This window comes from Caldovatus sediminis (assembly GCF_014644455.1).
Lineage (GTDB): Bacteria > Pseudomonadota > Alphaproteobacteria > Acetobacterales > Acetobacteraceae > Caldovatus > Caldovatus sediminis.
Genome location: NZ_BMKS01000012.1, coordinates 1 through 54,941, shown reverse-complemented (window position 1 = coordinate 54,941; position 54,941 = coordinate 1). Strand labels below are relative to the sequence as shown.

Sequence of the window (54,941 nt, the reverse complement as noted above, 5' to 3'; positions counted from 1 at the left end):
TCACCCGCGCCATCACCACCGCGCCGGCGCCGATCTCCGCCCCGCGCCCGACCACCGCCGCCGGATGCACGAGCGCGGGCAGCGCGAAGCCGAGCGCGCCGAGCCGCGCCCCTGCCGCCGCGCGCGCGCCGTTGTCGCCGATCGCCGGCGCCGCATCCGTCACGCCCGCGGCCCGCAGCGCCGGCAGCAGCCCCTCATCGCCCAGCACGGGGCGGCCGAGGACCGCGGCCGGCGGGCGCACCACGGCGTCCACCAGCCCCACGACCTCGAACCGGCCGGACCCGCCCGGCGTCAGCAGCAGATCGAGCACGGCCTTGCCATGCCCGCCGGCGCCGAGGATCACGATCCGCCGCGGACGACGCCCGCCGGCGGCAGGATCCGGAGGCGGCCGCGTCACTCCCGGCTGCGCAGGAAGCTCTCCGCCCAGTCGGCGAACCGCGCGGCCGCGGCGGTGACGGCCTCGGGCCGCCCGGCGCCCGGCGGCAGCCCGCGCGCGGCGGCCTCGGCGAAGCCCAGGACCTTGGCGTTCAGGGAGCCGAGCGCGTGCTCCGGCTCCGCCGCGACGCGCGCGACGTCGGCGGCGAGCGAGGCCAGCGCCGCCTGCGTCACCAGCAGGTCGGCGCGCAGCTCTCCGACCGCCTGGCGCAATTCGCGCATCAGGGCCGCCTGATGCGGGTGCGGCTCCTCGCCGGTGCGCGCCATCGTGCCCGATCCTCTCCCTTCGATCACGTCTCTGTCAAAGCTGGCACTCAAGCGTTCGTGAGGCAAGGCTCCGACGCCCAATTCCCCGCTTCGGCACGCGATGGTATCGTTGCCCCGCCGCAGCTTGACGCCGCCCGCGATGGTGCGCCGCCGCGCCGCGGCGACCGACCGAACCACGGACGACACGGTGCGATGGGGGGAGCGCTCACCGGCTGGCCCGGGCGCGGCCGGCGGGACGATCGAGGACCTGACCGCCGTACCGCCCGCCCGCCAATGGACGACCGGGCCATCGTCAGGAGGAACCCCATGCGCAGAGCCTTCCTTGCTGTCCTCGCCCTGGCCGCCGCGCTGATCGCGGCGGCGGCGCCGGCCCAGGCGCAGAACCGGTTCTGGCTCGTCAACGCCAGCGGCGTGACGATCCAGGAGGCCTATGTCTCGCCCTCCCGCCTGTCGAACTGGGGGCCGGACATCCTCGGCGCGACTGTGCTGCCGGCTGGGCAGCAGGTCTGGGTGACGCCGAATTTCGGCGACTGCATCCTCGATGTGCGGGTGCGCTACGCCAACGGGGCCGAGGACACCCGCATGGGCGTGAATGCGTGCCGCCTGAGCCGGATCGTCTTCGGCGGCGGCGCCGGGGCGAGCATCGGCGGGGCCGGCGCGACGATCTCTCCGGCCCCGGTCGGGAATCCCTCCTTCACCTTCGTGAACCAGTCCGGCGCGACGATCCGTGAGCTCTACGTCTCCCTCTCCAGCGACCGGAACTGGGGGCCGGACCGGCTCGGGGCCAACGTGCTCTCGCCCGGCCAGTCCGTCTCGATCAGCCTGCCGGCGATCGGGGTCTGCACGGTGGACATGCGGGTCGTGTACATGAACGGCGCGTCGGCCGAGCGGCGCGGCGTCGAGACCTGCAGCATCACCGGCTACGGCTGGCGCTGAGTAGCCCGCCTGGCGCCACCGCCGGCCGGCCGGCCCGGGCCCGGGGGAGCGAGGCGCGGGCGATGCCGGCCGACCGCGGATCACGCTGCCGGCCGGCACCGGCCTCGCCCGGCGCGCGGCCGATCTAGCGGGTCTGCAGCGGGCCGGACGGCCGCTGGGGTGCCGCGGTGCCGTCGTCCTGCACCGCCGCCGGGGACGGGCCGCCCCGCCAGTGGCCGCGGCGGGCGGGCCGGACCTCATCGCGCGAGAGCGCCCCGTCGCCGTTGCGGTCGCGGGCACGGAACCACGCCTCGGCCATGGGCCGCAGCTCCTCGAGGGTGATCCGCCCGTCGCTGTTGGCGTCGATGAAGCGGAAGACCATCGCCCCGCGCTCCTCGAATCGCGCCTGCACCCGTGGCGGGGGCGCGCTCCCCTGGCGCCTCTCCCCGAGTCGCGCCGCCGCATGGGCGCGCAGCTCCTCGAGGGTGACGGCGCCGTCGCCGTTCGCGTCCACCTCGGCGAACCGCGCCTGCAGCCAGGCCCAGCCCTCCTCGGGCGTCACTCGCCCGTCGGCGTTGGCGTCGGCACGGGCGAAGGCCTCGCCGGCGGCGAATCCGTTGCCGCCGCGGCGACCCGGGCCGCCGCGATGCCAGCCGGGACCGCCGCCAGGCCCGCCGCCGGGGGCGCCCATCATCGGGCCGCCGCCGGGCCCCGCCATCGGGCCGCCGCCGGGCCCTGGCTGGGCGAGAGCCGCCGCGCCCACTGCGCCGAGCCCGACAACCGTCGCCGCGAGCAGCGCAACCTTCACGTTCCTGCGCATCCGATCCTCCATCCGGTCCGTTGCGACCGACGCGAGGAACATGCCTGCGGCATGTAACGCGCGCATTGCAGCGCGCGGCGCCGCGCGTGACGAAGCGTAACGGCGCGTTCGCCGTCCGATCCGCTAGCGGACGAGATCGCGATAGGCGTGCCAGGTGGCGTGCCCGACGAGCGGCAGCACGAACGCCAGGCCGAGGAAGAAGGGAACCAGCGCCATCGCCGTGAACACCACGATCAGCCCCGCCCAGAACGCCATCGCGGAGGGATTGGCCGCGACCGCGCGGAGGCTGACGAGCACCGCCTCGATCGCCGTGACGTCCCGGTCCACGAGCATCGGGATGGACACCGCCGAGACCGCGAAGGCCACGGCCGCGAACGCCGCGCCGACGCCGGTGCCGACGACCAGGAAGGGCAGCAGCGCGTCGGAGCGCAGCATCGCGAGCGGCAGCTGCTCCAGGGGCGGAGAGAAGCCGAGGCCGAAGAACAGCCCGAAGATCAGCGCCGCCACGCGCACCCAGAACAGGTGCAGCAGCAGCAGGACGACGCCCATCAGCGCGAGCTGGGAGGCGTTGCGGGTGAAGCCGCGGACGCAGACGGCAAGCGCCACCGCCTCGCCCCTCTCCCGCCGCCGGCTCGCCTCGTAGAGCCCGGCCGCGAGCAGCGGAGCGACGAGGAAGAACCCCGCCGTCGCCGGCAGGATCGCCCACAGCGCGCCGGCCCAGATCAGCAGCAGCACCAGCGCCCAGCCGCAGGCGGTCAGCGCCGCGCCGTAGGTGAAGCCGACATGCGGCGCGGCCATCAGGTCACGCCAGCCCGCCGCCAGCCAGGTCCATGGCCGGTCCGTCGCCACCAGGCGGATGGGTGAGGGCGCGTGCGGGGGCGCCGGCGTGACGTCTATGGACATGCGCGCTCGTCTCCTCCTCGCTTCGTGCCTTGGACGCGCGGCCGCACGCTAGCGTCTCGGAGGCGGCAGGATTTGATTCGGATCAAGGAGAGCTCCCTCGCGATGCGCTCTCGTGCTGGTGGGCGCCGGCCGCCGGGGATGGGCGGCGCGCGCCCGGGGAGAAGCACCGCATGCACATCGGAGGCACCGCCGCCCTCGCCGCCGGCCGAAGGACCGCGCCGCGGGCGGCGGAACACTACGTCGAGGGCCCGATCCGCGCCTTCGCCATCGCCACCGTCTTCTGGGGCGTGGTCGGATTCCTGATGGGCGTGGTGATCGCCTCGCAGCTCGCCTGGCCGCTGCTCAACCTCGACCTCGAATGGACCACCTTCGGGCGGCTGCGGCCCGTGCACACCAGCGCGGTGATCTTCGCCTTCGGCGGCAACGCGCTGCTCGGCACCTCGCTCTACGTCGTGCAGCGGACCTGCCGGGCGCGGCTCTACGGCGGCGAGGACATGGGCTGGTTCCTGTTCTGGGGCTACCAGTTCTTCATCGTGATGGCGGCGCTCGGCTACGTGCTCGGCATCACCCAGAGCAAGGAGTACGCGGAGCCCGAGTGGTACGCGGACCTCTGGCTGACGGTGGTCTGGGTCGCCTACCTGGTCGCCTTCGGCGGCACCATCCTGCGGCGCGAGGAGCCGCACATCTACGTGGCGAACTGGTTCTACCTCGCCTTCATCGTCACCATCGCGATGCTGCACATCGGCAACAACCTCGCCCTGCCGGTGAGCCTCGGCCACGCCAAGAGCTACGGCGCCGCCTCGGGCGTGCAGGACGCGATGATCCAGTGGTGGTACGGCCACAACGCGGTGGGCTTCTTCCTCACCGCCGGCTTCCTCGGCATGATGTACTACTTCATCCCGAAGCAGGCGGAGCGGCCGATCTACTCCTACCGCCTCTCGATCGTGCACTTCTGGACGCTGATCTTCCTCTACATCTGGGCGGGCCCGCACCACCTGCACTACACCGCGCTGCCCGACTGGGCGCAGACGCTCGGCATGGTGTTCAGCGTGATGCTGTGGATGCCGAGCTGGGGCGGCATGATCAACGGCCTGATGACGCTCTCGGGCGCGTGGGACAAGCTGCGCACGGATCCCGGGCTGCGCTTCTCGGTGGTCGCCGTCGGCTTCTACGGCATGTCCACCTTCGAGGGGCCGGTGATGTCCATCCGGGCGGTCAACGCCCTCTCGCACTACACCGACTGGACGATCGGCCACGTGCATTCGGGCGCGATGGGCTGGGTCGGCTTCATCACCTTCGGCGCGCTCTACTACCTGGTGCCGAAGCTGTGGGGCAAGCGCGGGCTGTGGAGCCGGCGCCTGGTCGAGTGGCACTTCTGGATCGCCACCCTCGGCATCGTCCTCTACATCACCGCGATGTGGGTGTCGGGCATCATGCAGGGCCTGATGTGGCGCGCCTACGACGAGCTGGGCTTCCTGCAGTACAGCTTCGTCGAGACGGTGGCCGCCATGCACCCCTACTACGTGATCCGCGCGCTCGGCGGCGTGCTCTACCTGACCGGAGCGCTGCTCATGGCCTACAACCTGTGGCGGACCGCGACCTCTGAGGCGCTCGACGAAGGCGAGGAGGAGGCACGGCCCGCCCCGGCGGCGCCCGCCCCCGCCATCGCCGCAGCCCCGGCGGCCGGCTGAGGAGGGCGCGCCATGTTCCGCTGGCTCGACCACGGCAAGATCGAGCGCAACCTGATCCTGCTCGGCGTGCTCACGCTGATCACGGTCTCCATCGGCGGCCTCGTGCAGATCGTTCCCCTGTTCGCGGTGGAGACCACGATCGAGCGGGTCCAGGGGGTGCGTCCCTATACCCCGCTCGAGCTCGCCGGGCGCAACATCTACGTCCGCGAGGGCTGCTACACCTGCCACAGCCAGATGGTGCGGCCCTTCCGCGACGAGCTGGAGCGCTACGGCCACTACTCGCTCGCCGCGGAGAGCATGTACGACCGGCCCTTCCAGTGGGGCTCGAAGCGCACGGGGCCGGACCTGGCGCGCGTCGGCGGACGCTACTCGGACGACTGGCACGCGGAGCACCTGCGCAACCCGCGTGCGCTCGTGCCGGACAGCGTGATGCCGCCCTACGCCTTCCTCGACCGGCCCCTCGAGTACGGCGACATCGCCGAGCACCTGCGCGCGCTGCGCCGCCTCGGCGTGCCGTACAGCGACGAGATGATCGCCGCCGCGCGCGCAGACCTGGTGGCGCAGGCGCGGCCCGACCTGGACCCGAGCGGGTTCCAGTCGCGCTACCCGAAGGCGCGCCAGGCCGCCTTCGACGGCGACCCGAGCCGGGTGACGGAGATGGACGCGCTCATCGCCTACCTGCAGATGCTCGGCACGCTCGTGGAGTTCCGCGACGTGACGCCCGAGCAGCTCCGCCAGCAGTGAGGGAGAGGGGCTCGCCGCCATGATGGACACGCTGATCGCCCTCTACCCGACGCTGAGGTCGCTCTGGGTGGTGTGGTTCTTCCTGCTCTTCGTCGCGATGCTGGTGCTGGTCCTGCGCCCGTCGAAGCGCCGCCACTACGAGGCGCAGGCGGACATCCCGCTGCGCGACGACAAGCCGCGCGGGGGGGCCGCGCGCGGCGCCGCGCCGCACGACAGCCGGGCCTGAGGAGCGCCCCGATGCCGACCAAGATCGAGAAGGACCACGTCACCGGCACCGAGACCACCGGCCACGAGTGGGACGGGATCAAGGAGCTGAACACCCCGCTGCCGCGCTGGTGGCTGCTGGTGTTCTACGCGACCATCGCCTTCGCCGTGCTGTGGATGATCCTCTTTCCGTCGCTGCCGATCCGCGGGGCGACGGGCCTGACCGGGTGGATCGCGCGCGAGGCGGTCGTGGGCGAGATGCAGGCGCACCAGGCGCGGCTCGAGCCCATGATGGCCCGCCTGCGCGCGACCACGCCGGGAGAGATCGCGGCCGACCCGGAGCTGCGCGCCTTCGCCCTCGCCGGCGGCCGCGCCGCCTTCGCCAACACCTGCGCCGGCTGCCACGGCGCCGGCGGCCAGGGTGCGCCGGGCGGCTTCCCGAGCCTCGCCGACGACGACTGGATCTGGGGCGGCAGCCTGGAGGCGATCCGCACCACCATCCTGCACGGCGTCCGCAACACCGAGGACGAGCGGGCGCGCCAGTCGCAGATGCCGCGCTTCCTCGCCGACGGCCTGCTGAGCGCGGCGCAGGTGAACGACGTCGCGGAATACGTGCTCTCGCTCTCCGGCCGCGCCGGCGACCAGGCGGCGGCGGCGCGCGGCGCCGCGATCTACGCCGAGAACTGCGCGAGCTGCCACGGCGAGCGCGGCGAGGGCAACCGCGAGCTCGGCGCGCCGCGCCTGTCCGACCAGGTGTGGCTCTACGGCGGCGACAAGGCCTCGGTCGTGCGCAGCATCGCCTTCTCGCGCGGCGGCGTGATGCCGGCCTGGCAGGGGCGGCTCGACCCGGCGGTGATCAACATGCTCACCGTCTACGTCCACGCCCTGGGCGGCGGCGAATAGCGGGGCGGCGGCGGGCATGTCCGAGATGAAGGCGCCGGAGCGGCTGCAGGCACGGCCGGCGGCGGCGAGCCCGGCGCCGGCGGCGGACCTGCCGCTCTACGCCGACCGCCAGAAGGTCTACCCGAAGGCCGTGCGCGGCCCGGTCCGCCGCATCAAGTGGGCGGTGCTCGCGCTCTGCCTCGGCCTCTACTACGTCGTGCCCTGGCTGCGCTGGGACCGCGGGTCCGGCGTGCCCGACCAGGCGGTGCTGGTGGACATCGCCAATGCGCGCCTGTTCTTCCTCTGGATCGAGCTCTGGCCGCAGGAGATCTACTTCCTCGCCGGCGCGCTGATCCTCGGCGCCATCGCGCTATTCGCCGTCTCCTCGCTGTTCGGCCGGCTGTGGTGCGGCTTCACCTGCCCGCAGACCGTCTGGACCGACCTCTTCATGTGGGTCGAGCGGCTGATCGAGGGCGACCGGGTGGAGCGCATGCGCCTCGACAAGGCGCCCTGGACGGCGGCGAAGTGGGCGAGGAAGGCCGCCAAGCACGCCGCCTGGCTCGGCATCGCCGCGGCCACCGGCGGCGCCTGGATCATGTACTTCAACGACGCGCCGACGGTGACGCGGGAGATCCTGACCGGCACCGCCTCCGCCCGCGTCTACTTCTTCTTCGGCCTGTTCACCGCGACCACCTACGTCCTCGCCGGCTGGGCGCGCGAGCAGGTCTGCACCTACATGTGCCCCTGGCCGCGCTTCCAGGCGGCGATGCTCGACGAGCACTCGCTCGTCGTCTCCTACCGCGCCTGGCGCGGCGAGCCGCGCGGCAAGGCGAAGGCGCAGGGCGTGGGCGACTGCGTGGACTGCTACGCCTGCGTCCATGTCTGCCCCACCGGCATAGACATCCGCGACGGCCAGCAGCTCGAATGCATCGGCTGCGGCCTCTGCATAGACGCCTGCGACCAGATCATGGAGCGGCTCGGCCGCCCGAAGGGGCTGATCGCCTTCGAGACGCTCAGCAACCTCGCCGCCAGCGAGGCCGCGGTGGCGAATCTGCCGCCCGGGCCCCAGCGCTTCGCCCGCGGCATGGCGGCGCGCAAGGCGCCCCGCGTCATCCGCCCGCGCACCCTGGTCTATGCGGGAATGCTCTCCGCCGTCGGCCTCGCCATGCTCACCGCCCTCCTGCTGCGCGAGACGCTGAGCGTGACGGTGATCCACGACCGCGCACCGACCTTCGTGCGTCTCGCGGACGGCGGCGTGCGCAACGGCTACACCCTGAAGATCGCCAACAAGACGCGCGAGGCGCCGACGCTCGCGCTCGCGCTCGACGCCCCGGCGGGTCTGCGGCTCACGGTGCAGGACCCCGCGGAGAGCGACGCCGAGGGGCGCCCGCTGCTCGCGGCGCGGCCGGACGGGCTCGCCCAGTACCGCGTCTTCGTCACCGCGCCGCCGGGCCTCGGCCTGCGGGAGTCCACGCCCGTCACCTTCCGCCTGCTCGACGCGGGCGGCCGCGTCGCCGCGCGCGAGGACAGCATTTTCCTGGGTCCCAGGCCATGAACGAGACGAGGCCGCCCCCCTCCCCCCGCCGCTCCGCCTGGATCCCGTGGGTGTTCGTCGGCGGGATGCTCGCGGTGTTCGCGGTGAACGCGGTGATGGTCCATCTCGCGCTCGCCACCTTCCCCGGCGTGACGGTCAGTCGCGCCTACGAGCGCGGGCGGGGGTACAACGAGGTGCTCGCGGAGGCGGCGCGTCAGGACGCGCTCGGCTGGCGGGCCGAGATCGCGCTGGCGGAAGGCGAGGCGCTGACCCTCGCCGCCTCCGACCGCGACGGCCGGCCGCTCGAGGCGCAGGTGCGGGGCGTGCTGCTGCGGCCGCTCGAGGGCACGGAGCTGCCGCTCGACTTCGCCCTGGCCGGCCCCGGCCGCTGGATCGCCGCGCTGCACGGCGCGCGCGCCGGCCAGTGGGAGGCGCGCCTCACCCTCTCCGGACCGCACGGCGAGCGCCTCGACCTCCGCCAGCGGCTGCTGCTCCGATGAGTTCGCTCGGCCGCATCGCTCCGGCGCCGGCCGAAGCCGTCAGCCCGGCGACGGTTGCCTGCGCGCATTGCGGCGCGCCGCTCGCGCCGGGCCAGGCGCGGTTCTGCTGCGTCGGGTGCGAGGCGGCGCACGCGCTGGTCTCCGGCCTCGGCCTCGACGCCTTCTACCGCCGGCGCGAGGCCGCCGCGTCCGGCGGCACGCTGCGGCCCGCGGCCGAGCCGCCGGCGACCGACTTCGCGCCGCTCGCGCGCGCGGAGCGCGAGGACGGCGTCCACGGCCTGGAGCTGATGGTCTCGGGCCTCACCTGCGGCGCCTGCGTCTGGCTGGTCGAGCAGGCGCTCGCCGCCGAGCCCGACGTGCTGCGCGCCCGCGCCAGCCTCTCCTCGCGGCGGCTCGCCGTCGCCTGGCGCGGGCCGAACGCCCGCGCCAACGACTTCGCCGCCCTCCTCGCGCGCCTCGGCTTCCGCGTCGCGCCCTGGTCGCCGGCCTGCCTGCGCGCCACCGAGGACGAGGAGGGCCGCGCCCTGATCCGCGCCCTCGGCATCGCCGCCTTCGGCGCGATGAACGTGATGCTCGTCTCGGTCGCCGTCTGGGTCGGCTGGGACATGGGCGAGGCGACCCGCGCGGCGATGCACTGGCTCGCCGCGCTGATCGGCCTGCCGGTGATCGCCGTGGCCGGCCTGCCCTTCTACCGCTCGGCGCTCGACGCCCTGCGCGCGCGTCGCGCGAACATGGACCTGGCGATCTCGATCGGCGTCCTCGCCACCGCGGCGATGAGCCTGTCCGAGGCGGTGCGCAACGGCCCCTACACCTGGTTCGACGGCGCCACCGCGCTGCTCGCCCTGCTGCTCGCCGGCCGCGTGCTCGACCGCGCGGCGCGGCGCAAGGCGCGCCAGGCGGCGGCGGAACTGCTCGCGCTGCAGGAGGGCAGCGTCGCGCTGCTGCAGCCCGATGGCACCACCCGCGCCGTGCCGGTCGAGCGGGTCCGCCCCGGCGACCGCCTGCTGGTCGCCGCCGGCGAGCGGCTGCGCCTCGACGGCGTGATCGAGGGTACCGACGCGGCGGAGGCGCTGCTCGACACCAGCGCGACCTCGGGGGAGAGCCTGCCACGCCGGTTCGCCGCAGGCGACCCGCTGCCCGCGGGCGGGGTGAACATGGGGGCGCCGTTCCGCCTGCGCGTCACCGCCGCCGCCACCGACGGCTCGCTCGCCGCCCTGGCGCGGCTGCTCGAGCGCGCGGAGCAGGCGAAGAGCCGCTTCGTCTCGGTCGCCGACAAGGCGGCGCGGCTCTACGTGCCGGTGGCGCTGACGGTCGCCCTTGGCACCTTCCTTGGCTGGTGGGCGGGTCTCGATGCCTCCTGGCAGGAGGCGCTGGTGCCGGCGGTCGCCGCGCTGATCATCACCTGCCCCTGCGCCCTCGCCATCGCCGTGCCCGCGGTGCAGGTGGTCGCGGTCGGGGCACTGTTCCGCCGCGGCGTCCTGGTCGCGGCGCCGACGGCGCTGGAACGCCTCGCCACTGCCGACCATGCGGTGCTCGACAAGACCGGCACGCTGACCGAGGGCCGGCCGGTGCTGCTGCCCGACCCGGCGCGCGATCCCGCCAGCCTGCGCGCCGCCGCCGCGCTCGCCCGCGCCTCGCGCCACCCTCTCGCCCGCGCCCTGGTGCGCGCCTGCCCCGAGGCCGCCGCCGCCGAGGGCGTGCAGGAGATCCCCGGCGCCGGCCTCCGGCGCGGCGCCGAGCGGCTCGGCAGCGCCGCCTTCTGCGGCGTCGCGGCGGCTCCGGACGAGGGCATGACGCTCTACTACCGCGCCGGCAGCGCCCCTGCCGTCGCCTTCCGCTTCGCCGACCGCCTGCGCGAGGATGCGGGCGAGGCCGTCGCGGCGCTGCACCGCCTCGGTCTCTCGACCGAGCTCCTTTCGGGCGACGGGACGGAGGCCGTCGAGCACGCGGCGCGGATGACCGGCACCGGGCCCTGGACCGCGCACGCCTCGCCCGAGGCCAAGGCCGCGCGCATCGCGGCGCTGCGCGCCCAGGGCCGCCGCCCGCTGATGGTGGGCGACGGCATCAACGACGCCACCGCCCTCGCGCTCGCGCATGTCTCGGTCAGCCCCGCCGGGGCCACCGACCTCGCCCAGACCGCGTCCGACCTGGTGCTCCGCGGCGAGGCCGGCCTCGCCGCCCTCCCCGCCGCCATCGTCGTGGCGCGCCGGGCGCAGCGGATCGCGCGGCAGAACATCGCCTTCAGCCTGATCTACAACGTCGTCGCGGTGCCCGCCGCGGTCGCCGGCCTCGCGACGCCGCTGGTCGCGGCGGCGGTGATGTCCTCCTCCTCGCTGATCGTGATCCTCAACGCGCTCCGCGCCGGAAGGGAGCCGCATGCATGGACGCGCTGATCCTGCTCGTGCCGCTGGCGCTGTTCCTCGGCCTGCTCGGCCTGCTCTTCTTCCTCTGGACGCTGCGCGCGCGCCAGTACGACGACCTCGACGGCGCCGCGAGCCGCATCCTCTTCGACGACGAGACCCGCCGCGACCCACGGAGCTCCGCGCGATGATGACCGGGACCAACATCTTCTTCCTCGCCTTCTCGGCGCTGATCGCGCTGGTCGGCCTGTTCGCCGCGGCCGCGGCGCGGGACAGCGGCCTCTCCATCTTCGGCCTCGGCCTGCTGCTGTTCGGCGTGCTGTTCGCCTACGGCGTCATCAAGCGCATCTTCGACCAGGCCGAGGCCAAGCGCCGCGTCCGCTGAGCGGCGCGGCCCGGGGGCGGGGGACCGCGGCGCGCCCGTCAGGGCACCGGGGAGACGCTGTGCTTCAGGCAGCGCAGCGCGAAGCTGGTGCGGGTGTGGCGCACCCCGGGCAGGCGGTAGAGCTTCTCGCGCAGCAGCGCCTCGTAGCCCTGGGTGCCGCCGACCGCGGCCTTGATCACGTAGTCGTACTCGCCGGTGACGAGGTGGCACTCGAGCACCTCGGGGATGGCGGCCACGCTCTCCTCGAAGCGGCGCAGGATCTCCTGGTCGTGGCGCTCCAGCATGACCTCGATGAACACCGTGTCGGGCAGGCCGAGCGCGGCCTGGTCGAGGATCGCGACATAGCCCTTGATGATGCCCGCCTGCTCCAGCCGCCGCACGCGCGTCCAGCAGGGTGAGGGCGAGAGCCCGACCTCCTCGGCGAGTTCCGCGTTCGTCAGCCTTGCGCGCCGGGCCAGGGCGCGCAGGATGCGCCGGTCGATCTGGTCCAGGCGCGGCCGGTCGGGCCGGGACGGCCCGGGCCGCCCGGGATCCGGCCGGGGCGGCGCAGCGGCGGGGTGGGGGTCCATGGCAGAAGCGTCTTCCGTCTTTTCGGCGGTGCACAACAGAATTCGGAAGGAACCTCTGGCGGCGCAACCATATTCTTCCCATATCGGGCGACGGGCCCGGGAGGTGGGAGGATGGGCACCATCCAGCGACCCGAAGCGAGGCTCGAGGACCGCTACACGCGGCGCGGCGACTTCGTGCTGCTGACCGGCATCCAGGCGCTGGTGCGCCTGCCGCTGCTGCGGCGCGAGATGGACGCGGCGCTGGGCTGGAACACGGCGGGCTTCATCTCGGGCTACCGCGGCTCGCCGCTCGGCGGGTTCGACCGCGAGCTGGAGCGGCAGGCGGAGCGGCTGAAGGCCGCGAACATCGTCTTCCGGCCGGGGCTGAACGAGGACCTGGCCGCGACCGCGGTCTGGGGCTCGCAGCAGGCCGGGCTCTACCCCGGCACCGCGAAGTTCGACGGCGTGTTCGGCATCTGGTACGGCAAGGGGCCGGGGGTGGACCGCAGCGGCGACGCGCTGCGCCATGCCAATTCCGCCGGCACCGCGCCGAAGGGCGGCGTGCTCGCGCTCGCCGGGGACGACCCCTCGGCCAAGTCCTCGACCATCACCTCGGGCTGCGAGCACACCTTCGTGGATGTCGAGATCCCGGTGCTCGACCCGTCCGACGTCGCCGACGTGCTGGAATTCGGCCTCAAGGGCATCGCGCTCAGCCGCTTCGCCGGCCTCTGGGTCGGGCTGAAGTGCGTCGCCGACACGATGGACGGCACCGCCTCCGTCACCGTGGACCCGGCGCGCTACGCGACGGTGGAGCCCCCGGGCCTCGCGCCCTCGCCGGACGGGCTGCACATCCGCCTCAACGACCACTGGATCGCGCAGGAGCGGCGGCTGCGCGAGTTCAAGCTGCCGCACGCCGTGGCCTTCGCCCGCGCCAACGGCCTCAACCGCGTGGTTCTGGACAGCCCCGTGGCGCGCTACGGCATCGCCGCGCGCGGCAAGGCCTACGCGACGCTGCGCCAGGCGCTGCTCGACTGCGGCATCACCGACGAGATGGCGCGCGCGCTCGGCCTGCGGCTGTGGAAGGTCGGCCTCGCCTGGCCGCTCGACGCCGAGGCGGCGCGCGAATTCGCCCGCGGCCTCGAGGAGATCCTGGTGGTCGAGGACCGCCGCGCCCTGCTCGAGCCGCAGCTCCGCGACGCGCTCTACCACGCGGACCCGCGCCCGCGCGTGGTCGGCAAGAGGGACGAGAACGGCCGACCGCTGCTCTCCGAGCTGACCGAGCTCGAGGCCGGGCAGATCGTGCGCGCCCTCTCCGCCCGCCTGCCCGAGCCCTTCCGCACCGAGCGCATGCGCGCGCGCCTCGCCGAGCTCGACGCGCTCGCCGCGGCGCAGCCCGATCCGCGCCACCTCCGCGCCCCCTATTTCTGCCCCGGCTGCCCGCACAACACCTCGACGCGCGTGCCGGAGGGCAGCCACGCGCTCGCCGGCATCGGCTGCCACTTCCTCGCCGTGACGATGGACCGGCAGACCGACCTCTTCACCCACATGGGGGCGGAGGGGTCGAACTGGATCGGCATGGCGCCCTTCGTCACCGAGAAGCACGTCTTCGCCAACCTCGGCGACGGCACCTACGCGCACTCCGGCATCCTCGCGATCCGCGCCGCGGTCGCCGCCCGGGCCAACATCACCTACAAGATCCTGGTCAACAGCGCGGTGGCGATGACCGGCGGCCAGCGCCCGGACGCCGAGACGACGGTGCCGCGCATCGCCGCCCAGCTCCGCGCCGAGGGCGTCGAGCGCATCGAGATCGTCTCCGACGACCCGGACCGCCACAGGGGCGACCCGCTGATCCCGCCGGGCGTCGGCTTCCACCACCGCTCGCGGCTGGATGCGGTGCAGCGCGCGCTGCGCGAGACGCCGGGCGTCACCGCCCTGATCTACGACCAGGAATGCGCCACCGAGCGCCGGCGCAAGCGCAAGCGCGACCTGGCGCCGCAGGCGCAGAAGCGCGTCGCCATCAACCCGCGCGTCTGCGAGGACTGCGGCGAGTGCTCGCGCGTCTCCAACTGCCTCGCGGTCGAGCCGCTGGAGACCGCGTTCGGCCGCAAGCGCCGGATAGACCAGAGCAACTGCAACCAGGACTACTCCTGCCTCGAGGGCTTCTGCCCCTCCTTCGTCACGCTGATCGGCGCCACCCCGGCGAAGCCGGAGACGCAGGCGACCGCCGGCGGCCCGGTCGCGGCGATGCCGGAGCCGCAGCGGCCGGAGCCGGCGGAGGGCGACGCCTGGAACATCCTGCTCGCCGGCGTCGGCGGCCAGGGCGTGCTCTCGCTCTCGGCCATCCTCTCCATGGCGGCGCATCTCGAGGGCCGGCCGATCCGGGCGATGGACCAGCTCGGCCTGGCGCAGAAGGGCGGCGGCGTGTTCGGGCAGCTCCGCATCGGCCGGGCCGGCGCGGCGCCGGAGTCGATCCGCGGCCCGCGCATCGGGCTCGGCCAGGCGGACCTGCTGCTCGCCGCCGACATGGTGGTGGCGCACGGCCGCAGCGCGCGGCCGATGCTCGGCGCCGGGCGCACCGTCGCGGTGGTGAACGCCGACCTCGCGCCGACGGCGGAGTTCGTGCGCGACACCGGCACGCGCTACGACCGCGCGGGCATGATCGCCAACCTCCGCGCCGCCTGCCGCGAGATGGCGCTGATCCCGGCGGCGAGCCGGGTCGTCGCCGAGATGGGCGATGCGATCTACCTCAACGTCTTCCTGCTCGGCGTCGCCTACCAGCGCGGCCTGATCCCCGTCTCGGCCGAGGCGATCCTCAGGGCGATCGCGCTCAACGGCGCGGCGGTCGAGCGCAACCAGGAGGCGTTCCACCGCGGCCGCGCCGCGGCCTGGGACGAATCCGCCGCCGCCGCGCCGACGCCCGAGACCGAGACGCTGGACGCGCTGATCGCGCGCCGCGTCGCCGACCTCGCCGCCTACCAGAACGCGGCCTATGCCCGCCGCTACGCCGACTTCGTCGCCAGGGTGCGCGCCGCGGAGGGCGCCAGGGTCGGCACAGGCGAGGAACGGCTGGCGCGCGCCGTGGCGGTCCAGCTCCACCGCCTGATGGCCTACAAGGACGAGTACGAGGTCGCGCGGCTGCACGCCGACCCGGCGTGGCAGGCGGAACTCGCCCGCGGCTTCACCGGGACGCGGCGGATCGAGCTGCACCTCGCCCCGCCGCTGCTGGCGCGGCGCGATCCGGAGACCGGCCTGCCGCGCAAGCGGGCCTTCGGCCCGTGGATGCTGCGCGCCATGGGCTGGCTGCGGCACGGCAAGGTGCTGCGCGGCACCTGGCTCGACCCCTTCGGCCGCACCGCGGAGCGCCGCACCGAACGGGCGCTGATCGAGGAGTACCGCGCCGGCATCGAGCGCCTGCTCGCCCGCCTCTCCCCCGCGACGCATGCGACGATCTGCGAATGGGCCGAGGCGGCGGCGGGCATCAAGGGCTTCGGGCACGTCAAGGCGGCGAACATCGCCCGGGCGCGCGCGCGCATGGCGGCGATCGAGGCCTCCCTCGACGCCCCGCCGCGCGCGCCGGCCGCGCCGGCCGAGGAGGCCGTGGCCGCCGCGTAGCGGCGCGCCGGGCATCGCGATCCGGCCACCGGGCGAGGTCCGGGCGGGAGCCCGCGCGGCCCTGGACGCGCCGCCCGCAGCGCCCGATACCGGTGCGTCGGGAGACCCAAGCGATGCCGCTCGACACCAGCGCCAGCTTCGACCTGCCCGAGGGCACGCGCGCCCTGCGCGAGACCGCCCTCGCCTTCGCCCGCGACGTCCTGGCCCCGAAGGCGCAGGAATGGGACGAGCGCAAGCATTTCCCCCTCGAGGAAATGCGGCGGGCCGCCGAACTCGGCATGGCCGCGCTCTACGTCCGCGAGGAGTCGGGCGGCGCCGGCCTCACCCGCCTCGACGCCGCGGTGGTGTTCGAGGCGCTGGCGCAGGGCTGCCCGACCGTCAGCGCCTTCCTCTCCATCCACAACATGGTCGCCTGGATGATCGACCGCTTCGGCACCGCGGCGCAGCGCGCGCGCTGGCTGCCGAGGCTCGTCACCATGGAGGCGGTCGCCGCCTACTGCCTGACCGAACCGGGCTCCGGCTCCGACGCCGCGGCGCTGCGCACCCGCGCCGAGCGCGTCGGCGACCACTTCGTGCTGAACGGCGCCAAGCAGTTCATCTCCGGCGCCGGCGCCGCCGACCTCTACGCGGTCATGGCGCGCACCGGCGGCGACGGGCCGGACGGCATCTCCTGCCTGCTGGTCCCGAAGGAGACGCCCGGCCTCTCCTTCGGCGCGCCGGAGAGGAAGATGGGCTGGAACGCGCAGCCGACGCGCCAGGTGATCTTCGAGGACGCGCGCCTGCCGGCGGAGGATGCGCTGCTCGGCGAGGCGGGCCGCGGCTTCCGCATCGCCATGGCCGGCCTCGACGGCGGGCGGCTGAACATCGCCGCCTGCTCGCTCGGCGGCGCGCAGGACGCGCTCGACCGCGCCCTGGCCTACGTGCAGGAGCGCCGCGCCTTCGGCCGCGCCATCGCCGACTTCCAGGCGACGCAGTTCCGCCTCGCCGACATGGCGACCGAGCTGGAGGCGGCGCGCGGCCTGCTCTGGCGCGCCTGCGCCAGGCTCGATTCGGGGGCGCCGGACGCGACCGCGTTCTGCGCCATGGCCAAGCGCTTCGCGACCGACGTCGGGTGGCGTGTGGCCGACGAGGCGCTGCAACTCCTGGGAGGCTACGGCTACCTATCCGACTATCGAATCGAGAAGACCGTGCGCGACCTGCGTGTCCATCGCATCTTAGAAGGCACGAACGAGATCATGCGGGTGATCATCACACGCCATATGCTTGGTCGGCGTTGACGTCGCATCGCTGCGCGCGCGTAATCCCCGCCGCTGCACGAAGGCGGAGCACGGAGAACGCGTGATGCGACTGCACGGCTACCACCGGTCCACGGCCGCCTGGCGGGTTCGCATCGCGCTCGGGTTGAAGGGCCTCTCCGCCGAGCCGGTCGCGGTCCATCTCCGCAATGGCGAGCAGCGGTCGGAGGCGTTCCTGCGCCTCAATCCCCAGGGCCTCGTGCCGGCGCTCGAGCTCGACGACGGCATCGTGCTCACCCAGTCGCTCGCGATCTGCGAGTACCTCGAGGAGATCCATCCGGACCCCCCGCTGCTACCGCGCGACCCGGTGGGGCGTGCGCGCGTACGTGCCTTCTCCCTGGCGATCGCCGCGGACATCCATCCGGTGCAGAACCTCAAGGTGCTGAACCGGCTGCGCGCGCTCGGCCACGGCGAGGAGCAGGTGAACGCGTGGGCGCGCACGGTGATCGCCGAAGGCCTCGCCGCCTGCCAAGCGCTGCTGCAGGGCGAGCGCGCCGGCCCGTTCTGCTTCGGCGACCAGCCCGGCCTGGCGGATATCTGCCTCGTACCGCAGCTGTTCAACGCGCGACGCTTCGGGGTGGACCTCACGCCCCTGCCGCGGCTGCTCGCCGCGGAGGCCGCCTGCCTCACCCTGCCCGCCTTCGCCGCGGCGGCCCCGGAGCGCCAGCCGGACTCCGAGTAGCATCCCGCGGTCGGCCGCAATCTCCGCTTGCATTGGACGCGACTTGGGTTTCTCATCACGGTGCCGTGATGATGACTCGACTCTTGTGCCCCGTGCTGGCCCTCGCGCTGCTCGCCCCCGCCGGGGCGGCCGCGCAGCAGCTCCGCACGCTCGTCGTGCCGGAGGAAGCGGAGGTGGTGGTCGCTGCCCGCGGCATGCCGCAGCCGCGCCTCGCGCCCCGCCCCGTCCCCGCGGCGTCCGCGCCTCCGGCCGCGGGATGGACCCAGTCGAGCCTGTTCGAACCGCCTGATGAGCCCGGCCTCGGCGTCACCGGGCAGTCGCTGCTGTCGGCGGCGGTCGCCGCGGCCCTGGCGGCGACGCTGGGCACCGGCCGCGGCGGTGCGGCGGCGCCCGCGCGCACGCGCTGAAGGCGGCCCGGCGCGGAGCGCGGACGGCCGGAAACGGCCGAGCGAGAACGGCCCCGGGCGCCGCGCCGGGCGAGGCGGGCGGCACGGGGGCGCCCCTGGACGGCCGCATCGGCGCCGCCCATCCTCGTCGCGCGACACCGAAGGGGGCGAAGACCGACATGGCCAGCCGCGAGGGCGCGATCGCGCGCGCCAGGCGCTTCTTCGACGGCGAGACCGCGCAGGACGCCGGCTTCAGGGCCCTGCTCGCCGAGCTGATCGCCATCCCCTCCACCGCGCAGGAGGAGGGGCGCGAGGCCGAGCTGCACCGCTACCTCGACGGCGCCATCCGTCCCTGGGTCGAGCGTCTCGGCTTCCGCGCCGCCATCCACCCCAACCCGCTGCCCGGCTTCGGGCCGATCCTCACCGCCGAGCGCATCGAGGACCCGGCGCGGCCGACCGTGCTGCTCTACGGCCACGGCGACACCGTGCGCGGCCTCGACGACCAGTGGCGCGCCGGCCTGAGGCCGTGGACGCTGACGGAGGAGGGCGACCGCTGGTACGGCCGCGGCACCGCCGACAACAAGGGCCAGCACGCGCTGAACCTCGCCGCGCTCGAGGCGGTGCTGGCCGAGCGCGGCGGCCGGCTCGGCTTCAACGTCAAGATCGTGCTCGAGACGGCGGAGGAGCGCGGCTCGAAGGGCCTGCGCGAGTTCGTCGCCGCCCATGCGCGGGAGCTTGCCGCCGACGTGCTCATCGCCTCCGACGGCCCGCGCGTCGAGCCCGAGGTGCCGACCATCGCCACCGGCACGCGCGGCAGCTTCCATTTCGACCTCGCCGTCCGGCTGCGCGAGGGCGGCGTGCATTCCGGCCATTGGGGCGGCCTGACCACCGACCCCGCGATCCTCCTCGCGCACGCGCTCGGCAGCATCATGGACCGCAACGGGCGGATCCTGGTGCGCGGCTGGCTGCCCGCGGGCGGCGTGCCGCCGGCGGTGAAGGCGGTGCTGAAGGGCTGCCCGGTCGGCGGCGGCGGCGAGGCGGCGACGATCGATCCCGGCTGGGGCGAGCCCGGCCTGACGCCGGCCGAGAAGATCTACGGCTGGAACTCCTTCATCGTGCTGGCGATGGTCTCCGGCCGCCCGGAGAACCCGGTCAACGCCGTCGCCCCCGACGCGCGCGCCCACTGCCAGATCCGCTACACCGTGGACACCGACCCGGCGGGCTTCGTCCCGGCGCTGCGCGCGCATCTCGACGCGCAGGGATTCCCGATGGTGCGGATCGAGAACGCCGGCATCCGCATGGCGGCGAGCCGCACCGATCCCGACCACCCCTGGGTGCGCTGGGCGCAGGCGAGCATGCATCGCAGCCTCGGCAAGCGCGTGCAGATCATCCCCAACGCCTCGGGCGGCCTGCCGGGCGACGTGTTCGTCGAGCATCTCGGCGTGCCGCTGGTCTGGGTGCCGCACAGCTACAACGGCTGCAAGCAGCACGGCCCCGACGAGCACCTGCTGATCGCCCCGGCGCGCGAGGGCATCGCCGCCTTCGCCGGGCTGTGGTGGGACCTGGGCGAGGAAGGGGTGCCGCGGCGCGGCTGAGGGCGCCGGGCAGCGGCGCAGCGCGGGGGCCAGGGGCGCCTGCCGGCCACCCGGCGCGCGGCGGCCTCACGCCAGGGCCGCCACGCGCACCGCCATGCCCGCGAGGACCAGGCCGTTGAGCGTGAACAGCGCCGCGCCGGCGGCGCGCAGCGCCGGCCCGCCGATCCCGCTTCGCCCGAACAGTCGGCCGAGCAACGCGACACCACCGAGGGCAGGGACCGTGCCGAGCACGAAGGCGACCATGCCGATCGCCCCGCCGAGCGCGCTGCCCGACGCCGCGGCCGCCGCCAGCGCGCCGTAGAGCAGGCCGCAAGGCAGGGCCGAGAGCATCAGCCCGAGCGCCACGCCCCGCCACCCGGTCGGCGCGGCGAGCAGCGGCGCAAGCCTCCGCTCGATCCCCGCCGGCAGGCGGGGGGCGGGCAGGCGCGGCAGCCAGGCCGCAAGCCGGGCCGAGGCCTGGCCCAGCATCAGGATCGCCGCAACGGCGAGCAGCGCGGCCAGCAGGTAGCGCACCCCGCTCGCCTGGGTCGCCAGCCCCGCCGCCCCGCCGGCAAGCGCGCCGAGCGCCCCGTAGCCCAGCATCCGCCCCGCCTGGTAGGGCAGCAGCGCCGCTCCGGCGAGCCGGCGCAGGGTACCGCCGGAGGCGGCGCGATCGGCCGTCGCCGCGGCCTGGGCGAGCACGAAGGGCGCGCACATGCCGACGCAGTGGGTGGCGCCGCCGGCCAGCCCGGCGAGGAACAGCGCGCCGGCCATGGCCGCCACCCCACCCGGCCCAAGCAGGCTCAGGTCGTGCAGGCAACTCGCAAGCATGCCGGTTCCCGCTACCCCTTCCGGCCCGTCCTCGGCCTTGCGTCAGATCAAGACGGCATCGGCATCGCGGACATCGCGGCCAGGCGGCGGTCAGACCATGGCTGCCGCGAGCGGTCGCCACGCCGCCGTGCGCGCCCTGCCCGCCTCGCGCGTGACCGCCGCGCGTTCCGTGGCGGGGCTGCGATCCGCCGGCCGGATGGGGACGGCGTGTCGGCCGCCGGGATCCTCGCCGGGCCGGGGGGCGGTGGCTTCCCGACGCCGCGGTCCTCGGCCGGCCGGGCATGGTCGTCCGGCTCCGGCCGGCACGCGACCGCGGCGGAGCGCACCGCTCGCTGGAGCGGCTGCGCCGGCTGCGCTAGACCCCGCCCATGCCGCTCCCCCCTCTCGCGCTGACCATGGGCGAGCCCGCCGGCATCGGCGCGGAGATCGCCGCCGGAGCCTGGGCGGCGCTGCGGGCGACCGGCCCGGCCTTCGTCCTCCTCGGCGACGCCACGCGGATCGCCGCCGTGCCCGTCGCGCGCGTGACCGCGCCCGAGGACGCGGCCGCCGCCTTCCCCGCCGCGTTGCCGGTCCTGCACCGCCCCCTTCCCGCCCCGGTCACACCCGGTCGGCCGGACCCCGCCAACGCCCCTGCCGTGATCGCCGCGATCGAGGAGGCGGTGGCGCTCGCCAAGGCGGGCCGCGTCGCCGGGGTGGTGACGAACCCGATCCAGAAGGCGACGCTCTACGCGGCGGGTTTCCGCCATCCCGGCCACACCGAATATCTCGGCGCGCTCGCCGGCACGCCCGGCAGACCGCCGGTCATGATGCTCGCCTGCCCGGAGCTGCGCGTCGTGCCGGTCACGGGGCACGAGCCGCTCGCCCGCGCCATCGCGCGCCTCACCCCGGCGCTGATCGTCGCGCACGCCCTCGTCACCGCCGAGGCGCTGCGCCGCGATTTCGGCATCGCCGCGCCGCGCCTCGCCGTCGCCGGGCTGAACCCGCATGCCGGCGAGGACGGCACGCTCGGCACGGAGGATCGCGACATCGTCGCCCCCGCCGTCGCCGAGCTGCGCGCGCGCGGGATCGAGGCGCGCGGGCCGCTGCCGCCCGACACGATGTTCACGCCGCTGGCCCGCCCGACCTACGACGCGGCGATCTGCCTCTACCACGACCAGGCGCTGATCCCGATCAAGACGCTCGACATGGCGGGCGGGGTGAACGTCACCCTCGGCCTCTCGATCGTGCGCACCAGCCCCGATCACGGCACCGCGCTCGACATCGCGGGGCAGGGGCGGGCCGATCCCTCCAGCCTGATCGCGGCCCTGCGCATGGCGGCCGCGATCGCGCGCCACCGGAGCCTCTCGTCATGACCAGGCCCCTGCTGCTCTCGGTCAACGTGGACCACGTGGCGACGCTGCGGAACGCCCGCGGCGGCGCCTTCCCCGACCCGGTGGACGCCGCCCGCGCCGCCATCGGGGCCGGGGCCGACGGCATCACCGTGCACCTGCGCGAGGACCGCCGCCACATCCGCGACCGCGACGTCGAGCGCATCCGCGCCGAGATCCCGGCGCCGCTCAACTTCGAGATGGCCGCGACCGAGGAGATGGTCGGCATCGCCACCCGCCTGCGCCCGCCCGCCTGCTGCCTGGTGCCGGAGAAGCGCCAGGAGCTCACCACCGAAGGCGGGCTCGACGTGCTGCGCGCCGGGCCGGCGCTGGCCGAGGCGGTGAGGCGCCTCGCGGGCGCGGGCATCCGCGTCTCGCTCTTCGTCGAGGCCGACCCGGCGCAGATCGAGGCCGCGGCGCGGATCGGCGCCGCCTGCGTCGAGCTGCACACCGGCCCCTATGCGGAGGCGCCGCCGGAGGCGCGCGGGCCGCACCTCGCCCGGCTGCGCGCCGGCGCCGAGGCCGCCATCGCCGCCGGCCTGCAGTGCCACGCCGGCCACGGCCTCGCCTATGACAGCGTCGGCGCGATCGCGGCGATCCCGCAGGTCTCCGAGGTGAGCATCGGCCACTTCCTGATCGGCCAGAGCCTGTTCGAGGGCCTGCCGGCCGCCGTCCGGCGGATGAAGGCGCTGATCGCGGCGGCGCGGACCTGACCCGGGCGGCGATCGTTGCGGCCTTGGGGGCGGACGTCCCGTCCGCCGGTCGCCGCAGCGAGGGGCCCGTGAAGGCAGAGCAGCACCATGGCGAGACGCCGCGCATCAGGTTCGGCCGCCTCCCGGCGGATCCGCCGGGTGTGGGGCTGCGCGCAGGGCCGGCCGAGGTGATTCCGTTCTCGAGGCCGGCATCGGCTCCGCTGCCGGACGAGGTGCTGCGCCCCTCGCCCCCGGCACACCCTCGGCACGTGCGGGCGGCGCCGGCGGCGCTGCTGGCGGGCCTGGCCCTGGCCGCGATCCTCGGCTGAGCGGCAGCCGCGGGCCTGCGTTGGCGGCGGCGACCGCCACTCGGCTTCGCGCCCCGGGCGGCGAAGCGGCGCAGTCCGCGGCGGCTCACCTGCCCACGGGGAAGCACCCGCCGCCGCCCGCAGCGCGCAGGCGGGCGCAGAACTCCCTCGCGCTGCGGAGATCGCTGAAGCCCTCCGCCCGCAGCTGCCAGACCTCGGCGCCGTCCTCGCGCCTGATCCGGTTGAGGACGGGCTGACGCGCCCCGAAGAACTCGGGGAACGCGCGGCTCAGACGAGCCCATTCCTGGCGCGCCGCGGATTCGCTCGACATCGCGACGAGCTGCACCTTCGGGCCGCCGCTGCCGGCGGCGGGGGCCGAGCGTTCCCCCGGGGCCCGGTCCGGCCCGGCCGCCGGCGCAGAACCGGAGACAGGCTCCGGTTCGGCGGCATGGGCAAGCCGCTCGCCGGCCGCGGCGCCCTCCGGAAGGGGGAGCGAGGAGGGCCGAGCGGTCGGCCCCGTGTTCGGAACGGACGGCTGCGCCGTCGCGAGCGACGCAGGCTGCGGCGGTTCGGCGGACACGGTTGCGGACGGCGCTGGCGCATCCGGAGCCGAGGCCTCGCGCGCCGGCCCGGGCTGCGGCGCCCCCACCGCGGCCCTGGGGGAGGCCGGCTGCAGGGGCTCCTGCGGGAGCGGCGCATGCCGCGCCCCGGCGTGCAGGCTCGCGGCCAAGCTCTCGAAGTCCTCGGCGGAAATCCGCCCGGCCAGCGTCGCCTGGGCCGCGGCGCGATCGCCCGCCGCGGCCTGGGCGATGCCGAGGTTGTTCAGCGCGCGCGCCGGTGCGTCCGGCCGGATGGCGATGCCCGATAGCACTGCCACCGCCTCCTGCGCCCGGCCCTCGAGGTAGAGCAGGGTGCCGAGGTTGTTGGCGGCGGGGACGTTGTCGGGCGCCGCGGCGAGCACGGCGCGGAAGGCTTCCTCCGCCAGCCGCGGCTGGCCGAGCTGATAGAGCGCGATCCCGCGCCCGTTGAGCGCCGCGGTGCTGGCGGGCTCGCGCGCGAGCACGCGATCGAACAGGCCGAGAGCCTCCCGCGCGCCGCCGGTGGCGAGCAGAAGGCGGCCGCGCGCCAACAGGAGACGGGCGTCCTCCGGCCGGCGCTGAAGCGCCCGGCTCAGCACCTGGTCGGCCTGCTGCGGCTGGCCGGCCCGAAGCAGGGCGCTCGCGTAGCGCGACTGCACGGTCACATCGTCCGGTGCGGCGGCCGCGGCGCCAGCGTACATCGACAGGGCGATGTCCATCTGGCCCGACTGCTCGGCCGCCATCGCGACCCGCAGGCGCGACGCGGAGGCCGGGTTGTGCACCGCGTCCTCGCCGCCCGACCCGATCGTCCCGCAGCCCGCCACCGCGAGCAGCGTCGCCAGCGCGAGAAGCGAGGAGGCCCCCCGTGCGCGCCGCGACCGGCTCCGTCCGGCAGGCGCGTCGGGGGACGCTGGCGCGGGGTCGCCAGCGGGGTGTCCCGCCGAGGCCGAGGCAGTGATCATCGTGACATGTTGCCCAATGCATTCATGATCGAAAGAATTGAGGGTCCGACGAGCGCGATGAACAGGCTCGGCATGATGAACAGGATCAGGGGCAGCACGAGGAGCGCCGGCAGGCGGACCGCCTTCTCCTCCATCTTCAGCATGCGCTCCTGCCGCATCTCCGAGGCGAGCACGCGCAGCGCCTGGCTGAGCGGCGTGCCGTAGCGCATCGTCTGGGCGAGGGTCGAACCCAGCCGCTTGAAGCCCTCGATGTCGCTGCGTTCGCCGAAACGCTGCAGCGCCTGGCGGCGGTCCGGAAGCATCCGCAGCTCGTTCAGCAGGATCGTGAATTCGAGCGCGATCGGGGCGTTGGTCGGCTGCATCTCGCGCGCCACGCGCTCGATCGCCGTCTCCATGCCGAGCCCGGCCTCGGCGCAGACGACCATGAGATCGAGGGCGTCGGGCAGGCCGCGACGCAACTTCTTCTGGAACGGCCGGCGCAGGTAGCCGACCGCCCAGTTGGGCCCGAAGATCCCGAGGATCAGGCCGATCCCGCTGATCAGGGCGACCATCCGCAGGCTGTAGCCGCTCTGCGAGGCATAGAGATAGGCGCCGAGCGGCACGACGACCAGCGACACCGCCTTCACGCCGACGAAAGTCGGCACGGCGCGGCGCGGGTCGATGCCGAGCGCGGCGACCGCCCGCTCGAGCTCGGAGATGTCCTTCTCCGACATGAAGGAGGAGGCGCGCAGCGACTCGCCGAGCCTCTGGAACGGCGCGACGAGAAGGCCGACCGCGGCATTCGCCGTCGCCGACGGCCGCATGCCGCGATCCGCCGGACGCACCGCGCCCCGCAGCCGGCCGGCGATGTCGCGGTCCTCCGCAGCGCGCGCGAGCATCACCGCGGCGATCGCCCCGAGAACGAGCGCCGCCAGCCCGAGCGCCGCCGCGAGCATCAGCGTCTGGGGATCGAGCAGCGTCTCCGGCGCGCCCAAGGCCTCAGCCCTCCTGCGCCCTGCGGATCAGCCAGCGGATGGTGAGGACGCCGAGGCCCATCAGCACCAGCCCCACCATCATCATGCGGTAGCCGGCGGGATCGGTGAAGAAGGTGGAGAGGTGGTTCGGGCGGATCAGCGTCATGATGGCGACGCAGATGAAGGGCAGTATGACGAGGATCACCGCCGACGCCTTCGCCTCGGCCGCCAGCGCGCTGGCCCGCTGCGCCATCGCCACGCGCTTCCGCACGAGGTCCGCGAGATTCTCGAGCGTCTCCGCAAGGCTGCCGCCGGTCTGGCTCTGCAGGCCGAGCGTGACGGAAAGGAAGGCGTACTCGGTGATGCCGGAGCGCTCGTAGACCCGCCATATCGCTTGGTCGATCGGGCGGCCGATCGCGATCTCTCCCACCAAGCGGGCGAACTCGTCCTTGGTCGGCGCCGGCATCTCGCGGCTGACCGAGCGGAGCGCCTCGCCCATCGGCAGTCCGGCGCGGATGGCGCGGATGATGAGGCCGAGCGCATCCGGGATCTGGCCGAACAGCGCGTTGCTGTAGCGCCGATGCTGCCAGCGGAAGATCAGGCGCACCACGAAGCCGCCCGCCAGCAGGCCCAGAGGGGCCGCGCCGAGCGGCCCGAGCCAGCCCCGCGCCCGCCAGTAGGCGAGGAGTGCCGTGCCGAGGCCGGCCACCACCACCGCGGGCCAGGGGATGATCTGCGCCTGCGGCACCTCGGGACTGTAGCCGACCATCCGGATGAGCAGGGCGAGCACCCGGTTCTCGGTGGGCGCCGCGAGGCGGATCGAGGGGACCGCCGACGCCGCCGGCACCTGCGCCTCCTGGGCGCCGACGCCGGCCGCGCGGACGCGCTCCTTCATCCGCCGATTGCCGGCCGCGCCGAACAGCGCGACCGCCCCGGCGAAGAGGAGGAGCGCGAAGGCCGCGGCGAAGAGCAGGCTGGGATCGGCATTCATGGCGCTACATCGCCTCGCCCAGCGCCTGCATCCAGGCGTGGGCCAGACCGAAGTATTCCAGCCGGTCCTGGAAGCCGGGGCGAACCCCGGGCGTGACCCAGCGGCCCCGGATTCTGCCCGAGGGATCGTCGCCCAGGTACTCGAAGACGAAGATGTCGTTCATCGTGATCACGTCGCCCTCGAGACCGCAGATCTCGGAGATCGCGACGACGCGGCGGCCGCCGTCGCGCATGCGCTCGATCTGGATGATGATGTCGATGGCGCTGGCGATCTGCGTGCGGATCGCGCGGACCGGAAGGTTCTGCTGGCCCATCTGGACCATGTTCTCGATCCGGGTCAGCGCGTCGCGGGTCGTGTTGGCGTGGATCGTGGTCAGCGAGCCGTCGTGGCCCGTGTTCATCGCCTGCAGCATGTCGAAGGTCTCGGCGCCGCGGCACTCGCCGACGATGATGCGGTCGGGGCGCATGCGGAGCGCGTTCCTGACCAGGTCGCGCGCGGTGACCTCGCCCTTGCCCTCCAGATTGGGCGGCCGCGTCTCGAGCCGCACCACGTGCGGCTGCTGCAGCTGGAGCTCGGCCGCGTCCTCGATCGTGACGATGCGCTCGCCGTGGTCGATCAGGCGCGAGAGCGCGTTGAGCAGCGTCGTCTTGCCCGAGCCGGTGCCGCCGGAGATCACCAGGTTGAGCCGGCAGCGCGCGGCGATCTCGCAGATCCGCGCGACCTGCGGCGACATCGAGCCGTTCGCCACCATCGCGGAGAAGTCGAGCTTCTTCTTCGCGAACTTGCGGATCGAGATGACCGGCCCATCGAGCGCGAGCGGCGGGAAGACGACGTTGACGCGGCTGCCGTCGAGCAGGCGGCAGTCCACCAGCGGGCTCGATTCGTCGACGCGGCGCCCTACCGTGGCCGCCATCTTCTGCGCGATGGCGGCGACCTGCGCCGCGCTGCGGAAGCGCACCTCCACGCGCGACAGCCGGCCGGCCCGCTCGACGTAGACGTTGTCGGGGCCGTTGACCATAATGTCGCTGATGCTCTCGTCCTGGAGCAGGGGCTCGAGCGGCCCGTAGCCCACCATGTCGTGGGCCAGCTCCTCGGCGATGCGCGCCTGCTCGCGCGCCGAGATCTCGATCCGCTCGCGGTCGGCCAGCTCGTGCACCAGCGCCTCGAGCTGCTCGCGCAGCTGGGCCGGCGGGAGCTCCGAGGCGACGACCGGATCGACGCGCTCGAGCACCTGGGCGCGGATCCGCGCCATCGGCCCCTCGAACAGGGGATCCGGCGCGCTCGCGCGCGGCGGCCGCGGCTCGAACGGCTCGTCGGCCAGCGGCACCAGCGGCAGCGCCGGGGCGCCCGCCGCCGTCGCCTCGACGTCCATGGCCGGGCCCAGGTGTCCGGCGCCGTTGGCGCCCGGCGCCCGCGTGGGGGCGCCGGCCCTGCTGCCGTCGCCTCGGCGGCCGAACACGCGCATCAGCGCCTGCCTCCCCCGAACAGGCGAGAGAGCAACGAACCGGACTTCTCCGCCATGACGCCCGAGATCTCCTGCGTCAGCGGCGCGAGGGCGCGCCGGAACGCGGCGCTCTCCTGCAGCGCCGGCCGGCCGAGGTGGGCCGCCCGCGGGAGATGGCGCGGCAGGTCCGGGATGACGAAGTCGGGCGGCTGGCCGAGCCCCTCCGTCACCATCTTGAGCTTGAGGCCGCCGGGCAAGCCGGCCCGGTTGAGGACCATCAGCGTCCGCCCCGCGGCGCTGCCGCCGCCGAGCTTGCGCCCCGCCACCGCGTCGCGCACGCCCGCGACGTCCGGACCGAACACCAGGACGTGCTGACGCGCCATCGCCAACACCGCCCGCTCCGCGGGCCCGGGCGGCATCGGCGTGTCGACGACGATGTGGTTGAAGCGCTGCCGCAGCAGCTCGAGGAGACGCTTCGCGCCCTCGGCCGTCGCCTTCACCTCGGCCTCGAGCGGCTCCTCCGCGGCGATCAGGCGCACCCGGTCGTCCACGGGGGTGGCGACCCGGTCGAGGAACAGCGCGTCGACCCGGTCCGGCTCCTCGAGCGCGACCTTCAGCCCCGCCGACGGCCGCGCGCCGAGCATCATCGCCGTGCTTCCGCCGCGCACGTGCAGGTCGAGCAGCGCGACGTGGCTGCGCGTGGTCTGCGCCAGGTGCAGCGCGAGGTTCACCGCGATGGTGGTCGCCCCGACGCCCCCCCGCACGCCGCACACCGCGACCACGCGGCCGCCGCGATGGTCGACGGCTTCCGTCTCCTCGCCCACGAGGTGCGGCGCGAAGAGGCTCGCCACCATGTCGCGGGTGAGCGGCTTGCAGCCGTACTCCGTCACGCCGAGCTCGCGGGTGAGCTCCCGGTAGAAGGCGTAGTCCTCGCGGTCGCCGACCACCAGGACCCGCACGTCGGGCGTGCAGACGCCCGCCAGCTCCTCCAGCGCCTCGATCGGGTTCTCGATCCCGGCGATGTCCACCAGCAGCACCCGCGGCGTCGCCTCACGCTCGAGCGCCTTGGTCGCGGTGCGGATGTTGCCGCGGCGGATCTGCAGCCCCTCGACCAACTGGCCGAGGGCGCCCCGCACCGCCGTCTCGCTCGGCTCGTCGGAGAGGAAGGCGACGAAATTCGCCCTGCCTCCTCCGCCCGACATTCCGACGCCCCCGCCTCGCGGCCCGGAGTCCCGCGCGGCCGCGGCGTCAGCGGGACGCACCGGCGCCTCCCGCGCCGGGGCCGGTCACCGGCGCATCGCCGCCCCCGGCTCCGGCCGCGAAGAGGCCCGAGGTGGTGGTGACCGGCAGGCGCCGCCGGCGGTCGGTAAGCAGCCGGGTCGCGGCGAGGGTGCCCGGCTGGCTCCGCTCGGTGGCGGCACCGATGCCGCGGTCGAGGTGGCCCGGCACCGCCACCATGGCGCGGAGGTTGTGCTCGTTCGCGCCGGTCGCCTGCCAGGTGCCCGGCTGCTCGAACGGCTCACGCGCCATCGAGCAGCCGCCGAGGACCAGCACCGCGGCCACGGCCAGCTTCGGAATGCGGGGATTGCGGACCATGGCGTCGCTCACTCCAGGATGAAGCCGGCGTCGGGGCGGCCGCGCAGCGGCGGCATCGCGACCCCCCGGGCGATCTGGCGCTGGAACAGGAGGCGATCGAGATCCACCGCCGGCCGGAACCCGTCGGTCGGCGCCGCGAGCTGCCGCGGATCGGAGACCGGCCGGACCAGGTAGGGCGTGACGATGATCACCAGCTCCGTCTCGCCGCGCTGGAAGCGGTCGGAACGGAACAGCGCGCCGAGCACCGGGATCTCGGCGAGGCCGATGATCCCCTGGTCGGACTGCGCGGTCCGCCGCTGCAGCAGGCCCGCGATCGCGAAGCTCTGCCCGCTGCCGAGCTCGACCGTCGTCTCGGCCCGGCGGACGGTGAGGCCGGGGATGCGGACGACGCCGCCGGCAAGCGGCAGGTTGACCGCGCCGGTCTCGGACAGCTCGCTCACCTCCGGGCGGATGCGCAGGTTCAGACGGTCCGGCCCGAGCACCGTCGGGACGAAGGCGAGGCTGACGCCGAACTGCTTGAACTCGATCGAGACGGTCACGGCGCCCGAGCTGGTCGCGCCGGAGACCGGCACCGGGAACTCGCCGCCGGCGAGGAAGCTCGCCGTCTCGCCCGACTGCGCGGTGAGGTTCGGCTCGGCCAGGATGCTGATCAGCCGGTCCTGCGCCAGCGCGTCGATGATCGCGTTGATGTCGTAGCGGTTGCCGGTGACGCCGAGGCCGAGGATGCTGGGCGCGACGCTCAGGCTGGGGTCGAGCCCCGGCCGGAAGATCGCGTCGATCACCTGCCCCGCGCTCTGCCCGGTGCGCAGGCCGAGGACGAACTCGCCGGCCCTCCCGAAGGCCTGCCAGTTGAAGCCGAGGCCGCGGGTGATGTCGCGCGAGATCTCCGCCACCCGCACCCGGACGTTCACCTGGATCGAGGAGAGCAGCTCGAGGTTGTTGATCACCTCGCGGTCGTCGCCGGCGAAGGAGCGCGCGATGGTCTCGGCGCGGTGCGCGTCCGCGGCGTTCGCGACCGTGCCGTTCAGCACCAGCACGTTCGGCCCGGCGGTGGTGACGCGCACGCCGGCCATGCCGCGGTGGCTGCGGCGGATCGCGCTCTCGACCGCCGCCGGCCGCAGCGGCTCCGCCTCCCGCCGGTCGCGGCCGAAGATCTGCTCCAGCGGGCCCGGCGGCGGCGGCTGCGGGGCGAGGACGCCGCGCCCGGGCCGCACCGTGATGTCGTATTCGGCGACCGGGCTGCCGTCGTCGGCTGTGGCGATGATGGTGGTCCGCCCCGGCGCGACCGCCATGACGAAGAGCGAGGTCGGCGAGGCGGGCTGCACCCGCGCGATGCGCGGGTCGGCCGCCATCACCGACGCGGCCGGCGCGGGAAGCTGGATCAGGCGGCCGGAGCCGGCCTCGATGACGACCGGCAGCGGCACCGGGGTCGGCCGGAACTGCGGCGCCGTGGGGGCGACCCCCACGGTCGGCGCGGGCGAGGTCGGGACCACCTGCGGCGCGACCGGCGGCTGATCCGTCGGGGTCTGGGCCAGGACGGCCGCCCCCCCGAGCGAGACCAGGATCCCCCCAGCGAGCAGGATGGCCGCGCAATGCGACGCGGCGGATCGCTTCATCGGAAATTCAGCTCCTGTCTTTCGGTGCCCTGGATCAGGCGCATCCGAGCACCGGGGGCCGTGCTCGAGCGTGCCAGGGCCGGGGAGACATCCGAGCTGAAGACCGAGGTGGTCGCGCGGGCGAGCGCGTCCTCGGGGGCCTGATCGACAGCGCGGACGACAATGTCGAGCCGGCCAAGCGAGCGCGCGACGGCGACCCGCTCGGCCTGTTCCGGCGTGACCTCCAGCGAGACGGTGCGGGCGAGGCGCCCGGCCGGCGATTCCGCACCGGTCGGGCCCTGGGTGATCTGCTGGTCCACCGCGATCACCCGCACGTCGGACATGATCGTCTCGCTCACCACGCGGCGATGGAGCGGGGCGTCGGATCCCGACATCTCCTGGGTCAGGATCACGTCCACCTGGTCGCCGGGCCAGATCAGCCCGGCGGCGCCGGTGGTCGCGTCCACGCCGATCGAGATCGCCCGCATCCCGGGCCGCAGCACGGCGGCGAGGAAGCCGCGGTCGCGCGGGCGCAGGAAGTCGGAGCGCGCGATCGTCGCGCCGGGGTCGAGGTAGCGGCGCAGCAGGGCGCCGCGCATCTCGGCGCGGGTCTCCTCGCTGAGCAGCAGGGCGCCCTCGGGCACGTCCTCCGGCGGCACCTCGCGGACGGTGAAGTCCTCGTCCTTCAGCAGCGTGCCGGCGGGCAGGGCGCGGCCCGCGACCAGCAGGCGGGTGCGCGCCGGCGGCGGGGGCGGCGGGGGCAGCGCCGCCTCGGCCACCACCGGCGGCGGCGGGGGCCGCACCATCTGGAGCGCGACATAGCCGAGCGCCGTCGCGGCGATCAGCAGGCAGGCGATGGCGAGGGTCCGCAGCGTCATCGGTCAGGTCCCGAGGGAGCGAAACAGCACGAGCGTGCCGCCGGCCGCGATCGCCACGCCGTAGGGGAGCGGTCCGCGCCGGCGCAGCCGCCAGGCCTCGGCGGCGAGGACCCGGCGGAGCAGCGGCGCGTCGCGTCGTCGCGCGGTGGGCGGGGTGGCGGGGGCGGGCGGGCCGGCGCGGGCGCCGGCGGCGGGCCGCACCACCCGGGCAAGCATGACGTAGAGCAGGGCCAGCACGCCGCCGGCCAGGGCGGTCGCGACCACGAGCTGATAGACGCCGAGCGGCGGCAGGCCGAGGGCGATGGCGGTGGCGAGCTTCAGGTCCCCGCCGCCCATCAGGCCAAGCATCGCCAGCAGCAGGAGGCCGAGGAACAGCGCCGCGGCGGCGGCGAGGGTGGCGAGCAGCGCCGGCAGCCCCTCGCCCAGGCGGAGCGCGACGCCGAGCAGGGCGATCGCGGCGCAGAGCCCGTCCGGGATGATCCGCGTGGCGACGTCGCGCCAAGCGGCGAGGGCCAGCAGCAGCGCGGCCGCGACCGCCGCGATCGTGATCATGTCTGGAATGGCACGGGACTCGGAATTAAGCGCATAAGATTAACGTACCGAAGCCAAAAACACACGGGGCTACCGCTGCAGCCCCGCGTGTTATGGCCATGGGTTATTAGCTGCTGGAGCCCGGCAGGCCGGACGGCTTGCCCTGGAGATACTCGGCAAACTTGTTGAAGAACTCGCCGATGCTGCCGCCGAGCGCATCGGCAGCAATCGCGACCACAACGACGATGCCGGCGGCGATGACGGCGTACTCCATCGCGGTGACGCCCTTGCGGTCCTTGAGCGTCACGTAGGCGGTGCGGATCAGTTCGATCATGTTCGGTCCCGTCCTGGGTGCGTTGCGCGAGCGTTGATGAGGCAGCTCCCGACACGCCGCTCGCGTGGTCGGCGGAAGCCTCGGGGGGATACAACGTCCGGTGGTGGGGCCGGCGGATTGCTGTTCCCCCCCGCCGAAACGTTCTGTATCATGTTGCGGTAGCAGTCCACATTAACTTTGTGTAAGGTGTAACCCCAGGTTGCGAAGGCCGGTGGCCGTGCTCGGCGGATCCGCGCCGATCGCGGGCGGTGTCGCGATGGAAGGCCAGGAGGCAATTCAACCATGACGTCGGCACGCGAAGGATCCGGTGTGGCGGCGACCACCCCCGCGCGCGGCACCGCGGCGGAGGTGGCGGCGGGGCGCGCCGCACCGGGCGCCGCCGCCCGCGGCCCGCGGCGCCCGCTGCGCGCGGTGCTGCGCGACCGGCGCGGCGCCACCGCGCTGGTCTTCGCAGGATCGGCGGTGTCGGTGTTCGGCCTGGTCGCCCTGGCGACGGAAGGCGGCAACTGGTACTTCACCCAGCGCAACGCCCGCAGCGCCGCCGACATGGCGGCGATGGCCGGCGCCTCGAGCTACCTGCGGGCCAAGGAGGGCAAGAGCGCGGCGGCCGAGGCCTCGGCGCGGGACACGGCGGGGCGCAACGGCTTCGCCACCGCCGCCGGCACCAGCGTGGACGTGCGGATCGAGAGCTGGACGCCGCCCTCGCCGCCCTTCCCGGCGGGCACCTCCGCCCTGCCCGGCACGGTCCGGGTGACGATCGAGCAGACCGTGCCGACCTTCCTCTCCGGCCTGCTGCTCGGCAGCGACGCGGTGACGATCCGCGTCGCCGCCCGGGCGGCGATCGTGCAGGGCGGCCCCGCCTGCGTCCTGGCGCTGAACGAGACCGGCGTCGGGCTGAACCTCGTGGGCACCGCGAACGTCTCGGCGCCGGGCTGCGTGCTGCACGCGAACTCGACAGCCTCGAACGGCGTCCGGATCCAGAGCGAGTTCGCGAGCAACCTCGTCACCGCCGGCGTCAGCGTGCAGGGCGGCTGCTTCGGCAACGCCTGCGACAGCCTGCCCGAGCAGGCGGGCTCGATGGTCCAGCGGGGCGTGCCGTACATCCCGAACCCCTACGAGAAGCTGGACACGCTCGCCTACAACTACACCCTCGGCAAGCCGCAGGTCAGGAGCGACTGCCTGCCGATCCAGGGGCAGGCATACAACCAGGCGCAGGCCACCAGCCTGCGGAACCAGATCGCGGCGCTGCCCGCGAGCCAGCCCGTGGTCCTCTGCGCCAACAACAACAGCACCAACCTCGGCCTGAACAACGGCGTCACCCTGGAGCTGCCGGGCAACCGGACCTACATTTTTTGGAACGCGGGCCTCAGCCTGCAGAACGGCACGCTGCGCTGCCACGGCTGCATGATCGTCTTCACCGGCCACATGGGCAGCGGCGGCGGCATCCGGGTCAACGGCGGGCAGATCGAGCTGACGCCGCGCACCAGCACCTCGATCCAGCCCCTGCCGGACGCGTTCAGCGGCGAGCCGATCGTCGGCGTCTCCCTGTACCGGGACTACCGGTCGCCGTCCAACCTCCCGGGCGGCGGCCTGCCCGTGCAGATCAACGGCAACGTGAACAGCTACATCGACGGGGCGATGGTCTTCCCGAACAGCGACGCGCGCTACAACGGCACGTCGAGCAAGGACTTCAAGTGCAACTTCATCATCGGCCGGTCGATCGAGTTCTCCGGCACGGCGTCCATGGACACCTCGGAATGCGAGGGCAAGGGCGTGCGGCTGCCGCACATCCAGGTGGTCCGGCTGGTGGAGTGAGCCATGGCAGCGGCCGCCCCGATCCCCGCTACACGGCGCGCCCGGGACCGCTTGGCGCGATCCCTGCGCGACCGGCGGGGCGTATCGGCGCTCGAGTTCGCGGCGATCCTTCCGTTCCTGATCGTGCTGTTCCTCGGCGCCTTCGACATCGGCAACGCCTTCCAGCAGGGAATCCGGCTGGAAGCGGCGGCGCGGGCCGGCGCCCAGGCGGCGTTCGCCAACCCCTCGGCGGACAGCAGCGGCAAGCTGGCCCATGTCGAGACGCTGGTGAAGAACAATCTGCCCGCCGACTGGACCGACCTCACCGTGAGCGCGCGGGTCACCCTCTACCGTTGCGACAACGGGACCGATTCCACCTCCCGGTCCTCGACCTGCACCACGCCGAAGAGGATCGAGATCACCGCCAGCCGGCCCTTCACCTTCGTCGGGCCGCTGACCGAGTACATGCTGCCCTTCCTCTCACCGGTGCGAGGCAATGTTGAAGTCCGCCTCATGTGAGCGCCGCGGGCCCCGCCGGGCGCTGCGCTGCCGCAAGGGCGTCACCGCGCTCGAGTTCGCGATGATCGCCCCGGTCTTCTTCCTGCTGCTGTTCTTCACGATGGACCTCGCGCGGTACTGGTACACGGCGGAGGCGGTCCGCACCTATACGGGCGAGGTGCTCCGCGCGGCGATCGTCGCGGTCGGAGCCGACAACCCCCCGCAGAACGACCTCTGCCCGGGTGGCGCCATCTCCATCGGCACGCCGCCGACGCCGGGGCTCGATCCGGACAAGCTGCAGCTGACGGTGACCTGCAACCGCACGGTGTCGCAGGGCACCGTCACGGCGCACACCGTGCAGGTCACGGTGAACTACACCTTCGAGTTCCTGGTCGGGCTGGATCTCTTCTGGGACGCGCAGCAGGTGATCAGCGACCGGCAGACCACCACCTTCTGAGCACGAGGCCGGCATCGGACCGCGGCGCCCGCGCGGCGGGGCGCCGGCCCACGGTTCGCGCCTAGAGCCGATCGTGGACGGCTGGAAACAGCCGGGAGCGCGAATCGGCTCGGCAAACAACGAGCTGGAGCCGTTGCAGCGAGCATGGCCGAGCGAAAACCGCTCTAGCGGCCGAACCTACCCATCCGGTCGCGCCACTCCGCCACCGCCAGGCCCTCCTCGATGGCCATGAGCTCCGTCGCCAGCGCGCCGCGCGGGTCGCGTTCCAGCCCCTCGTCGATGCAGCGCTTCGCCAGCCGCAGCGCCGCCGGCGGGGCGCGGAGGATCGTGGCGGTGATCTCGGCCAGCGCCTGATCCAGCGCCTCCGGCGCCACCACCCGGGCGACCAGCCCGGCCTCCCGCGCCTCCTCGGCGGAGAGCGCGCGGCCGGTGAACATCAGGTCCTTCGCCAGCCGCTTGCCGATCACCCGCGGCAGGCGCTGGGTCGCGCCGACCGAGCCCCACAGCGCCTCCGGCGTGCGGAAGCTCGCGGCGGGGGTCGCCACGATGAAGTCGCAGGCGGCGGCGATCTCCACGCCCGCGCCGATCGCCGGTCCCTCGACCACCGCGATGGCCGGCATGGGCAGGCGCTCCAGCGCGCCGTAGGCGGCGAAGCCCTTCAGGCGCCGCGCGCGGACCGCGTCCTCGTCCATGCCCTGGCGCTCCTTGAGGTCCGCCCCGGCCGAGAACACCGGGCCCGCCGCGCGCACCAGCACCAGCCGCGCCTGCTCGGTCTCGGCGCGCCGCGCGCCGGCGAGCAGCGCCTCGCACAGCGCCACGTTCACCGCGTTCCGCGCCGCCGGCCGGTTCAGCGTGAGGGTCGCGACCCCGTCCTCGCCGATCGCGTAGAGCACGGCCTCATTCATCCGGTCGTCCCTTCCCTCAGCCGCGCGGCACCAGGCGCTTGAGGCGCGCCATCTGCCCGGGCGGCATCAGCGCCGCGGCCTCGGCCAGCGCGCAGGCCTCTCCGATCAGCCGCGCGGCCGGCACGACGCGATTGGCGAGGCCGCGCGCGAGCGCCTCCTCCGCCCCGACGTCGCGCCCGGTCGCCAGCAGCTCGAAGGCCGGCTTCGGACCGAGATGGGCGAGCAGCGAGGGCGCCACCCCGCTCGGGAAGATCCCTTGCCGCGCCTCCGGATAGCCGAGCCGCGCGTCCTCGGCCATCACCACCATGTCGCAGCCGAGGGCGAGCGCGGCCCCGGCGCCCATCGCGGCGCCTTGCACCGCGGCGACCACGGGTTTCGGCACCTCGCCGGGCGCCGCCAGCACCGCCTGCCCGAGCGCCGAGCGCGCCTCGCGCGCCGCGGGGTCGGCTTCCAGCGCCCTCCATTCCGCAAGGTCCGCACCGGCGCAGAAGGACGGTCCCGCGCCGGCGAGGACCAGCGCGGCCGCGTCGCCGGTCGCGCGCAGGGCGGCGAGCAGTGCCTCGCAGAGCGCGCGGTCGAGGGCGTTGCGCCTGGCCGGACGGTCGAGCGTCAGCACCAGCACGCGGCCGCGCGTCTCCAGCCGGATCATGCGCCGCCCCGACCCGTCCTGCGGTTCATCGAGCCCCCTTCCCTCGTCCCGCCCTCTCGCAGCCTAGCCCGGGGGTTGTTAGCGTCAACGCGGGCCGCCCGCCGCCGCGCGGCGGCACCGACAAGGAGGATGCGCCGCCGATGGATGCCGCGAACCGTTGCTCCCCTGCCACATCGCCGATCCGCCGGCGCCCGCTCGCGTCCGGCGCCGCTGCCCTCGTCGCGACGCTCGCGGCCGCGCGCGGCGCCGAGGCGCAGGCCGCCGAGTGGCCCTCGCGCACGCTGCGCATCATCGTCCCCTTCGCGCCCGGCGGCCCGGTCGAGGTGCCGACCCGCGTCATCGCCGAACGCCTGAGCCAGCGCCTCGGCCAGAGCGTGATCGTCGAGGCCCGTCCGGGCGCCGGCGGCACGATCGGCACCAAGGCCGTGGTGCAGGCGAACGACCCGCATCTGCTGCTCTCCACCACCGGCGCCGTCGTCATCGCTCCGGCCCTGGCGCAGAACGCGGGCTACGACCCGGTGGCAGACCTCACGCCGATCACCCTGATCTCGGAACTGCCGCTGGTCTTCGCGACCCGCGCCGAGTCGGGCATCCGCGACCTGGACGACCTGCTGCGCCGGGCGCGGGCGGAGCCCGGACGGATCAGCTACGCCTCGGCCGGCGTCGGCTCGACGACGCATCTCGTCGGCGCCCTGTTCTGCCATCGCGCGGGCGTGGACCTGCTGCACGTGCCCTATCGCGGCGCGGCGCAGTCGGCGATGGCGGCGTTCGCCGGCGACACCGACCTGGTGGTGGTCGGCACGCTGGAGGCGATGCCGCATATCCGCGAGGGCCGGCTGCGCGCCATCGCCACCTCCACCGCCGAGCGCGTCCCGGTCCTGCCCGACGTGCCGAGCCTGGCCGAGCGCGTGCCCGGCTTCGCGATCACCATCTGGTATGCGATGTTCGGCCCGCGCGCGCTGGCCGCGGAGGCGGTGCAAAGGATCGTCTCGGAGCTCGGCCCGGTCCGCGCCCCGGACACGCCCCTCGCGCAGCGCTACGCCGCCTCGGGCGGCCGGCTGCTGCTCGACGGGCCGGAGCCGCTGGCGGCGCGGATCCGGCAGGAGCTGCCGCAGTGGCGCGAATTGTCGGCGGCCACGGGGCTGCGCCTCGAATAGGCCCGCCGCGGCCCGGCCAGGGGCGTCCCCGCCCGGCTGCCCTCGCCGCGACCGCCCCCGCCCGCTGCCCGCCGGTTCGCGCGTCCGGCCGTTTCCGGCGGTCCGCGATCCGCGCTACAGGCCGAGCGCGCGCAGGCGCGCGACCGCCTCCTCCGGATCGCGCGCGACGTGGGCGCCGGCGGCGGCGAGGGCGGCGAGCTTCGCCTCTGCCCCCTCCCGCGCCGCGCCGGCCAACGCGCCGGCATGGCCCATGCGGCGCTCCGGCGGCGCGTGGCGGCCGACGATCATGGCGACCACCGGCTTGCCGCATTCCGGGACCGCCTCGGCCAGCGCGTATTCCTTGTCGCCGCCGAGCTCGCCGACATAGAGGATCGCCGCGGTGCGCTCGTCCGCTGCGAGGGCGGCCAGGTATTCGTGGGGATTGCGCCCGACGACCGCATCGCCGCCGATGTTGATCGCGACCCGCTGCCCGATCCCGGCGCGCGTCAGGATGCGCGAGAGGGTAAGGGTCAGCGTGCCGCTGCGGCAGAGGAGCGCGACACGCCCCGGCATGCAGAAGCTCGGCGCGATCGAGCCGAGCAGCCCCTCCCCCGGCACGCAGAGGCCGAGCGTGTTCGGGCCTACCATCCAGCACCCGGCCGCGCGCGCGGCCTGCGCGGCGCGCAGCCCGTCGTGCAGCGGCGTGTACTCGGCCGCCGCGACGATGGTCGGGATCTCGGCCGCGGCGCATTCGCGCACCGCGTCGAGCAGCCCCTCGGGCGGCGTGTAGAGGACGGCGGCGTCGGCCGGCTCCGGCAGGGAGAGCAGGTCGTCGTAGAGCGGCAGGCCGGCGGCGTCGCCGCCCCCGCGGCCGAGCTGGATGCCGGCGACGAGGTTCGTCCCCGCCTCGCGCATCGCGGCGACCTGGGCGGCGGCGTAGCGCCCGGCCGGGTTGAACACCACGACGCGGCGCGGGAAGCTGTCGAGGAAGGGTGCGATCATCATCACGGAGGGCAAGGTGCGTCTCATCGAGCAGGAGGGCAAGTCGCTGCTCCGCCGCCACGGCATTCCGGTCCCCCGCGGCATCCTGCTGCGGCCGGGCGAGCCGGTGCCGGAAGGTTTCCCGGCGGAGGACGCCTTCCTCAAGGCGCAGGTGGCGGAGGGCGGCCGCGGCAAGCGCGGCCTGGTGCGCCGGGCCGCGGAGCCGGGCGCGGCCGAGGCGATCCGCGCCGCGCTGAACGATCCGGCCGCGCCGCTGCTGCTCGAGGAGGCGGTGCCGGTCGCGCGGGAGCTCTACCTGGCGCTGCGCGTGGACGGCACCGCCCAGGCGATCGAGCTGCTGGCCTCCGCGGAAGGCGGCGTGGAGGTCGAATCCGGCGCGCCGCCGATCCGCCACCACCTCGACCCCGAGGCGCCGGGCGCCGCGGCGGGGGTGTTCGCGGCGCTGCGCAAGAACGATGCCTTTGCCTCGGACGTCGCGACGCGCCTCGCGCGGCTCGCGGTCCGGCTGGCGCGGGTGCTGGTGGCGGAGGATCTGGAGCTGCTGGAGATCAATCCGCTCGCGCAGCTCGCGGACGGGCGGCTGGTCGCCTGCGACGCCAAGCTGGTGCGCGACGACGCGGCGGCGTCCCGCCACGCGCCGGCGGCGGAGGAGACGCCGCTCTCCGCCGCGCTCGCCGCCGCCGCGATGACGCCGCTCGAGCGCCGGGCGCGCGAGCGCGGCTTCCACCTGGTCGAGCTGCCGGGCGGCACGGTGGCGATGGTCACCGCCGGGGCGGGTCTCGGCATGCTGATGCTCGACCTGCTCGGCGACCACGGGCTGCCCGCCGCGTGCTTCATGGACAACGCCCAGGGCGGGCCGGACGAGACCATGCCGGAGCGGCTCGCCCTCGCCTTCGAGATCGCGCGGCGGCCGGAGGTGAAGGCGGCGCTGTTCTACACGACGATCGCCTCGCGCCCGCTCAGGGGGCGGGTCGAGGCCCTGGCGAAGGCCCTCCGCGAGAGTCCGCCGCCGAAGCCGCTGTTCGTCGGCTTCGCCGCCGCGCACGCCTCGCTCGCTGGCTATTCGCTGGAGGAGGCGCGCGCCACGCTGCGCGCGGCCGGGGTCGCCGCGCTGCACGACGACCCGCTGGAGCTGGTGCGGGCGCTGAAGGCGGCGGTGGGATAGCAGGCCGGCCCCTGTTCAGGCGAAGGGCAGCGACAGCGGCGCGATCGCGTCGCCGTCGCGCCCGCGGTAGTCGCGCCGCGCCGCATCGCGCAGCATCCGCGCCTGCGACTCCGCGAGGACCCCGGCCGCCTCGCGCAGGTCGAGGTGCACCGGCCGGCCGTCCGCATGGACCAGCCGGCCGTCCACGTACACCCGCCGCACCGCCCGGTCCGCCGCGTGGAAGACCAGCGCCCGCAGCGGGTCGCGCGGCGGCGCCATCAGCGGGTGGCCGAGGTCCACCACCACCACGTCCGCCTTCGCCCCCACCGCCAGCCGCCCGAGGTCGGGCCGGCCCAGCGCGTCCGCCCCGCCCGCCGTGGCCGCATGGAACACCGCCGCGGTGTCCGCCGCCGCGAGGTCGCGCGCCGCGTTGCGCGCCAGCAGGAGGGCGAGGCGCATCTCCTCGATCAGGTTGTGCGGCGCGCAGTCCGTGCCCATCGCCATCCGCACCCCGCGCGCGGCGTAGCGGCCGAAGTGCTTCATGTGCTCGCCGTAGCGCGCGAAGGGGCTCGGGCAGTGCGCCACCGCGACGCCGTGCTCGGCCATCAGCGCCACGTCGCGCGCCGTGTGCCAGCCGACCGAGGGATGCTCGTCCACGAAGATCGCATGCCCGAGGATCGTGCGCGGCGTCAGCAGGCCGAGCCGCGCCGCGTACTGGATCGGGGTGATGCCGTGGCGGCGGAGGATCTCGCGCACCTCGACCACCGCCTGGGCGATGTGGGTGGTGAAGGGCCGGCCGGTGTCCTGCGCGAGCGCGATGGAGTCGCGGAACAGCCCCTCCTCCACGGTATCAATCTGCGCCGGGAAGACGATGCCGCTGAGGCGGCCGGAAGGGTCGCGCTCGGCCTCGTCCATGATCGCCTGGGCGCGCTGGAAGCCGCTGCGGCCGGCGGCCTCGTCCCAGTGCCAGGTGACGGTCTGCGGCGCGGCCATGCCCCAGCGCGCGCTGGCGTAGCCGGGCCCGACCCAGACGCGCAGGCCGCTCTCGCGCATGATGTCCATCCAGCCCTCGAAGGGGCTGGTGAGGTCCACGACGCTGGTCACGCCGGCCGACATCAGCTCGGCATAGGCGAGGCGCATCGCGGCGCGCTGGCCCTCGGGGTCGAGGCGGAAGGCCTGCATGCGCTCGAACAGGCCGGTCATCGCCTGCTCCGGCACGCCGTGGTCCTCGCGCACGCCGCGATAGGCGGGCTCGGTCGTCGGGTGGGTGTGGACGTTGACCAGGCCCGGCATGACGAGGGCGTTGCGCCCGTCCACCACCTCCGTGCCGGCGGGGGGCGGCGCCGCGGGGTCGTGCTTCGCGATCGCCGCGATGCGGCCGCCCGCCAGCGTGATGTCCACGCCGCGCGCGTAGGCGTGGCGCTTGGCGGCGGCGTCCCAGACCACGGCCCAGTCGGCGTTGCGGATCAGGGTGTCCGGTGCCATCGCGCCCTCCCCGGCTCGCGTCGGCCCAGCCTGCGCCGTCCCGCCCCGGGCGCGCAAGGGCCGGCTCGCCGCCGGGAACCCCGCCGCGGGCATGCCGGCCAACGACGCCGAGGCAGCCGCGCTGCGCCGGGGCACGCCGCCCCGGCATGCTCCGGGCCGCCATCCCCGTGCGGTCGCGGCCCGGCGGTTCGCGCTGTCCCCTCGCGTCGGGGGCCGGCGGAAACCTGGCCTACTCCAACGTCGCCTCGAGGCTGATTGCGGCGTTCAGCAGGCGCGAGACCGGGCAGGTCGCCTTCGCCCCCTCCGCGAGGCGCCGGAAGTCGTCCTCCGGGACGCCCGGGGCCCTCGCGCGCAGGCTCAGCACCACCGCGGCGATGCGCCAGCCGCCGCCGGCCGCTTCCTGCTCCATCGTCACGCGCGCCTCGGTGCGCAGGCTTTCCGGCACGTGCCCGGCGCCCGAGAGCCTGAAGGCGAGCGCCATGGTGAAGCAGCCGGCATGCGCCGCGGCGATCAGTTCCTCCGGGTTGGTGCCCCGCCCCTCGCCGAAGCGCGCGACGGCGGAATAGGGGGTGTCGCGCAGCGTGCCGCTCTGCGTCGTCAGCGCGCCCTGCCCGTCCTTCCCGCCGCCCTGCCAGGTGGCCGAGGCGCTGCGCCGGATGGTGGTGGCCATGGTGCGTCTCCTCCCGCGTCCGGACCCGGCAGCGCCAACGCGCCCGCTCGGCCGGCGTTCAACCGAAAGCCGGCGCCCGTCCGCGCTGCGCGCGCGAGAGGACGGTCAACCGCTCCCCGGACGCGGCCTCACCGCGCCCGGCCGCGCGCCGCGCGCGCGATGGCGGCGAGGAAGTCGGTGGTGTCGGTCGCCGGCGCCGTCCGCTCGGCGGTCGTCACCTGCACCTTGAGGAACTTGCCGCCCGCGCCACCGACGCAGATCCGCTCGCGGACCGCCAGCCGCCCATAGCTGCCGTGCAGCAGGGCGCAGCGCAGCCCGGGGCCGGCATCCTCCGGCAAGTCGGCGTTCGCCCGTTCCCGCTCGGCGAGGCGCCGCCCGGGACGGTTGCGCACGGCCTCCAGCGTCTCGGCCACGGACCGGTCGAGCTCCGCCTCGATCTCCGGCGCGGTCGGGACGTCGGGGACGTGTGGCACGCCGCGATCGTAGATCTGGACGCTCGCCGCCGCCGTGCGGTCGCGCGTGGCGTACTCGACGCCGGTGCCGAAACCCGGCCGGTCCCGCTCGTGCTCGGTGGTGGCGCCGCGTAGGAAGCCGGCGGCCTCGGCCGGCAGGCGGTCCGCGATCTCGGCGGAACTCGGCGGCGCGGCGGACGGCCCCGGGCCGGCGAACTCGGCGCAGCCCGACGCGGCGAGCAGCGCGAGCGGCGGCAGCCACGACAGCCTCCCGCGCCACGAGATGCCGGGCCGCGACATCATCCGGGGCACCCGCCCGGCCGCCGCCCGGCGACGCTCGTCGCCGGCGCCATGGGTGACGGGTCAGCGCCCCGGCCCCTGCCGGGTCGCGTGCGCAAGGGCGAGAACGGATCCATCGCGATGCCTCCCCGTGTTTCCGAACCGAATGGACAACTGCCTCGCCCCGGGGGCGATTCCGTGGCAGCGCCGCCAAGTCCTCGCCGGCCCGGACCGCGCGGCGCCGCCGGCGATCAGGCTGGACGCGAGGCCTGCACGCCGTAGCGCGCGCGGATTCCTCCCGCGCCGGGCGGCACGGGCCAGGAAGCCCGGACGGTCAGCCGGTCGCGGCGCGCGCCTTCTCGTGGGGCGCGCCGGCGAGAATGTCGCCGCGGGGGAGGCCCGGCGCCTCGCTTGCCTGCCCGATCTGCCCGGCCGGGGCGGCCGCCAGGCCGGCCGCCGGGGTACCGGCCGGCCCCTCGGCCGCGGTCGCCGCGTGGCCTTCCTCGGCAACCTCGGGGCGGGCGAGCAGGCCGCGCGTGAGGTCGACGACGACGGTCGCCAGGGCCGCCAGCACGATGACCTGTCCGATGGTCGCCAGGGCCCAGAGCCAGGGCGGGAACACCCCCGGCAAGGCGAGGTAGCCGAGCGGCAGGAGCAGGAAGCCGTAGGCGCCCGGCACCTGGTCCACGACCTGCTCGGTGCCTTCCCAGATCATCTTGAGCGCGACGTAGAGGATGACCAGCAGGCCGATCCAGGCGATCCAGCGGTGGCGGTCGAGCACGCGCGCGATCAGCGTCGCGGCGACGCCCATCAGCACCACCGAGATCGCGAGGCCGACGACCAGCACCCAGAGATGGTCCTTGGCCGCACCGGCCACCGCCAGCACGTTGTCGAGGCTCATCGAGACGTCGGCGACCAGGATCTGCACGATCGCCTGGCGCAGGGTCTTGCGCGGCGCGCCGGAGACCGCCGCCGCCGCGAGCTCGGATCCCTCCGCCGGCGCGTGGCCGTGCGGCTCGCGCAGCTCGCGGAACATCTTCCAGCAGACCCAGAGCAGCAGGAGGCCGCCCGCCAGGGTCAGGCCGACGATCGCCAGCAACTGCACGGTGACCGCGGCGAAGGCGATGCGCATCACGGTCGCCGCGGCGATGCCCCAGATGATCGCCTGGCGCCGCTGATCGGGCGGCAGGCCCGCGGCCGCCATGCCCACGACGATGGCGTTGTCGCCGGCCAGGACGATGTCGATGAAGAGGACCTGAACGAGCGGAACGAGCCAATCCATCGGGCGATGATCCTGGATGCGCCCGCCGCCCGCATCCGCTGGACGGCCCTGCCCCGGCATCGGGAGGGCTGGCGGACGGGTGTAGGTCGAGCGGAGCGCGAATAGATTTATTGCCCTGGTTCCGCAACCCCCCACCTCGGCGGCCCGCCTCCCTGCCTCGGGCAGGGCGCCCTTGCCAAGGCCGCGCCTCCCGCGCCACACCCCGGGCCCAGCCCGATGCGCCGGAGCCCGTCCGCCATGATCCCCCGCTACACCCGCCCCGAAATGGCCGCGATCTGGTCGCCCGCGGAGCGCTACCGCATCTGGTTCGAGATCGAGGCCCTCGCCGCCGAGGCGATGGCGGCGATCGGCGCCATCCCCGCGGACGCGGCGCGCGTGATCCGCGAGCGCGGCGGCGCCCGCGTGGCGAACATCACCGAAGCCGACATCGCGCGCATCGACGCGATCGAACGCGAGACGCGCCACGACGTCATCGCCTTTCTCACCTGGCTCGGCGAGGGGATCGGGCCGGAGGCGCGCTTCGTCCACCAGGGCCTGACCAGCTCGGACGTGCTCGACACCTGCCTCGCGGTGCAGCTCGCGCGCGCGGCCGATCTTCTGATCGCCGATTGCGACGCGCTGCTCGCGGCCCTGCGGCGCCGCGCCCTCGAACACAAGCTGACGCCCACCATCGGCCGCAGCCACGGCATCCACGCCGAGCCGACCACCTTCGGGCTCAAGCTCGCCGGGCACTACGCGGAGTTCGCGCGCAACCGCGAGCGCCTGCTCGCGGCGCGGCGCGAGATCGCGACCTGCGCCATCAGCGGCCCGGTCGGCACCTTCGCCTCCGTGGACCCGCGCGTGGAGGCTTACGTCGCCGGGAAGCTCGGCCTCGCGGTCGAGCCGGTGAGCACGCAGGTGATCCCGCGCGACCGCCACGCCGCGTTCTTCTGCGCCCTCGCCGTCGTCGCCTCCGGCATCGAGCGCCTCGCGATCGAGGTGCGCCACCTGCAGCGGAGCGAGGTGCGCGAGGCCGAGGAGTACTTCCATCCGGGCCAGAAGGGCTCCTCCGCGATGCCGCACAAGCGCAACCCGGTGCTGTCGGAGAACCTCACCGGCCTCGCCAGGCTCGTGCGCGGCTACGCGCTGCCGGCGCTCGAGAACGTCGCGCTGTGGCACGAGCGCGACATCAGCCACTCCAGCGTCGAGCGGGTGATCGCGCCGGACGCCACCATCGCGCTCGACTTCGCGCTGGCGCGCCTGACCGGGATGATCGAGCGGCTGGTGGTCTATCCGGAGCGGATGGCGGCGAACCTCGAGGCGCTCGGCGGCGTGGTGCACAGCCAGAAGGCGCTGCTCGCGCTCACCGCGGCGGGCATGAGCCGCGAGGACGCCTATCGCGCGGTGCAACGGGCGGCGATGGCGACCTGGACCCGGCTCGGCGCGCCGGACGGGCGGGATTTCCGCGCGAATCTCCTGGCCGACCCGGAGGTCGCGGCGCGCCTCGACGCGGCCGCACTGGATGCGGCGCTCGACCCGCGGCGGGACTTCGCCCAGGTCGAGACGATCTTCGCGCGCGTCTTCGGGCCGGACGCCGCCGCGGCGGCGCCTTGATTCCTCCCTTCTCCCGCCGCAGGGCCGGGCCATCGTCGAGGCGCGGAGAAGGAGCCCCCCATGTCCACCGCCTGCCGCGTCCAGCGCCGCCAGCCGCGGCGTCTCCGGGTCGCCGCCCTCGCCGCAGCGTCACTGCTCGGCTTCGGCGGCTGCGCCCAGTACGAGGGGGCCGCCTATGGTCCCGACTACGGCTACGGGCCTGGCATGCTCGGGGGCGGCGTGGCGGTCGCCGGCCCTCCCGTCGCCGCCGGTTCGTACCCCTATAGGGGCGGCTATTCGCTCGGCAGCGCCTACCAGACGGAGGGCGGACACTACCCCGGCGGTTACTACGCCGGCGGGGGCTATCACGCGGGCGGCGGATATGCCGTGGCCCCCTGGCCGCGGCCGGCGCCGGTCGTCGTCGGCAGAGGGCATGGCGCGTGGCGCGGGCCGCCCCCCATCGCGTGGGCCGCGCCGCGGCCGGCACCCGCCTTCGTCGTCCCTCATCGCCGGCCGTCCATGCCGGGAGCTGGCGCCCCCGTGCACGGGCCGGCCTTCCATCGGGGGGGTTTCCCGGGCGGGTTCGAGCGCCATCCGTCCGCCGCGTGGCGGCGCCACGAAGGTGCGATGCGCGGGCCTGTCCCCTATGCGGAAGGGCCCCCGCCGGCGGCCTTCCGGCACCGCCCGCCGCCCCCCGCGGCCGGCGCCGCCCCTGGCGGTCCAGTTCCCGCATTCACGCCCCGGCCGGCGGCCGCGGCACCGGGACCGCGGTTCGGCGGCGGGCATCCTCCGGCGTTCCGCGCGCAGGAGAGCGGCCCGGGGCCCCGGGCAGGCAGGGACCGCTTCTGGGGCCGACCCGTGGACGCGCCGCAACCGGGGCCGGGCGCCGGCCCGCCCCGCCGCCGCGGCGCCTGAGGGCCGGCCACCCGCATGGACCGCCTTGGCGGCGCACCGCCCGGCGCCCTGTTTTCGCCTCAACCGACCCCTAGCTTCCCCTCGGACGCGCAAGGACGTCGAATCGCTCGAGGAGTTCCCGCCATGCGCCTGCTTCGCTCCGCCTTGCTGGGCACCGCCGCAGTGCTGCTCGGCGTGACGGCCCTTCCGGGCGACGCCTCCGCCGGCCGGGACGGCCGGCATTGGGGCGGCGGCTGGGGGCACCGCCACTATGTGCCGCCCCCGCCGCCGCGAGTCTACTACGCGCCGCCGCGGGTCTACTACCCGCCGCCGCGAGTCTACTATGCGCCGCCACCGGTCTACTACGCGCCCCCACCGCGGGTCTATTATGCGCCGCCACCGGTCTACTACGCGCCGCCGCCGGCGATCATCGCCCCGGCGCCGAGCGTGGGGTTCTACTTCCGCTTCTGAAGGGCGCCGCCGCGGCATCTTGTCGCGGCGGTGGCGCACGCGCAGGGTTTCGTCGTGTGTACCGTGATCCTGCTGCGCCGCCCCGACCACGCTTGGCCGCTATTGCTCGCCGCCAACCGTGACGAGCGACTCGACCGCGCCTGGGACCCGCCCGCGGCCCATTGGCCCCAGCACCCGAACGTGACCGGCGGGCGTGACCGCAGCGGCGGCGGCACGTGGATGGCGCTGGACACGACCACCGGCGTGGTGGCCGCGGTGCTGAACCGGCCGGGCAGCCTCGGCCCGGCCCCCGGCAAGCGGTCGCGTGGCGTCCTGCCGCTGCTCGCCCTCGCGCACCGCACCGCCGCCGACGCCGCGCGGCATCTCGAGACGGCCTTGCCCGCCGGCGAATGGCGACCGTTCAACATGGTGGTCGCCGATTCGCGCATGGCGTTCTTCCTCCGCGGACTCGGCCACGGCCGGCCGCAGGCGCTGGCCCTGCACACGGGGATCACCATGGTGACCTCGCACGATCCGAACGACCTGACCCATCCGAGGATCCGCCGGCACCTGCCCCGCTTCACCGCGGCGCCGCCACCGGATCCCGACCATCCCGACGGCTGGCGCGACTGGGAGGCATTGCTGGCGGACGACGGATTCGACCCGGCGGTCGGCATCGCCGAGACCCTGCGCGTCCCCCCGCGGGGCGGCTTCGGGACCGTCTCCTCGAGCCTTGTCGCGCTCGGCGCCGATGGCACGCTCCATTGGCGGTTCGCTGCCGGGCCGCCGGGCGAGGCGCCGTTCGAGCGCGTGGCGCTGAAGGGGCGCGCGCGAGAATTCAATCGGGAGTTTTGACCGCCCGCGGCCGCCGCTGCTAGGATTGTGCGGTTCCGATGCCTGCCATGAGTTCCTGGATCGCGCTCCCCGCCGCCGCCACCCTGCTGATCGCGACGCCCGGCGTGCCGAACGGCGCCGCCGGATCCTGGACGCACGCGAACCACAATCCCTGGCACCGGGAGGGATCCCAGCAGGCCTCCCGCGCGATGCAGACCCCGGCGGGGCGGGGAAACCCGATCGCCGGACCGATCCTGACCTCGGAGGATCGCGTGGTGGTCCGGCAGTGGCAGAGCGCGAACCCCGACTGGCGGCCGCCGCCTCCCCCCTCGCCGGCGACGATGGACCTGCTGCAGCCCGGCCACCGGATGCCGCGGGGGGCCGAGCACCGGCCGGCACCCGCCTCGCTGGTGCAACAGCTGCCGAGGATTCCCGATGGCGCCTACGTGGTGGTGGGCGGCTCGCTGATCCTCCTGGACGAGCGGACCAACACGGTCGTCGACGTCCTGTGGGACGTGTTCGATACCGGCGGCCGGTCCTGACCGCGCATGGCGGCAGGCGGAGCGGCACGCCTCAGGCGCAGCCGCACCCCGCCGTCGGCCCGACGGCGCCGCGTATCACGTGGTGGTCGATCCACTCCGCGACCAGACGCCGGGCCTCGCCGATCGAGGCCTCCGGGTGATGGATCCGATAGAGCGCCGTGCAGGCGCGGAAGGCCGCGAAGTCGTCAATGCCGACCTCGCGCAGCTCGCGGTAGGCGGTCACCACGGCCCGTTCGCAGGTGCGTCCGATGCGGCGGCTCTCGTCCCGGCCCATCGTCGGCACGCTCCTTCCTGCTGTTCCGGCCAGTTGCGGGCAAGTTGCGAATCACTCGCAAGTACACCGGAACGATAGCCGCGGCGGCGCCGCAGTTCAAGGCGGCGCCGCCGCGGCGCCGGGCGCCTCCCTCCTCGTACTCAGCGCGCATCGCATCCATGGCTGCGCATCCGCTCCAGCCATGCCGCCGCCTTCGCCGCGCCCAGCCCGCCCACGCCGCCGATCAGCGTCTCGCGGATCGGCCGGATGCCGATGAAGCCGAGGATGTTGCGCTCCAGACTGCGGAGCGAATGCGCGCCGAACCACCAGCGGTAGGCGAAGGCCGGCATCCCCATGGTGACCACGATCCGCGCCGAGCGGCCCTTCATCAGCTTCTCCGGCATGCCGCGCGCCGCGTAGCGGAAGGCGAAGCCGGGACGGCAGACCTGCTCGAGGAAGCCCTTGAGCAGGCCGGGCATGGCGCCCAGCCAGAGGGGGTAGAGCAGCACCCAGTGCTCGGCCCGCCGCAGCGCGTCCTGCGCGGCGCGGATGGAATCGGGCGGGCAGCCGGTCTCGAAGTCCGCCTGGGTCCGCAGCAGCGGGAAGTCGAGACGCGCGACCTCGATGCGCTCGACCGCATGGCCCGCGGCGAGGGCGCCTTCCGCGTAGGCGTCGGCGAGGGCGTGGCCGAAATGCCCGCCCGCGGGATCGGGATGGCCCTGGATGATGGCGACGCGGCGCGGCATGGCCCCTCCCTCGGCTGCGATCCCGGCGCCCGGAGGGTGGCGCCGCGGCGCGTCCGCCGCCTTGATCCCGATCAGCCGGCCCGGGCGACCGCCTCCGCCAGCGCCTTCCCGACATCCACCGTTGCGGCCTGGCCGCCCATGTCGCGGGTGCGCGGGCCGCCCTGGGCGAGCAGCGCTTCGATCGCGCCGAGGATCGCGTCGGCCGCCGCCTTCTCGCCGAGGTGCTCGAGCATCATCGCGCCCGACCAGATCTGGCCGATCGGGTTGCAGATCCCCTTGCCGGCGATGTCGGGTGCGGAGCCGTGCACCGGCTCGAACATCGAGGGGAAGCGCCGCTCCGGGTTGATGTTGGCGGAGGGCGCGATGCCGATCGAGCCCGCCACCGCCGGGCCGAGATCGCTCAGGATGTCGCCGAACAGGTTGGAGCCGACGACCACGTCGAACCAGTCGGGATGCTGCACGAAGTGCGCGCAGAGGATGTCGATGTGGTACTGGTCCGTCGTCACCTCGGGGTAGTTCCTCGCCATCGCGGCGAAGCGCTCGTCCCAGTAGGGCATCGTCAGGGTGATGCCGTTCGACTTGGTCGCGCTCGTCACCTTCCTGCGCGGCCGGGTCATCGCCAGCTCGAAGGCGTAGCGCAGCACGCGGTCCACGCCCTGGCGGGTGAAGACGCTCTCCTGGGTGACGAATTCACGCTCGGTCCCCTCGAACATGCGCCCGCCGACGGAGCTGTACTCGCCCTCGGTGTTCTCGCGCACGACGTAGAAGTCGATATCCTCCGGACCGCGGCCGGCGAGCGGCGTGCGCACCCCCGGCATCAGCCGGCAGGGGCGGAGGTTGACGTACTGGTCGAATCCGCGACGGATCGGGATCAGCAGCCCCCAGAGCGAGATGTGGTCGGGCACGCCCGGCCAGCCGACCGCGCCGAGGAAGATCGAGTCGCTGTCGCGCAGCCGGTCGAGCCCGTCCTCCGGCATCATCCGGCCGGTCTGCCGATAGGTCTCGCAGGACCAGTCGTAGTGGGCGAGCTGCAGGTCGAAGCCGAAGCGGCGCGCAGCGGCGTCGAGCACGCGCAGGCCCTCCGGCACCGTCTCCTTGCCGATGCCGTCGCCCGGGATCACCGCGATCCGGTAGGTCTTCCGCGTCGCCATGGCGCTGTCTCGCCGCTCCCCCGCCGTTGCCGAGGCCGCAGGGTGGCGGGCGCGCCCGGCAGGCACAAGCCCCCCGGACGGCCGCCTCGGAGGCTCCCCCGAACCGCCTCGGTCGTCCGGGAGGTCTGGATCGGCGGCGTGTCCGCCCGGCGCGGCGGTGCGCCGGTGCAGGCGATGGGCCGGGCGACGCTGCCGGGCCCGCCGGATGAGGCGAGGAACGCGCTATGTGATCGGCGGGGCGGCCGGCGCGGCGCCGTCCCGGGTCGGTGCGGCCGAGGCCTCCCTCGCCGCCGCCAGACGCGGCAGCGCGGCGGCGAGGAGCTCCGCCGTCGCGGGATTCACCGCGATCGGCACGTCGCGCAGCGCGGCGATGCGGATCAGCGCGCGCACGTCCGGCTCGTGCGGCTGCGCCCAGAGCGGGTCGAAGAGGAAGACGATCGCGTCCACACGCCCCTCCGCCACCCGCGCGCCGATCTGCTGGTCGCCGCCGAGCGGACCGCTCAGCACCGTCTCGACGGAGAGGTCCGGATGGCGTTCGCGGATGCGCGCGCCGGTGGTGCCGGTGGCGACCAGGCGATGCGGCCGCAGCACCTCGACGTGGCGGCCGACCCAGTCCACCAGCGCCGGCTTGGAGGCATCATGCGCGATGACAGCGATGGTGAGCGGCATGGCGCGCGTTCCTTCCCGTCCTGCCATCGGCCTGGCGGCGGCAGCGAGCCATCGGCGGAGGTGCAGGTCGCCTCGTCCGCCCGCGCCACCTCGCCGATGCGGGCGCGGTCATCGCGCCGCCCTGCGCGACGATCGGGCCGCGCATCCAGATGCCGGGACGCGACGGAGAGCACAACCCGCGGGCGCCGGTTCTCAGCCGTCAACCCGGCCCCAGGCCGGCCCGTCAGGCGTCGGGCAATAGCAGGCATCGCCGGGCTCCGCCGGCTCCCGCAGCGGGCATGTCACGGCGCCCGCGACGCAGGTCCGACCCGGCACGGGCGGGTAGTATGCGGGCGGCGGGGGATAGGGAAGCGCGTAGGGATAGCCGTAGTGGTCCGGCACGACGCCAAGACCGAACCCGAAGGTGACCGAGGGAACGAACACCCCATAGCCCCACCAGCCCCAGGGCCGGTACCAGCCCCAGGCGCCCCAGGGGCGATACCAGCCGTGGTAGGGATAGGGGGGCGGCCGCCAGGCGGGACCGGGGCGGCTCCAGGCATAGGGGCGGTAGCTCCAGGGAACGCCGGGCGCTGGCCTGTGCCCCGGCGGCGGCGCGCGCCAGGCGGGAAGCGGGGCCGGCCCAGGTGCCGGCGGCGGCCGCAGGCCGCCCCCGGGCCCCCGCGGCGGCGGCGCGACGCGCGCGCCACCTCCGCCGCCGGCGCCGGACCAGCCTTGCGCCTCCGCAGGCGCGACGGGGACGGTCGCGACCAGGCCGCACGCGGCAAGCGCGACGGCAGCCAGAATCGGCAAGAGGGGCGGTGGGGGACGGAACCTCATGGCGTTTCCCTCGCGGCCCGGCGGGGGCGCCCGCCGGCCGCCCTCCGGACAGGACCACGAGGCTAGCACCGAACGCGGCGCAGGCGGGGGTGGGGGATGCGGCGCCGCGGCGGCGCGGGCCGACCGAGAGCCCAGGGCACGGCCCGGCGGATGCCCCACGACCAGCGGCCGCCGCCGGGCGGCACCGCGATCGCCGCGCGCTTGCCACCCCGGCGCCGGGCCGCCGCCGGGAGGACCCGCCCTCCGGCGACGCGCGCGGCCGGAAAGCCTTGATTTCCCGCAGGAACGCGCGCATATGCGAGGCGCACGCGGAACGGCGGAGCAGAGGCATCGTTGGCCCCCCGGGCGACGCGCCGTCTCCCGCCGACGGCCTCCCGCCGACGCCCCGGCCGTCGGGGCCCCGCCGCCCCTATCCGGCGAAGGAAAACACTGGACTTGACCGAGCCTGTCAACGCGGCCGCCTCCCCTGCGGCCGAGACTCACAGCACCGGAACTGCGCCGGGCGCCGGTCGCGCGCCCGATGGCGCCGCGCTCGACGCGGTGCAGGCGATGGCCGCCGAGGAGGCGGCGCAGATCGAGGCCGAGCGCGAGGCGCACGAGCACGACGCGGCGGCCGCCCCCGCCGAGCCGCCCCGCGCCACCTTCGCCGATCTCGGCCTGTCCGAGCCGGTCCTCAAGGCGCTGGAGGAGGCCGGCTACCAGCACCCGACGCCGATCCAGGAGAAGGCGATCCCCTTCGTGCTGATGGGGCGCGACGTGCTCGGCGTGGCGCAGACCGGCACCGGCAAGACCGCCGCCTTCACCCTGCCGATGCTCGACATCCTGCAGGGCACGCGCGCCAAGGCGCGCATGCCGCGCAGCCTGATCCTCGAGCCGACGCGCGAGCTGGCGCTCCAGGTCGCCGAGAATTTCGTCAAGTACGGCAAGCACCTGAAGCTCGTGCACGCGCTGCTGATCGGCGGCGAGAGCATGGACGAGCAGCGCGCCGTGCTGGAGAAGGGCGTGGACGTGCTGATCGCCACCCCCGGCCGGCTGCTCGACCTGTTCGACCGCGGCCGCATCCTGCTCGCCGACGTCAAGGTGCTGGTGATCGACGAGGCGGACCGCATGCTCGACATGGGGTTCATCCCCGACGTCGAGCGCATCGTCTCGCTGCTGCCGAAGATCCGGCAGACGCTGTTCTTCTCGGCGACCATGGCGCCGGAGATCCGCCGCCTGGCCGACGCCTTCCTCTCCAACCCGAAGGAGATCGAGGTGGCGCGGCCCGCCACCGTCGCCTCCACCATCGTCACCGGCGTGGCGCTGGTGCGCGAGCGCGAGAAGCGCGAGGCGCTGCGGCGGCTGATCCGGCAGCAGGACGTGCAGAACGCGCTGATCTTCTGCAACCGCAAGGTGGACGTGGACATCCTCCACCGCAGCCTCAAGCGCCACGGCTTCTCGGTCGGCGCGCTGCACGGGGACATGGACCAGTCGCAGCGCTTCGCCACGCTCAACGCCTTCAAGGCGGGCGAGATCAGGCTGCTCGTCTGCTCCGACGTCGCGGCGCGCGGGCTCGACATCGGCGGGCTGTCGCACGTGTTCAACTTCGACGTGCCCTTCCACGCCGAGGACTACGTGCACCGCATCGGCCGCACCGGCCGCGCCGGGCGCGAGGGGCACGCCTACACCATCGCCACGCCGGAGGACGCGAAGCGCCTCGCCGCGATCGAGAAGCTGACCGGGCAGCCGATCCCGCGCCTCGCGATCGAGGGCCTGGAGCCGGTGAGCGAGGAGGAGATGGCCGAGGCGGCCGCCGCCGAGGGCGGCCGGCGCGGCCGGGGCGGCCGCCGCGGCGCGGCCGCGGCGCCGAAGACCGGCGCCGCCGAGGCACGGCGCGGCGACGCCCGGGAGGGCCGCGCCGGCCGCCGGCGTCGCGGCGAGGAGGAGGCGCCGCGGCGCGAGGCCCGGCGCGCGGAGGGCGAGGCCGCGACCGAAACGGCCGGCGCGGCGGAGCGGCCGGCACGCGCGCCGCGGCCGGAGCGCGAGCGCGAACGGCCCGAGCGGGCGGCAGGCGAGCGCGAGCGGGCCGAGCGCGGCCGCCGTGGCGAGCCGCGCGCCGCGCCGCCCGCGCGCCGCGAGGACCGCGACCTCGGCCCCCGCGTGCGCGGCTTCGGCGACGCGGTGCCGGCCTTCATGACCATCCCGATCCCGCGCCCGCGCCGCGGCGCGGGCGCGGACACGCCCGAGGCCGAGGCCGCCTGATCCGCCGCCGCGGCGGCCGGCGCCGCGCGCGCCCTTGCGTTGCCAGACCTCGCGGGCGGCGGCATTTTCCGCGCGCGCCCGCCGCCCCGAGGCGCCGGACGGAGCGAGGAGATGCCGATGAACGACGCCGCCGCGGCCGGGCGTTCCGCCCCCGCCTTCGCCTGGGACGACCCGCTGCTGCTCGACGCCCAGCTCGGCGAGGACGAGCGGATGATCCGCGACT

General features: G+C 74.7%; 54 protein-coding genes and 1 pseudogene (1 of these 55 running past the window's edge). 27 read left to right on the top strand and 28 right to left on the bottom strand.

What is annotated here, in order from left to right; translation table 11 throughout:
- Positions 1-343, bottom strand: partial view of a NeuD/PglB/VioB family sugar acetyltransferase gene (locus IEX99_RS16815; protein ID WP_188902412.1) — the 5' portion only. It extends 281 nt beyond the left edge of the window; only the first 343 of its 624 coding nucleotides appear in the window; it begins with the start codon at positions 341-343; the stop codon falls past the left edge of the window.
- A gap of 50 nt (positions 344-393) precedes the next feature.
- Entirely contained in the window at positions 394-702 is a 309-nt protein-coding gene (locus IEX99_RS16810) for a hypothetical protein (protein WP_188902410.1), read from the bottom strand.
- A 306-nt stretch (positions 703-1,008) separates the two neighbouring features.
- Here IEX99_RS16810 and IEX99_RS16805 point away from each other — a divergent pair, with 306 nt between their 5' ends.
- A complete protein-coding gene (locus IEX99_RS16805; protein ID WP_188902407.1) occupies positions 1,009-1,638 on the top strand; it encodes a Tat pathway signal protein in 630 nt (209 codons plus the stop codon).
- A gap of 124 nt (positions 1,639-1,762) precedes the next feature.
- Here IEX99_RS16805 and IEX99_RS16800 read toward each other — a convergent pair whose 3' ends face one another.
- Together IEX99_RS16800 and IEX99_RS16795 are read right to left on the bottom strand one after the other, a co-directional pair.
- The gene (locus IEX99_RS16800) at positions 1,763-2,437 is read right to left on the bottom strand and encodes an EF-hand domain-containing protein (protein ID WP_188902405.1); all 675 of its coding nucleotides are present in this window, start codon (positions 2,435-2,437) and stop codon (positions 1,763-1,765) included.
- A 123-nt stretch (positions 2,438-2,560) separates the two neighbouring features.
- The gene (locus IEX99_RS16795) at positions 2,561-3,340 is read right to left on the bottom strand and encodes a DUF2189 domain-containing protein (RefSeq protein WP_188902403.1); all 780 of its coding nucleotides are present in this window, start codon (positions 3,338-3,340) and stop codon (positions 2,561-2,563) included.
- A gap of 170 nt (positions 3,341-3,510) precedes the next feature.
- On the opposite strand from IEX99_RS16795, the gene ccoN reads away from it, so the two are divergent.
- The 9 genes from ccoN to IEX99_RS16750 are packed head-to-tail and all read left to right on the top strand — an operon-like array spanning position 3,511 to position 11,640.
- A complete protein-coding gene (gene ccoN / locus IEX99_RS16790) occupies positions 3,511-5,031 on the top strand; it encodes a cytochrome-c oxidase, cbb3-type subunit I (RefSeq protein ID WP_188902401.1) in 1,521 nt (506 codons plus the stop codon).
- Between the two features lie 12 nt (positions 5,032-5,043).
- Positions 5,044-5,775, top strand: a complete 732-nt coding sequence (gene ccoO / locus IEX99_RS16785; protein WP_188902399.1) for a cytochrome-c oxidase, cbb3-type subunit II — start codon at positions 5,044-5,046, stop codon at positions 5,773-5,775.
- Positions 5,776-5,794: 19 nt separating this feature from the next.
- Positions 5,795-6,001: a cbb3-type cytochrome c oxidase subunit 3 gene (locus IEX99_RS16780; protein WP_188902397.1), complete on the top strand. Its 207-nt coding sequence runs from the start codon at positions 5,795-5,797 to the stop codon at positions 5,999-6,001.
- Positions 6,002-6,012: 11 nt separating this feature from the next.
- Positions 6,013-6,882, top strand: a complete 870-nt coding sequence (gene ccoP / locus IEX99_RS16775; protein WP_188902395.1) for a cytochrome-c oxidase, cbb3-type subunit III — start codon at positions 6,013-6,015, stop codon at positions 6,880-6,882.
- A gap of 16 nt (positions 6,883-6,898) precedes the next feature.
- Positions 6,899-8,416: a cytochrome c oxidase accessory protein CcoG gene (gene ccoG / locus IEX99_RS16770; protein ID WP_229678090.1), complete on the top strand. Its 1,518-nt coding sequence runs from the start codon at positions 6,899-6,901 to the stop codon at positions 8,414-8,416.
- Positions 8,413-8,895, top strand: coding sequence for a FixH family protein (locus IEX99_RS16765; protein WP_188902393.1), 483 nt, complete (start codon positions 8,413-8,415; stop codon positions 8,893-8,895). Before ccoG ends, IEX99_RS16765 begins: the two co-directional genes overlap by 4 nt.
- Positions 8,892-11,288: a heavy metal translocating P-type ATPase gene (locus IEX99_RS16760; RefSeq protein ID WP_188902391.1), complete on the top strand. Its 2,397-nt coding sequence runs from the start codon at positions 8,892-8,894 to the stop codon at positions 11,286-11,288. Before IEX99_RS16765 ends, IEX99_RS16760 begins: the two co-directional genes overlap by 4 nt.
- Complete coding sequence (ccoS, locus tag IEX99_RS16755) at positions 11,276-11,446, top strand: cbb3-type cytochrome oxidase assembly protein CcoS (protein WP_188902389.1); 171 nt, start codon at positions 11,276-11,278, stop codon at positions 11,444-11,446. The genes IEX99_RS16760 and ccoS overlap by 13 nt, the downstream gene beginning before the upstream one ends.
- Entirely contained in the window at positions 11,443-11,640 is a 198-nt protein-coding gene (locus IEX99_RS16750) for a hypothetical protein (RefSeq protein WP_188902388.1), read from the top strand. Before ccoS ends, IEX99_RS16750 begins: the two co-directional genes overlap by 4 nt.
- A 38-nt stretch (positions 11,641-11,678) precedes the next feature.
- On the opposite strand, the gene IEX99_RS16745 is transcribed toward IEX99_RS16750, so the two are convergent.
- Positions 11,679-12,209, bottom strand: a complete 531-nt coding sequence (locus tag IEX99_RS16745) for an Lrp/AsnC family transcriptional regulator (RefSeq protein ID WP_188902386.1) — start codon at positions 12,207-12,209, stop codon at positions 11,679-11,681.
- A 111-nt stretch (positions 12,210-12,320) separates the two neighbouring features.
- Here IEX99_RS16745 and IEX99_RS16740 point away from each other — a divergent pair, with 111 nt between their 5' ends.
- From IEX99_RS16740 to IEX99_RS16720, 5 genes are all read left to right on the top strand, one after another.
- Positions 12,321-15,800 carry an indolepyruvate ferredoxin oxidoreductase family protein gene (locus IEX99_RS16740; protein ID WP_188902384.1) on the top strand — a complete coding sequence of 1,160 codons (3,480 nt, stop codon included), beginning with the start codon at positions 12,321-12,323 and terminating at the stop codon, positions 15,798-15,800.
- A 113-nt stretch (positions 15,801-15,913) separates the two neighbouring features.
- Complete coding sequence (locus tag IEX99_RS16735) at positions 15,914-17,077, top strand: acyl-CoA dehydrogenase family protein (protein ID WP_188902382.1); 1,164 nt, start codon at positions 15,914-15,916, stop codon at positions 17,075-17,077.
- Positions 17,078-17,141: 64 nt separating this feature from the next.
- On the top strand, positions 17,142-17,777 hold the full coding sequence (maiA, locus tag IEX99_RS16730; protein WP_188902527.1) for a maleylacetoacetate isomerase: 636 nt from the start codon (positions 17,142-17,144) through the stop codon (positions 17,775-17,777).
- A gap of 71 nt (positions 17,778-17,848) precedes the next feature.
- On the top strand, positions 17,849-18,184 hold the full coding sequence (locus IEX99_RS16725; protein WP_188902380.1) for a hypothetical protein: 336 nt from the start codon (positions 17,849-17,851) through the stop codon (positions 18,182-18,184).
- A 158-nt stretch (positions 18,185-18,342) separates the two neighbouring features.
- Positions 18,343-19,758 carry a M20 family metallopeptidase gene (locus IEX99_RS16720; RefSeq protein ID WP_188902378.1) on the top strand — a complete coding sequence of 472 codons (1,416 nt, stop codon included), beginning with the start codon at positions 18,343-18,345 and terminating at the stop codon, positions 19,756-19,758.
- A 66-nt stretch (positions 19,759-19,824) separates the two neighbouring features.
- Here the strand turns inward: IEX99_RS16720 and IEX99_RS16715 are convergent, their stop codons facing one another.
- Positions 19,825-20,568 (bottom strand): urease accessory protein UreH domain-containing protein, encoded by a 744-nt coding sequence (locus tag IEX99_RS16715; RefSeq protein WP_229678089.1) that lies wholly within the window; start codon positions 20,566-20,568, stop codon positions 19,825-19,827.
- A 368-nt stretch (positions 20,569-20,936) separates the two neighbouring features.
- On the opposite strand from IEX99_RS16715, the gene pdxA reads away from it, so the two are divergent.
- Complete coding sequence (pdxA, locus tag IEX99_RS16710; RefSeq protein ID WP_188902376.1) at positions 20,937-21,920, top strand: 4-hydroxythreonine-4-phosphate dehydrogenase PdxA; 984 nt, start codon at positions 20,937-20,939, stop codon at positions 21,918-21,920.
- Positions 21,917-22,648 (top strand): pyridoxine 5'-phosphate synthase, encoded by a 732-nt coding sequence (locus IEX99_RS16705; RefSeq protein ID WP_188902374.1) that lies wholly within the window; start codon positions 21,917-21,919, stop codon positions 22,646-22,648. Before pdxA ends, IEX99_RS16705 begins: the two co-directional genes overlap by 4 nt.
- A gap of 393 nt (positions 22,649-23,041) precedes the next feature.
- Here IEX99_RS16705 and IEX99_RS16700 read toward each other — a convergent pair whose 3' ends face one another.
- From IEX99_RS16700 to IEX99_RS16655, 10 genes are all read right to left on the bottom strand, one after another.
- Positions 23,042-24,256: an SPOR domain-containing protein gene (locus IEX99_RS16700; RefSeq protein WP_373285217.1), complete on the bottom strand. Its 1,215-nt coding sequence runs from the start codon at positions 24,254-24,256 to the stop codon at positions 23,042-23,044.
- Between the two features lie 215 nt (positions 24,257-24,471).
- Positions 24,472-25,449: a type II secretion system F family protein gene (locus IEX99_RS16695; RefSeq protein WP_188902370.1), complete on the bottom strand. Its 978-nt coding sequence runs from the start codon at positions 25,447-25,449 to the stop codon at positions 24,472-24,474.
- A gap of 4 nt (positions 25,450-25,453) precedes the next feature.
- Positions 25,454-26,419, bottom strand: coding sequence for a type II secretion system F family protein (locus IEX99_RS16690; protein WP_188902368.1), 966 nt, complete (start codon positions 26,417-26,419; stop codon positions 25,454-25,456).
- Positions 26,420-26,423: 4 nt separating this feature from the next.
- Complete coding sequence (locus IEX99_RS16685) at positions 26,424-27,791, bottom strand: CpaF family protein (protein ID WP_188902366.1); 1,368 nt, start codon at positions 27,789-27,791, stop codon at positions 26,424-26,426.
- Positions 27,792-27,883: 92 nt separating this feature from the next.
- Entirely contained in the window at positions 27,884-29,065 is a 1,182-nt protein-coding gene (locus IEX99_RS16680; RefSeq protein ID WP_188902364.1) for an AAA family ATPase, read from the bottom strand.
- Positions 29,066-29,111: 46 nt separating this feature from the next.
- The gene (locus IEX99_RS16675) at positions 29,112-29,459 is read right to left on the bottom strand and encodes a hypothetical protein (RefSeq protein ID WP_188902362.1); all 348 of its coding nucleotides are present in this window, start codon (positions 29,457-29,459) and stop codon (positions 29,112-29,114) included.
- An 8-nt stretch (positions 29,460-29,467) separates the two neighbouring features.
- Entirely contained in the window at positions 29,468-31,075 is a 1,608-nt protein-coding gene (locus IEX99_RS16670) for a type II and III secretion system protein family protein (protein ID WP_188902360.1), read from the bottom strand.
- Complete coding sequence (gene cpaB, locus IEX99_RS16665) at positions 31,072-31,932, bottom strand: Flp pilus assembly protein CpaB (RefSeq protein WP_188902358.1); 861 nt, start codon at positions 31,930-31,932, stop codon at positions 31,072-31,074. The genes IEX99_RS16670 and cpaB overlap by 4 nt, the downstream gene beginning before the upstream one ends.
- Positions 31,933-31,935: 3 nt before the next feature.
- On the bottom strand, positions 31,936-32,484 hold the full coding sequence (locus tag IEX99_RS16660) for a prepilin peptidase (RefSeq protein WP_188902356.1): 549 nt from the start codon (positions 32,482-32,484) through the stop codon (positions 31,936-31,938).
- Positions 32,485-32,590: 106 nt separating this feature from the next.
- Positions 32,591-32,797 (bottom strand): Flp family type IVb pilin, encoded by a 207-nt coding sequence (locus IEX99_RS16655; protein WP_188902354.1) that lies wholly within the window; start codon positions 32,795-32,797, stop codon positions 32,591-32,593.
- A gap of 309 nt (positions 32,798-33,106) precedes the next feature.
- Between IEX99_RS16655 and IEX99_RS16650 the strand changes: the two genes are divergently transcribed.
- Genes IEX99_RS16650 through IEX99_RS16640 form a run of 3 tightly spaced genes read left to right on the top strand, consistent with a single transcriptional unit; the run spans position 33,107 to position 35,546 of the window.
- A complete protein-coding gene (locus IEX99_RS16650; RefSeq protein ID WP_188902352.1) occupies positions 33,107-34,612 on the top strand; it encodes a TadG family pilus assembly protein in 1,506 nt (501 codons plus the stop codon).
- Positions 34,613-34,663: 51 nt separating this feature from the next.
- On the top strand, positions 34,664-35,110 hold the full coding sequence (locus IEX99_RS16645) for a TadE/TadG family type IV pilus assembly protein (protein WP_188902349.1): 447 nt from the start codon (positions 34,664-34,666) through the stop codon (positions 35,108-35,110).
- Positions 35,088-35,546 (top strand): TadE/TadG family type IV pilus assembly protein, encoded by a 459-nt coding sequence (locus tag IEX99_RS16640; RefSeq protein ID WP_188902347.1) that lies wholly within the window; start codon positions 35,088-35,090, stop codon positions 35,544-35,546. Before IEX99_RS16645 ends, IEX99_RS16640 begins: the two co-directional genes overlap by 23 nt.
- A 164-nt stretch (positions 35,547-35,710) precedes the next feature.
- On the opposite strand, the gene IEX99_RS16635 is transcribed toward IEX99_RS16640, so the two are convergent.
- Together IEX99_RS16635 and IEX99_RS16630 are read right to left on the bottom strand one after the other, a co-directional pair.
- On the bottom strand, positions 35,711-36,451 hold the full coding sequence (locus tag IEX99_RS16635) for an enoyl-CoA hydratase/isomerase family protein (RefSeq protein WP_188902345.1): 741 nt from the start codon (positions 36,449-36,451) through the stop codon (positions 35,711-35,713).
- Positions 36,452-36,467: 16 nt separating this feature from the next.
- Positions 36,468-37,100 (bottom strand): enoyl-CoA hydratase/isomerase family protein, encoded by a 633-nt coding sequence (locus IEX99_RS16630; RefSeq protein WP_188902343.1) that lies wholly within the window; start codon positions 37,098-37,100, stop codon positions 36,468-36,470.
- A 140-nt stretch (positions 37,101-37,240) separates the two neighbouring features.
- On the opposite strand from IEX99_RS16630, the gene IEX99_RS16625 reads away from it, so the two are divergent.
- Positions 37,241-38,257, top strand: a complete 1,017-nt coding sequence (locus IEX99_RS16625; RefSeq protein ID WP_188902341.1) for a Bug family tripartite tricarboxylate transporter substrate binding protein — start codon at positions 37,241-37,243, stop codon at positions 38,255-38,257.
- Between the two features lie 114 nt (positions 38,258-38,371).
- On the opposite strand, the gene IEX99_RS16620 is transcribed toward IEX99_RS16625, so the two are convergent.
- Positions 38,372-39,241, bottom strand: a complete 870-nt coding sequence (locus IEX99_RS16620; RefSeq protein ID WP_229678088.1) for a CoA-binding protein — start codon at positions 39,239-39,241, stop codon at positions 38,372-38,374.
- 13 nt (positions 39,242-39,254) lie between these two features.
- Here IEX99_RS16620 and IEX99_RS16615 point away from each other — a divergent pair, with 13 nt between their 5' ends.
- Entirely contained in the window at positions 39,255-40,403 is a 1,149-nt protein-coding gene (locus tag IEX99_RS16615; protein WP_188902338.1) for an ATP-grasp domain-containing protein, read from the top strand.
- 15 nt (positions 40,404-40,418) lie between these two features.
- Here IEX99_RS16615 and IEX99_RS16610 read toward each other — a convergent pair whose 3' ends face one another.
- The 4 genes and pseudogenes from IEX99_RS16610 to IEX99_RS16595 form a co-directional block, all read right to left on the bottom strand.
- Positions 40,419-41,867, bottom strand: a complete 1,449-nt coding sequence (locus IEX99_RS16610; RefSeq protein WP_188902336.1) for an amidohydrolase family protein — start codon at positions 41,865-41,867, stop codon at positions 40,419-40,421.
- 229 nt (positions 41,868-42,096) lie between these two features.
- Positions 42,097-42,537 carry an OsmC family protein gene (locus IEX99_RS16605; protein WP_229678087.1) on the bottom strand — a complete coding sequence of 147 codons (441 nt, stop codon included), beginning with the start codon at positions 42,535-42,537 and terminating at the stop codon, positions 42,097-42,099.
- A 128-nt stretch (positions 42,538-42,665) separates the two neighbouring features.
- Complete coding sequence (locus IEX99_RS16600) at positions 42,666-43,292, bottom strand: hypothetical protein (protein ID WP_188902334.1); 627 nt, start codon at positions 43,290-43,292, stop codon at positions 42,666-42,668.
- 646 nt (positions 43,293-43,938) lie between these two features.
- Positions 43,939-44,550 (bottom strand): annotated as a pseudogene (locus tag IEX99_RS16595) (TerC family protein); the annotation flags it as partial.
- Between the two features lie 237 nt (positions 44,551-44,787).
- Here IEX99_RS16595 and purB point away from each other — a divergent pair.
- The 4 genes from purB (at position 44,788) to IEX99_RS16575 (ending at position 48,842) form a co-directional block, all read left to right on the top strand.
- The gene (gene purB / locus IEX99_RS16590; RefSeq protein ID WP_188902332.1) at positions 44,788-46,143 is read left to right on the top strand and encodes an adenylosuccinate lyase; all 1,356 of its coding nucleotides are present in this window, start codon (positions 44,788-44,790) and stop codon (positions 46,141-46,143) included.
- A 1,017-nt stretch (positions 46,144-47,160) separates the two neighbouring features.
- Positions 47,161-47,487, top strand: a complete 327-nt coding sequence (locus tag IEX99_RS16585) for a hypothetical protein (protein WP_188902330.1) — start codon at positions 47,161-47,163, stop codon at positions 47,485-47,487.
- Positions 47,488-47,541: 54 nt separating this feature from the next.
- Complete coding sequence (locus IEX99_RS16580; RefSeq protein WP_188902328.1) at positions 47,542-48,321, top strand: NRDE family protein; 780 nt, start codon at positions 47,542-47,544, stop codon at positions 48,319-48,321.
- A gap of 47 nt (positions 48,322-48,368) precedes the next feature.
- Complete coding sequence (locus tag IEX99_RS16575; protein ID WP_188902325.1) at positions 48,369-48,842, top strand: hypothetical protein; 474 nt, start codon at positions 48,369-48,371, stop codon at positions 48,840-48,842.
- Between the two features lie 31 nt (positions 48,843-48,873).
- On the opposite strand, the gene IEX99_RS16570 is transcribed toward IEX99_RS16575, so the two are convergent.
- The 5 genes from IEX99_RS16570 to IEX99_RS16550 form a co-directional block, all read right to left on the bottom strand.
- The gene (locus IEX99_RS16570; protein WP_188902323.1) at positions 48,874-49,116 is read right to left on the bottom strand and encodes a hypothetical protein; all 243 of its coding nucleotides are present in this window, start codon (positions 49,114-49,116) and stop codon (positions 48,874-48,876) included.
- A gap of 140 nt (positions 49,117-49,256) precedes the next feature.
- A complete protein-coding gene (locus IEX99_RS16565) occupies positions 49,257-49,841 on the bottom strand; it encodes an NAD(P)H-dependent oxidoreductase (RefSeq protein ID WP_188902321.1) in 585 nt (194 codons plus the stop codon).
- Between the two features lie 71 nt (positions 49,842-49,912).
- Positions 49,913-50,992 (bottom strand): tartrate dehydrogenase, encoded by a 1,080-nt coding sequence (locus tag IEX99_RS16560; RefSeq protein ID WP_188902319.1) that lies wholly within the window; start codon positions 50,990-50,992, stop codon positions 49,913-49,915.
- 222 nt (positions 50,993-51,214) lie between these two features.
- On the bottom strand, positions 51,215-51,661 hold the full coding sequence (locus IEX99_RS16555; protein WP_188902317.1) for a methylglyoxal synthase: 447 nt from the start codon (positions 51,659-51,661) through the stop codon (positions 51,215-51,217).
- 192 nt (positions 51,662-51,853) lie between these two features.
- Positions 51,854-52,477 carry a hypothetical protein gene (locus tag IEX99_RS16550; RefSeq protein WP_188902315.1) on the bottom strand — a complete coding sequence of 208 codons (624 nt, stop codon included), beginning with the start codon at positions 52,475-52,477 and terminating at the stop codon, positions 51,854-51,856.
- Between the two features lie 549 nt (positions 52,478-53,026).
- On the opposite strand from IEX99_RS16550, the gene IEX99_RS16545 reads away from it, so the two are divergent.
- Positions 53,027-54,718: a DEAD/DEAH box helicase gene (locus IEX99_RS16545; RefSeq protein ID WP_188902522.1), complete on the top strand. Its 1,692-nt coding sequence runs from the start codon at positions 53,027-53,029 to the stop codon at positions 54,716-54,718.
- The last annotated feature ends 223 nt before the right edge of the window (positions 54,719-54,941 follow it).

Bases quoted from the DNA above. Each gene is read 5' to 3' on its own strand.
- IEX99_RS16810 (WP_188902410.1), bottom strand. From the start codon at position 702: ATGGCGCGCACCGGCGAGGAGCCGCACCCGCATCAGGCGGCCCTGATG.
- IEX99_RS16805 (WP_188902407.1), top strand. From the start codon at position 1,009: ATGCGCAGAGCCTTCCTTGCTGTCCTCGCCCTGGCCGCCGCGCTGATC.
- IEX99_RS16800 (WP_188902405.1), bottom strand. From the start codon at position 2,437: ATGCGCAGGAACGTGAAGGTTGCGCTGCTCGCGGCGACGGTTGTCGGG.
- IEX99_RS16795 (WP_188902403.1), bottom strand. From the start codon at position 3,340: ATGTCCATAGACGTCACGCCGGCGCCCCCGCACGCGCCCTCACCCATC.
- ccoN (WP_188902401.1), top strand. From the start codon at position 3,511: ATGCACATCGGAGGCACCGCCGCCCTCGCCGCCGGCCGAAGGACCGCG.
- ccoO (WP_188902399.1), top strand. From the start codon at position 5,044: ATGTTCCGCTGGCTCGACCACGGCAAGATCGAGCGCAACCTGATCCTG.
- IEX99_RS16780 (WP_188902397.1), top strand. From the start codon at position 5,795: ATGATGGACACGCTGATCGCCCTCTACCCGACGCTGAGGTCGCTCTGG.
- ccoP (WP_188902395.1), top strand. From the start codon at position 6,013: ATGCCGACCAAGATCGAGAAGGACCACGTCACCGGCACCGAGACCACC.
- ccoG (WP_229678090.1), top strand. From the start codon at position 6,899: ATGTCCGAGATGAAGGCGCCGGAGCGGCTGCAGGCACGGCCGGCGGCG.
- IEX99_RS16765 (WP_188902393.1), top strand. From the start codon at position 8,413: ATGAACGAGACGAGGCCGCCCCCCTCCCCCCGCCGCTCCGCCTGGATC.
- IEX99_RS16760 (WP_188902391.1), top strand. From the start codon at position 8,892: ATGAGTTCGCTCGGCCGCATCGCTCCGGCGCCGGCCGAAGCCGTCAGC.
- ccoS (WP_188902389.1), top strand. From the start codon at position 11,276: ATGGACGCGCTGATCCTGCTCGTGCCGCTGGCGCTGTTCCTCGGCCTG.
- IEX99_RS16750 (WP_188902388.1), top strand. From the start codon at position 11,443: ATGATGACCGGGACCAACATCTTCTTCCTCGCCTTCTCGGCGCTGATC.
- IEX99_RS16745 (WP_188902386.1), bottom strand. From the start codon at position 12,209: ATGGACCCCCACCCCGCCGCTGCGCCGCCCCGGCCGGATCCCGGGCGG.
- IEX99_RS16740 (WP_188902384.1), top strand. From the start codon at position 12,321: ATGGGCACCATCCAGCGACCCGAAGCGAGGCTCGAGGACCGCTACACG.
- IEX99_RS16735 (WP_188902382.1), top strand. From the start codon at position 15,914: ATGCCGCTCGACACCAGCGCCAGCTTCGACCTGCCCGAGGGCACGCGC.
- maiA (WP_188902527.1), top strand. From the start codon at position 17,142: ATGCGACTGCACGGCTACCACCGGTCCACGGCCGCCTGGCGGGTTCGC.
- IEX99_RS16725 (WP_188902380.1), top strand. From the start codon at position 17,849: ATGACTCGACTCTTGTGCCCCGTGCTGGCCCTCGCGCTGCTCGCCCCC.
- IEX99_RS16720 (WP_188902378.1), top strand. From the start codon at position 18,343: ATGGCCAGCCGCGAGGGCGCGATCGCGCGCGCCAGGCGCTTCTTCGAC.
- IEX99_RS16715 (WP_229678089.1), bottom strand. From the start codon at position 20,568: ATGCTTGCGAGTTGCCTGCACGACCTGAGCCTGCTTGGGCCGGGTGGG.
- pdxA (WP_188902376.1), top strand. From the start codon at position 20,937: ATGCCGCTCCCCCCTCTCGCGCTGACCATGGGCGAGCCCGCCGGCATC.
- IEX99_RS16705 (WP_188902374.1), top strand. From the start codon at position 21,917: ATGACCAGGCCCCTGCTGCTCTCGGTCAACGTGGACCACGTGGCGACG.
- IEX99_RS16700 (WP_373285217.1), bottom strand. From the start codon at position 24,256: ATGGCGGCCGAGCAGTCGGGCCAGATGGACATCGCCCTGTCGATGTAC.
- IEX99_RS16690 (WP_188902368.1), bottom strand. From the start codon at position 26,419: ATGAATGCCGATCCCAGCCTGCTCTTCGCCGCGGCCTTCGCGCTCCTC.
- IEX99_RS16685 (WP_188902366.1), bottom strand. From the start codon at position 27,791: ATGGACGTCGAGGCGACGGCGGCGGGCGCCCCGGCGCTGCCGCTGGTG.
- IEX99_RS16680 (WP_188902364.1), bottom strand. From the start codon at position 29,065: ATGTCGGGCGGAGGAGGCAGGGCGAATTTCGTCGCCTTCCTCTCCGAC.
- IEX99_RS16675 (WP_188902362.1), bottom strand. From the start codon at position 29,459: ATGGTCCGCAATCCCCGCATTCCGAAGCTGGCCGTGGCCGCGGTGCTG.
- IEX99_RS16670 (WP_188902360.1), bottom strand. From the start codon at position 31,075: ATGAAGCGATCCGCCGCGTCGCATTGCGCGGCCATCCTGCTCGCTGGG.
- cpaB (WP_188902358.1), bottom strand. From the start codon at position 31,932: ATGACGCTGCGGACCCTCGCCATCGCCTGCCTGCTGATCGCCGCGACG.
- IEX99_RS16660 (WP_188902356.1), bottom strand. From the start codon at position 32,484: ATGATCACGATCGCGGCGGTCGCGGCCGCGCTGCTGCTGGCCCTCGCC.
- IEX99_RS16655 (WP_188902354.1), bottom strand. From the start codon at position 32,797: ATGATCGAACTGATCCGCACCGCCTACGTGACGCTCAAGGACCGCAAG.
- IEX99_RS16640 (WP_188902347.1), top strand. From the start codon at position 35,088: ATGTTGAAGTCCGCCTCATGTGAGCGCCGCGGGCCCCGCCGGGCGCTG.
- IEX99_RS16635 (WP_188902345.1), bottom strand. From the start codon at position 36,451: ATGAATGAGGCCGTGCTCTACGCGATCGGCGAGGACGGGGTCGCGACC.
- IEX99_RS16630 (WP_188902343.1), bottom strand. From the start codon at position 37,100: ATGATCCGGCTGGAGACGCGCGGCCGCGTGCTGGTGCTGACGCTCGAC.
- IEX99_RS16625 (WP_188902341.1), top strand. From the start codon at position 37,241: ATGGATGCCGCGAACCGTTGCTCCCCTGCCACATCGCCGATCCGCCGG.
- IEX99_RS16620 (WP_229678088.1), bottom strand. From the start codon at position 39,241: ATGATGATCGCACCCTTCCTCGACAGCTTCCCGCGCCGCGTCGTGGTG.
- IEX99_RS16610 (WP_188902336.1), bottom strand. From the start codon at position 41,867: ATGGCACCGGACACCCTGATCCGCAACGCCGACTGGGCCGTGGTCTGG.
- IEX99_RS16605 (WP_229678087.1), bottom strand. From the start codon at position 42,537: ATGGCCACCACCATCCGGCGCAGCGCCTCGGCCACCTGGCAGGGCGGC.
- IEX99_RS16600 (WP_188902334.1), bottom strand. From the start codon at position 43,292: ATGATGTCGCGGCCCGGCATCTCGTGGCGCGGGAGGCTGTCGTGGCTG.
- purB (WP_188902332.1), top strand. From the start codon at position 44,788: ATGATCCCCCGCTACACCCGCCCCGAAATGGCCGCGATCTGGTCGCCC.
- IEX99_RS16585 (WP_188902330.1), top strand. From the start codon at position 47,161: ATGCGCCTGCTTCGCTCCGCCTTGCTGGGCACCGCCGCAGTGCTGCTC.
- IEX99_RS16575 (WP_188902325.1), top strand. From the start codon at position 48,369: ATGAGTTCCTGGATCGCGCTCCCCGCCGCCGCCACCCTGCTGATCGCG.
- IEX99_RS16570 (WP_188902323.1), bottom strand. From the start codon at position 49,116: ATGGGCCGGGACGAGAGCCGCCGCATCGGACGCACCTGCGAACGGGCC.
- IEX99_RS16565 (WP_188902321.1), bottom strand. From the start codon at position 49,841: ATGCCGCGCCGCGTCGCCATCATCCAGGGCCATCCCGATCCCGCGGGC.
- IEX99_RS16560 (WP_188902319.1), bottom strand. From the start codon at position 50,992: ATGGCGACGCGGAAGACCTACCGGATCGCGGTGATCCCGGGCGACGGC.
- IEX99_RS16555 (WP_188902317.1), bottom strand. From the start codon at position 51,661: ATGCCGCTCACCATCGCTGTCATCGCGCATGATGCCTCCAAGCCGGCG.
- IEX99_RS16550 (WP_188902315.1), bottom strand. From the start codon at position 52,477: ATGAGGTTCCGTCCCCCACCGCCCCTCTTGCCGATTCTGGCTGCCGTC.
- IEX99_RS16545 (WP_188902522.1), top strand. From the start codon at position 53,027: ATGGCCGCCGAGGAGGCGGCGCAGATCGAGGCCGAGCGCGAGGCGCAC.